The sequence below is a fragment of the Corynebacterium sp. HMSC036E10 genome (assembly GCF_001836265.1).
Classification (GTDB): Bacteria; Actinomycetota; Actinomycetes; order Mycobacteriales; family Mycobacteriaceae; genus Corynebacterium; species Corynebacterium coyleae.
The window spans coordinates 1-56175 of record NZ_KV827986.1 but is presented as its reverse complement, the minus strand read 5'-3'; the positions used below and the strand labels follow the sequence as shown (position 1 = coordinate 56175).

General features: G+C 62.3%; 55 protein-coding genes and 1 pseudogene (1 of these 56 only partly in view). 25 read left to right on the top strand and 31 right to left on the bottom strand.

Going from position 1 to position 56175, the window contains the following annotated elements; all coding sequences use genetic code 11:
* The 6 genes from HMPREF2736_RS08050 to HMPREF2736_RS08025 form a co-directional block, all read right to left on the bottom strand.
* On the bottom strand, nt 1-1516 hold the 5' portion of the coding sequence (locus tag HMPREF2736_RS08050; RefSeq protein WP_070829357.1) for a DUF294 nucleotidyltransferase-like domain-containing protein. 347 nt of this gene lie to the left of the window's left edge; 1516 of the gene's 1863 nt are visible here — the first part of the coding sequence; the start codon lies at nt 1514-1516; its stop codon lies off the left edge, out of view.
* 50 nt (nt 1517-1566) lie between these two features.
* A complete protein-coding gene (locus HMPREF2736_RS08045; RefSeq protein ID WP_070829356.1) occupies nt 1567-3060 on the bottom strand; it encodes a cell wall-binding repeat 2 family protein in 1494 nt (497 codons plus the stop codon).
* Between the two features lie 10 nt (nt 3061-3070).
* The gene (locus tag HMPREF2736_RS08040) at nt 3071-4087 is read right to left on the bottom strand and encodes a 3-isopropylmalate dehydrogenase (protein WP_070484238.1); all 1017 of its coding nucleotides are present in this window, start codon (nt 4085-4087) and stop codon (nt 3071-3073) included.
* Between the two features lie 66 nt (nt 4088-4153).
* Complete coding sequence (locus HMPREF2736_RS08035; protein WP_070829355.1) at nt 4154-5005, bottom strand: hypothetical protein; 852 nt, start codon at nt 5003-5005, stop codon at nt 4154-4156.
* A 34-nt stretch (nt 5006-5039) separates the two neighbouring features.
* Nucleotides 5040-6806 carry a DUF262 domain-containing protein gene (locus HMPREF2736_RS08030; protein WP_070484244.1) on the bottom strand — a complete coding sequence of 589 codons (1767 nt, stop codon included), beginning with the start codon at nt 6804-6806 and terminating at the stop codon, nt 5040-5042.
* A 21-nt stretch (nt 6807-6827) separates the two neighbouring features.
* Nucleotides 6828-7739, bottom strand: coding sequence for a cation diffusion facilitator family transporter (locus HMPREF2736_RS08025; RefSeq protein WP_070829372.1), 912 nt, complete (start codon nt 7737-7739; stop codon nt 6828-6830).
* 245 nt (nt 7740-7984) lie between these two features.
* Between HMPREF2736_RS08025 and HMPREF2736_RS12235 the strand changes: the two genes are divergently transcribed.
* The gene (locus HMPREF2736_RS12235; protein ID WP_070484248.1) at nt 7985-8470 is read left to right on the top strand and encodes a hypothetical protein; all 486 of its coding nucleotides are present in this window, start codon (nt 7985-7987) and stop codon (nt 8468-8470) included.
* Nucleotides 8471-8604: 134 nt separating this feature from the next.
* Here HMPREF2736_RS12235 and ilvC read toward each other — a convergent pair whose 3' ends face one another.
* The 3 genes from ilvC to HMPREF2736_RS08005 are packed head-to-tail and all read right to left on the bottom strand — an operon-like array spanning nt 8605 to nt 12018.
* Nucleotides 8605-9642 (bottom strand): ketol-acid reductoisomerase, encoded by a 1038-nt coding sequence (gene ilvC / locus HMPREF2736_RS08015; protein ID WP_083279502.1) that lies wholly within the window; start codon nt 9640-9642, stop codon nt 8605-8607.
* Nucleotides 9643-9697: 55 nt separating this feature from the next.
* Nucleotides 9698-10216 carry an acetolactate synthase small subunit gene (gene ilvN, locus HMPREF2736_RS08010; RefSeq protein WP_070422976.1) on the bottom strand — a complete coding sequence of 173 codons (519 nt, stop codon included), beginning with the start codon at nt 10214-10216 and terminating at the stop codon, nt 9698-9700.
* A 2-nt stretch (nt 10217-10218) separates the two neighbouring features.
* Entirely contained in the window at nt 10219-12018 is a 1800-nt protein-coding gene (locus HMPREF2736_RS08005) for an acetolactate synthase large subunit (RefSeq protein ID WP_070829354.1), read from the bottom strand.
* Between the two features lie 326 nt (nt 12019-12344).
* Between HMPREF2736_RS08005 and HMPREF2736_RS08000 the strand changes: the two genes are divergently transcribed.
* Nucleotides 12345-12890, top strand: coding sequence for a PH domain-containing protein (locus tag HMPREF2736_RS08000; protein ID WP_070829353.1), 546 nt, complete (start codon nt 12345-12347; stop codon nt 12888-12890).
* A 3-nt stretch (nt 12891-12893) separates the two neighbouring features.
* Nucleotides 12894-14732 carry a dihydroxy-acid dehydratase gene (ilvD, locus tag HMPREF2736_RS07995; RefSeq protein ID WP_070829352.1) on the top strand — a complete coding sequence of 613 codons (1839 nt, stop codon included), beginning with the start codon at nt 12894-12896 and terminating at the stop codon, nt 14730-14732.
* 18 nt (nt 14733-14750) lie between these two features.
* Here ilvD and HMPREF2736_RS07990 read toward each other — a convergent pair whose 3' ends face one another.
* Nucleotides 14751-15620, bottom strand: a complete 870-nt coding sequence (locus HMPREF2736_RS07990; protein ID WP_070829351.1) for a DoxX family protein — start codon at nt 15618-15620, stop codon at nt 14751-14753.
* A 158-nt stretch (nt 15621-15778) separates the two neighbouring features.
* Between HMPREF2736_RS07990 and HMPREF2736_RS07985 the strand changes: the two genes are divergently transcribed.
* Complete coding sequence (locus HMPREF2736_RS07985) at nt 15779-17182, top strand: YkvI family membrane protein (protein WP_070422981.1); 1404 nt, start codon at nt 15779-15781, stop codon at nt 17180-17182.
* Nucleotides 17183-17250: 68 nt separating this feature from the next.
* On the opposite strand, the gene HMPREF2736_RS07980 is transcribed toward HMPREF2736_RS07985, so the two are convergent.
* From HMPREF2736_RS07980 to gatB, 3 genes are all read right to left on the bottom strand, one after another.
* Nucleotides 17251-17670 carry a type II toxin-antitoxin system VapC family toxin gene (locus HMPREF2736_RS07980; protein WP_070422982.1) on the bottom strand — a complete coding sequence of 140 codons (420 nt, stop codon included), beginning with the start codon at nt 17668-17670 and terminating at the stop codon, nt 17251-17253.
* Nucleotides 17667-17909, bottom strand: coding sequence for a type II toxin-antitoxin system Phd/YefM family antitoxin (locus HMPREF2736_RS07975; protein ID WP_070422983.1), 243 nt, complete (start codon nt 17907-17909; stop codon nt 17667-17669). Before HMPREF2736_RS07975 ends, HMPREF2736_RS07980 begins: the two co-directional genes overlap by 4 nt.
* A gap of 126 nt (nt 17910-18035) precedes the next feature.
* Complete coding sequence (gatB, locus tag HMPREF2736_RS07970; RefSeq protein ID WP_070569418.1) at nt 18036-19538, bottom strand: Asp-tRNA(Asn)/Glu-tRNA(Gln) amidotransferase subunit GatB; 1503 nt, start codon at nt 19536-19538, stop codon at nt 18036-18038.
* 101 nt (nt 19539-19639) lie between these two features.
* On the opposite strand from gatB, the gene HMPREF2736_RS07965 reads away from it, so the two are divergent.
* On the top strand, nt 19640-20593 hold the full coding sequence (locus tag HMPREF2736_RS07965) for a GNAT family N-acetyltransferase (protein ID WP_070829350.1): 954 nt from the start codon (nt 19640-19642) through the stop codon (nt 20591-20593).
* 9 nt (nt 20594-20602) lie between these two features.
* Here the strand turns inward: HMPREF2736_RS07965 and HMPREF2736_RS07960 are convergent, their stop codons facing one another.
* Both HMPREF2736_RS07960 and HMPREF2736_RS07955 read right to left on the bottom strand, forming a co-directional pair.
* Entirely contained in the window at nt 20603-21607 is a 1005-nt protein-coding gene (locus HMPREF2736_RS07960) for a bile acid:sodium symporter family protein (protein ID WP_070829349.1), read from the bottom strand.
* Between the two features lie 75 nt (nt 21608-21682).
* Nucleotides 21683-22073 (bottom strand): annotated as a pseudogene (locus tag HMPREF2736_RS07955) (6-phosphofructokinase); the annotation flags it as partial.
* Between the two features lie 531 nt (nt 22074-22604).
* Here HMPREF2736_RS07955 and HMPREF2736_RS07950 point away from each other — a divergent pair.
* On the top strand, nt 22605-23042 hold the full coding sequence (locus HMPREF2736_RS07950) for a hypothetical protein (RefSeq protein ID WP_070452306.1): 438 nt from the start codon (nt 22605-22607) through the stop codon (nt 23040-23042).
* Nucleotides 23042-23359: a transcriptional regulator gene (locus tag HMPREF2736_RS11990; RefSeq protein WP_070771757.1), complete on the top strand. Its 318-nt coding sequence runs from the start codon at nt 23042-23044 to the stop codon at nt 23357-23359. Before HMPREF2736_RS07950 ends, HMPREF2736_RS11990 begins: the two co-directional genes overlap by 1 nt.
* Nucleotides 23360-23647: 288 nt before the next feature.
* Here the strand turns inward: HMPREF2736_RS11990 and HMPREF2736_RS07945 are convergent, their stop codons facing one another.
* From HMPREF2736_RS07945 to gatC, 5 genes are read right to left on the bottom strand one after another with little or no spacing between them, the layout of a single operon-like run.
* Nucleotides 23648-24172: a mismatch-specific DNA-glycosylase gene (locus tag HMPREF2736_RS07945; RefSeq protein ID WP_070829348.1), complete on the bottom strand. Its 525-nt coding sequence runs from the start codon at nt 24170-24172 to the stop codon at nt 23648-23650.
* A gap of 18 nt (nt 24173-24190) precedes the next feature.
* On the bottom strand, nt 24191-25222 hold the full coding sequence (locus HMPREF2736_RS07940) for an ATP-dependent 6-phosphofructokinase (RefSeq protein WP_070829347.1): 1032 nt from the start codon (nt 25220-25222) through the stop codon (nt 24191-24193).
* 10 nt (nt 25223-25232) lie between these two features.
* Nucleotides 25233-26558, bottom strand: a complete 1326-nt coding sequence (locus HMPREF2736_RS07935) for an MFS transporter (RefSeq protein WP_083323028.1) — start codon at nt 26556-26558, stop codon at nt 25233-25235.
* Nucleotides 26542-28023, bottom strand: a complete 1482-nt coding sequence (gatA, locus tag HMPREF2736_RS07930) for an Asp-tRNA(Asn)/Glu-tRNA(Gln) amidotransferase subunit GatA (RefSeq protein WP_070829345.1) — start codon at nt 28021-28023, stop codon at nt 26542-26544. The genes HMPREF2736_RS07935 and gatA overlap by 17 nt, the downstream gene beginning before the upstream one ends.
* Nucleotides 28024-28026: 3 nt before the next feature.
* Nucleotides 28027-28326: an Asp-tRNA(Asn)/Glu-tRNA(Gln) amidotransferase subunit GatC gene (gene gatC / locus HMPREF2736_RS07925; RefSeq protein WP_070422994.1), complete on the bottom strand. Its 300-nt coding sequence runs from the start codon at nt 28324-28326 to the stop codon at nt 28027-28029.
* Between the two features lie 101 nt (nt 28327-28427).
* Here gatC and HMPREF2736_RS07920 point away from each other — a divergent pair, with 101 nt between their 5' ends.
* Genes HMPREF2736_RS07920 through HMPREF2736_RS07905 form a run of 4 tightly spaced genes read left to right on the top strand, consistent with a single transcriptional unit; the run spans nt 28428 to nt 30897 of the window.
* Nucleotides 28428-29093, top strand: coding sequence for an ACT domain-containing protein (locus tag HMPREF2736_RS07920; RefSeq protein WP_070452292.1), 666 nt, complete (start codon nt 28428-28430; stop codon nt 29091-29093).
* Between the two features lie 51 nt (nt 29094-29144).
* A complete protein-coding gene (locus tag HMPREF2736_RS07915) occupies nt 29145-29609 on the top strand; it encodes an ArsR/SmtB family transcription factor (RefSeq protein WP_070820873.1) in 465 nt (154 codons plus the stop codon).
* Entirely contained in the window at nt 29609-30622 is a 1014-nt protein-coding gene (locus tag HMPREF2736_RS07910) for a serine hydrolase domain-containing protein (RefSeq protein ID WP_070829344.1), read from the top strand. The genes HMPREF2736_RS07915 and HMPREF2736_RS07910 overlap by 1 nt, the downstream gene beginning before the upstream one ends.
* The gene (locus tag HMPREF2736_RS07905; RefSeq protein ID WP_070829343.1) at nt 30619-30897 is read left to right on the top strand and encodes a hypothetical protein; all 279 of its coding nucleotides are present in this window, start codon (nt 30619-30621) and stop codon (nt 30895-30897) included. Before HMPREF2736_RS07910 ends, HMPREF2736_RS07905 begins: the two co-directional genes overlap by 4 nt.
* On the opposite strand, the gene ligA is transcribed toward HMPREF2736_RS07905, so the two are convergent.
* The gene (ligA, locus tag HMPREF2736_RS07900; RefSeq protein WP_070829342.1) at nt 30842-32869 is read right to left on the bottom strand and encodes an NAD-dependent DNA ligase LigA; all 2028 of its coding nucleotides are present in this window, start codon (nt 32867-32869) and stop codon (nt 30842-30844) included. The genes HMPREF2736_RS07905 and ligA overlap by 56 nt on opposite strands.
* A 127-nt stretch (nt 32870-32996) precedes the next feature.
* On the opposite strand from ligA, the gene HMPREF2736_RS12410 reads away from it, so the two are divergent.
* The 3 genes from HMPREF2736_RS12410 to HMPREF2736_RS07890 are packed head-to-tail and all read left to right on the top strand — an operon-like array spanning nt 32997 to nt 34492.
* Nucleotides 32997-33161: a hypothetical protein gene (locus HMPREF2736_RS12410; protein WP_167594517.1), complete on the top strand. Its 165-nt coding sequence runs from the start codon at nt 32997-32999 to the stop codon at nt 33159-33161.
* Nucleotides 33152-33772: a Fic family protein gene (locus tag HMPREF2736_RS07895; protein WP_070422997.1), complete on the top strand. Its 621-nt coding sequence runs from the start codon at nt 33152-33154 to the stop codon at nt 33770-33772. Before HMPREF2736_RS12410 ends, HMPREF2736_RS07895 begins: the two co-directional genes overlap by 10 nt.
* 45 nt (nt 33773-33817) lie before the next feature.
* The gene (locus HMPREF2736_RS07890) at nt 33818-34492 is read left to right on the top strand and encodes a 3'-5' exonuclease (RefSeq protein WP_070423028.1); all 675 of its coding nucleotides are present in this window, start codon (nt 33818-33820) and stop codon (nt 34490-34492) included.
* 4 nt (nt 34493-34496) lie between these two features.
* On the opposite strand, the gene HMPREF2736_RS07885 is transcribed toward HMPREF2736_RS07890, so the two are convergent.
* A complete protein-coding gene (locus tag HMPREF2736_RS07885) occupies nt 34497-35357 on the bottom strand; it encodes a uroporphyrinogen decarboxylase/cobalamine-independent methonine synthase family protein (RefSeq protein ID WP_070829341.1) in 861 nt (286 codons plus the stop codon).
* A 901-nt stretch (nt 35358-36258) separates the two neighbouring features.
* The gene (locus HMPREF2736_RS07880; protein ID WP_141740861.1) at nt 36259-36540 is read right to left on the bottom strand and encodes a hypothetical protein; all 282 of its coding nucleotides are present in this window, start codon (nt 36538-36540) and stop codon (nt 36259-36261) included.
* A gap of 25 nt (nt 36541-36565) precedes the next feature.
* Here HMPREF2736_RS07880 and HMPREF2736_RS12230 point away from each other — a divergent pair, with 25 nt between their 5' ends.
* Nucleotides 36566-36817 carry a hypothetical protein gene (locus tag HMPREF2736_RS12230; protein ID WP_141740862.1) on the top strand — a complete coding sequence of 84 codons (252 nt, stop codon included), beginning with the start codon at nt 36566-36568 and terminating at the stop codon, nt 36815-36817.
* Nucleotides 36818-36863: 46 nt separating this feature from the next.
* Here HMPREF2736_RS12230 and mnmA read toward each other — a convergent pair whose 3' ends face one another.
* Nucleotides 36864-37949, bottom strand: a complete 1086-nt coding sequence (gene mnmA, locus HMPREF2736_RS07875; protein ID WP_070423029.1) for a tRNA 2-thiouridine(34) synthase MnmA — start codon at nt 37947-37949, stop codon at nt 36864-36866.
* Nucleotides 37950-38123: 174 nt separating this feature from the next.
* Between mnmA and HMPREF2736_RS07870 the strand changes: the two genes are divergently transcribed.
* Nucleotides 38124-40256: a heavy metal translocating P-type ATPase gene (locus tag HMPREF2736_RS07870; RefSeq protein WP_083279506.1), complete on the top strand. Its 2133-nt coding sequence runs from the start codon at nt 38124-38126 to the stop codon at nt 40254-40256.
* Between the two features lie 34 nt (nt 40257-40290).
* Nucleotides 40291-40605 carry a metal-sensitive transcriptional regulator gene (locus HMPREF2736_RS07865; protein WP_070423030.1) on the top strand — a complete coding sequence of 105 codons (315 nt, stop codon included), beginning with the start codon at nt 40291-40293 and terminating at the stop codon, nt 40603-40605.
* A 37-nt stretch (nt 40606-40642) separates the two neighbouring features.
* Here the strand turns inward: HMPREF2736_RS07865 and HMPREF2736_RS07860 are convergent, their stop codons facing one another.
* Together HMPREF2736_RS07860 and HMPREF2736_RS07855 are read right to left on the bottom strand one after the other, a co-directional pair.
* Complete coding sequence (locus HMPREF2736_RS07860; protein WP_070423002.1) at nt 40643-41350, bottom strand: hypothetical protein; 708 nt, start codon at nt 41348-41350, stop codon at nt 40643-40645.
* Nucleotides 41332-41520, bottom strand: a complete 189-nt coding sequence (locus HMPREF2736_RS07855; RefSeq protein ID WP_070423003.1) for a hypothetical protein — start codon at nt 41518-41520, stop codon at nt 41332-41334. Before HMPREF2736_RS07855 ends, HMPREF2736_RS07860 begins: the two co-directional genes overlap by 19 nt.
* Nucleotides 41521-41659: 139 nt before the next feature.
* Between HMPREF2736_RS07855 and HMPREF2736_RS07850 the strand changes: the two genes are divergently transcribed.
* The 6 genes from HMPREF2736_RS07850 (at nt 41660) to HMPREF2736_RS07825 (ending at nt 46754) form a co-directional block, all read left to right on the top strand.
* Nucleotides 41660-42772: a sensor histidine kinase gene (locus HMPREF2736_RS07850; protein WP_070423004.1), complete on the top strand. Its 1113-nt coding sequence runs from the start codon at nt 41660-41662 to the stop codon at nt 42770-42772.
* Nucleotides 42769-43449, top strand: coding sequence for a response regulator transcription factor (locus HMPREF2736_RS07845; protein ID WP_070423005.1), 681 nt, complete (start codon nt 42769-42771; stop codon nt 43447-43449). The genes HMPREF2736_RS07850 and HMPREF2736_RS07845 overlap by 4 nt, the downstream gene beginning before the upstream one ends.
* A 95-nt stretch (nt 43450-43544) precedes the next feature.
* A complete protein-coding gene (locus tag HMPREF2736_RS07840) occupies nt 43545-44447 on the top strand; it encodes an ABC transporter ATP-binding protein (protein ID WP_246822121.1) in 903 nt (300 codons plus the stop codon).
* Complete coding sequence (locus HMPREF2736_RS07835) at nt 44444-45190, top strand: ABC transporter permease (RefSeq protein WP_070423007.1); 747 nt, start codon at nt 44444-44446, stop codon at nt 45188-45190. The genes HMPREF2736_RS07840 and HMPREF2736_RS07835 overlap by 4 nt, the downstream gene beginning before the upstream one ends.
* 3 nt (nt 45191-45193) lie before the next feature.
* The gene (locus tag HMPREF2736_RS07830; protein WP_070423008.1) at nt 45194-45943 is read left to right on the top strand and encodes an ABC transporter permease; all 750 of its coding nucleotides are present in this window, start codon (nt 45194-45196) and stop codon (nt 45941-45943) included.
* A gap of 22 nt (nt 45944-45965) precedes the next feature.
* Nucleotides 45966-46754, top strand: coding sequence for a spermidine synthase (locus HMPREF2736_RS07825; protein WP_070423009.1), 789 nt, complete (start codon nt 45966-45968; stop codon nt 46752-46754).
* Here HMPREF2736_RS07825 and HMPREF2736_RS07820 read toward each other — a convergent pair.
* The 5 genes from HMPREF2736_RS07820 to HMPREF2736_RS07800 are packed head-to-tail and all read right to left on the bottom strand — an operon-like array spanning nt 46751 to nt 51793.
* A complete protein-coding gene (locus tag HMPREF2736_RS07820; RefSeq protein WP_070423010.1) occupies nt 46751-47797 on the bottom strand; it encodes a glycoside hydrolase family 25 protein in 1047 nt (348 codons plus the stop codon). The two genes, HMPREF2736_RS07825 and HMPREF2736_RS07820, sit on opposite strands and share 4 nt — an antisense overlap.
* A gap of 58 nt (nt 47798-47855) precedes the next feature.
* The gene (locus HMPREF2736_RS07815) at nt 47856-48965 is read right to left on the bottom strand and encodes a cysteine desulfurase family protein (protein ID WP_070423011.1); all 1110 of its coding nucleotides are present in this window, start codon (nt 48963-48965) and stop codon (nt 47856-47858) included.
* A gap of 10 nt (nt 48966-48975) precedes the next feature.
* Nucleotides 48976-50115: a THUMP-like domain-containing protein gene (locus tag HMPREF2736_RS07810; RefSeq protein ID WP_070423012.1), complete on the bottom strand. Its 1140-nt coding sequence runs from the start codon at nt 50113-50115 to the stop codon at nt 48976-48978.
* Nucleotides 50105-50980, bottom strand: coding sequence for an NUDIX hydrolase (locus tag HMPREF2736_RS07805; RefSeq protein ID WP_070423013.1), 876 nt, complete (start codon nt 50978-50980; stop codon nt 50105-50107). The genes HMPREF2736_RS07810 and HMPREF2736_RS07805 overlap by 11 nt, the downstream gene beginning before the upstream one ends.
* Nucleotides 50981-50998: 18 nt before the next feature.
* Complete coding sequence (locus tag HMPREF2736_RS07800; RefSeq protein ID WP_371325708.1) at nt 50999-51793, bottom strand: ABC transporter ATP-binding protein; 795 nt, start codon at nt 51791-51793, stop codon at nt 50999-51001.
* Between the two features lie 139 nt (nt 51794-51932).
* Between HMPREF2736_RS07800 and HMPREF2736_RS07795 the strand changes: the two genes are divergently transcribed.
* The gene (locus tag HMPREF2736_RS07795) at nt 51933-53954 is read left to right on the top strand and encodes a maltotransferase domain-containing protein (protein ID WP_070829340.1); all 2022 of its coding nucleotides are present in this window, start codon (nt 51933-51935) and stop codon (nt 53952-53954) included.
* 8 nt (nt 53955-53962) lie between these two features.
* A complete protein-coding gene (glgB, locus tag HMPREF2736_RS07790; protein WP_210399454.1) occupies nt 53963-56140 on the top strand; it encodes a 1,4-alpha-glucan branching protein GlgB in 2178 nt (725 codons plus the stop codon).
* The last annotated feature ends 35 nt before the right edge of the window (nt 56141-56175 follow it).

Below are 56175 nucleotides of genomic sequence, written 5' to 3'. Positions count from 1 at the left end.
TGTTCGCATACTCGCCGTCGCGCTCAAGCACGAAGCCACGGAAAAAGCCCACTGGAGGCTCTCGGAACGTAGCCAGAGCTGCCAAGTGTGTATGTAGACGGCGCGACCCGCGCGCCGACGACAACGCCGCCTCATGCACCTCATCAGCCAGCGAGCGCCACCCCTCGCCTGAGCCGAAGATCGCGCGGAAATCGAAAAATACCTGCGCGTGCAGCAACGCGTTCGGATCAGGTGCAGTGACCCAAGTGTGGAACATGCGCGACCACTGCGACTGCGTCATGCGCCACTTTGGGTTCGACGCCATCATCTCCCCCGGGCATAACGCCTGACCTGCATGCGCGAGACCCTCGCAGACAAACTGTGTCAGCGCGGTGAAGTACTCCCCATGTGTTTCTTCGTCGTAACTGTCCGCGAGGACCAACGCGTTGTCTTGGTCGGAGGCTGGCCCCATCTCCGCGCGAGCCTGACTGCCTACCGCGACAAAGGCGTACGGCACCGGTGCTGGCCCCAGCTGCTCCTCCGCTAGCTCTCCCAGGCGGCGAGCGATGGAATCCGCAATCGATGTCAGCAGGCGCTGTGTCTCAGCAGCGGACGCGCCTCGCTCAAAGAACCGCACAGCCACGTTTGCCGCCGCGTCATAGGCTCCCTCAAGTTCCTCATACGTACTCTGCTGCACATCTGCTGCCAAGTAGATCGGGTCTGCTTGCAGCAGGCGCATGATGTCGAATGAGGTCAGCACACCGCACACACCTCCGGCGCCTTCAACCGGCAGGTGGTGGATCCCCAACTCGCTCATCGCGAGCATCGCCTCAAACACCAACGCTGTTTCCGGGATGGTGCGCACTGGTGAGGACATCACATCTGCAATAGGCCGCGACGGGTCCATTTGCGCTGCGACAACGCGAGAACGCATGTCCTTGTCTGTGAGGATACCGATCTGCTCACCTCCGACGACGACGAGGCAACTCGCATCGTGCTCGTTCATCACACCGGCAGCGTGCGCGATTGATGCAGTTGCGTCACAGGTGACGGCAGGGCGGCCGTCGACAATATGCGCAATGGGCGTACGCAGCACACTCGCCGTCCCCCCATCACGCACCTCCTCCGCTGCTACTTTGAGACGACGAGACGCCGACTCAAAGAACCTGTGCAGCTCAGGATGCGCATCAAGCAGGCCTGTGAACTCCTCGCGCGGCAGCATGAGCAACACGCTGTCTTCCACCGCTTCCATCACATACTGCGATTCCCGCGGACCTACCAGCGTGGAGTAGCCGAAGTTCAGGCCTGTATCGCGACGGTCCAGCAGCAAGTTGTCATCGCTGACGATGTCAACCGCACCCGAGCGAATGATGTACAGCGTGTCGTTGGGCTGGCCGAGATCCACAACGACTTCACCGCGGCGCACATAGGTGATCCCCATCTGGGCGGGCAGGGCCCGGACCTTCTCTTCAGGGAGGCTTGAAAACGGCTCGTGCTGGGCCAGGAAGCCGTAGACCTCGTCCAATTCCACGCTCATGCCCGAAGCCTAGCGTGAGCACGACCCCCACACGGCGAATTCTTGGAAAACTACTGGTAGCTCACAAACCACGGGCGAGGATTCACGTCGGCATAGGTCTGCTCCGGAGTAAACATAGGAGAGTCCTCGTCGATAAAGTTCTTCCACGCCATGAAGTAGTTCGGGTCCAACCCCTGACGCAGGATGTTCCACGTGTCGAACTTCTGCTCCGGCAGCCCATGACCGTCCGCGTGAAGGACCCATGCAAGTTCCGGCTGCTCGGTGACAATGTTTTCGCGGTCCGGGTACATCCCGACCTGGAACTGGTGCAGAATCAATGCCTTCTGCGGCAGGTTGTTGTCGCGGACAAGCGCCGCAAGCCAGTCGGCGACCTCATTAATTTCGGCTGCGGTTGCGCTACCGATACGCGAAAGCGGCTGCTCACCAGGGTTTAGCTTCCATTCCGCATCAAGTGCCAAACCAACGTTCGGTCGCTTGAGCAGCTCCTCGTAGATCTTGGCCTGCTCCAGGAAGTTGCCCTGGCCCGGCTGCAGGTCGATTACGGCGTAGCCACCTGCGTCCACGATGGCATCCACATACGGGGCGATATCTTCCATCGGCGTCTCGTTGGAGTAGTTACCGTCGTCGCCCGGGAACTCCGATGCCACCGATGCAATGACCTCGAAGGCAGGAATGATCGGCTGATCCTCCAGCGGCTCGTACCAGGAGGCGTATTGCTTCGCCAGTTCAACTGCTGCGGCAGGGTCCTGCTCCCCCATCACTCCGAGCTCTGGGCCGTACGGATGGCCGTAGAGCGCAATCATGCGCCGGCCTGGGAACACCAGTCCGCCGCCACCAGGCAGTTCACCATTGGCGGCAAGTGCTGCACGCGCACGGAAGTTCTCGTTCGAGCCCCACTGGCGGCCAAGCGCGAGCACGTCCTGTTCCATAACATCGCGCATGCTTTGCGACGACGCCCGCGGGTCCGCAGCCGCCAACACCTGCACATCCGCACCTGCTGCGCGAGCTGTGGCCACCGACGCACGCGAGGAAACCGCTGTGGCAAACACTGGCGGCATCTGCAAGTCACGCGGGTTCTTTGCCTCGAGTGCCGCAATCGCCGCCACATCTTCTTCGGCACGCTCGGCTACGACCGGTTCAGTCGCTGCTACCGCGTCGTCATCGCCCGGAACCTCAATTACCCGGGACGCGCCAAGGCGTTCAACCTCAGCATCAATCGCGGCGTCGGTGCCATCGAGGCGCACCAGAAGCGGCGCACCTAGTTCCACTGCAATCGCGGCAGCCCGAAGCTGCTGATCGCGATCCTTCGCGGAGACCACCACCGTGTCCGACGACTCGAAGAAGCGCTGCGAGACTTCCACACCCGTGCCGTCGGCGTCCTGAACCACCTCGTCACCATCGGTGGCAAGGGCGTTCTTGGCGCCAGCATCGGACTGAGAGCCCCCACCGAGTCCTCCGTCGCCTGCGCCGCAGCCAGTCAGGGCAAGCGCAGAAGCACAGAAAATGGCAAGGGACGCACGTGTGATCTTCCGGGAAGAAACCATGCGCTCGACCCTACGCGACGGCGTCGACGATGCGCTCACCTACCTCGGTGGTACGCACCGGCGTGTCTCCACGTTGGGTCACGTCGCGCTCGACTGCTTCTTCGATGCGGGCGGCGTTGGTGTCGTCGCCAAGGAAGCGCAGCATCATCGCCACAGACAGAATCATTGCCGTGGGATCAGCAATCCCCTGGCCCGCGATATCCGGTGCAGAGCCGTGCACCGGTTCGAACATGGATGGGAACTCACGAGCAGCATTGATGTTGCCGGAGCACGCCAGCCCCACACCGCCCGCAACCGCACCTGCCAGGTCAGTCAGGATGTCGCCGAAAAGGTTGTCGGTGACAATCACGTCGTAGCGCGACGGGTCCTGCACCATGTAAATCGTTGCAGCATCGATGTGGTTGTAGTCCACCTCGACCTCCGGGAACTCCTGCGACAACTCGTCGACCACGCGCTGCCACAAGCCACCTGCGTTGACCAGCACGTTGGTCTTGTGCACGAGCGTGACCTTCTTGCGGCGCGTCATTGCCAACTCAAACGCGTACCGAGCAACACGCTCAGCGCCGAAATACGTGTTCTGAGAAACCTCGGAAGCAACTTCGTGCGGGGTGCCCTGACGCAAGGTACCGCCGTTACCAGCATAGAGCCCCTCGGTACCTTCACGGACCACAACAAAGTCGATCTCACCAGGGTTTGCGAGCGGGCTCGTCGACGATGGGTAGAGCTTCGACGGCCGCAGATTAACGTAATGGTCCAACTTGAAACGCAGCGGCAGCAGCAGGCCGCGCTCGAGCACACCCGCAGGCACGCGCGCCGGGTCGCCGATCGCGCCGAGCAGAATCGCATCGTGTTCGGCGAGGCTTTCCAAGTCCTCGTCCGTCAGCAGCTCGCCGTTGCGCAGGTAGCGGCGCGCTCCGAGGTCATATTCGGTGGTCTCGACGTCATCGCGCACAGCATTGAGGACCTTGAGCCCCTCCGCCATAACTTCTTGGCCGATACCGTCGCCAGCAATCACCGCGATTTTCATATTCTGGGACACCTTTCTCACTGTGTAGATTCTGGCGCCCACATTAGCACTCCTTAGCGCTTGGGTTTAACGATTCCGCTCCGACTGACGGATACGAAACGCCAACTCCTCACTCGAGCCGAATTGCGCCCCCAGCGCAATAAGCGACTTATCAGAAAGCCCCGCCATGGCGAACAACGTCGCCTCCGCTTTCCGCGGATCCGGCAGCGGCACGATCTCCACCGCGGCACCGTAACTCCTCGCATTCGCAATCGCGGGTATCGACGACTGCCACGTGGCCACCACCTTCGGCGACATATGCGCATCCCGGCGCGATTGGACGGGAAACGGTTGCGCTTGGGCGCCGGGTTTAGCCACGGGATCTGCCCAGGTAGCACGTAGCCAAGTGGGATCGTTACCGTTGAGTTCGGCGACTGCGCGGGCACTGTCAGCAGGGTCATCGATAGTGCGTTCAACGAAGCGCAGCGAAGTCATCTCGCCGAGCGCGCGCATCCCGCCGGGGTCGCGTCGGATACGTACTGCACCAGATGCGGGAGCCATAGCGACATCACCGATAGTTAAGACGGTCACCGTGTGCATGTCGGCGATCATGGAGACGTATTCGGCGTGGCGTGCTCCGTCGTAGACCATCATCGGGGCATGTGCGGTCACTGCGATGGAGGCTGCGCGAAGTTGCGCCTCCGGGGTGTCGTCGGAAAGCACGAGTGTTTCGGAGCGCGGGAAGAACAACTTCGCGGTTTCCATGCCAAGTGGGTCGTCGAGCACCACCGGGTGAGGCTCAAACGTTTTGGAGACATGCCCTGCGACGTTGACGCTACGGGCGCGATCGTAAGGGCCAAGTTGGACATCCGGAGTGCATGCGGCGAGCAGTACGCCCGCCGATAGCACGGCAAGCGATGCGTACCCGGAATGCTTCACCGGTCCTCCTTCGTGTCTCTCCCCTGTGCTGTTCCTATTCTGCGTCGTCGCACAATCCTTCGTCGCTGAGAACGTTGCGGTCCATCGCGTATTCAATCATGCCGATGAACCGTTCACGACGATCAGCGATAAATCGCTCCCAGTTAGATGTCAGCAGTGCTTCTGGGTCGACTTCGTGGCTTTCGAGCAGGGCGTCAAAGTCATCGTCGTCAAGCAGCGACTTGGACTGCAGCCTGGGCAGGTAGCGTTTCGGCTCGTTTTGCTCAATGACGACCTCGGTACGACGGCCCATCGGCGTGCGGTTGAGCACGCTGTCGGCCAGCTGCTCGTCGACACCGAATTCGCGCAGGTACTCCCACGGGAAGATCTGGCCGAAGCGAGGTTTCAGTTCGGCCACTGTGGATTTGTCGAAGTGCTCTCCAGTGCGCCAGTCACGCGCGCCGCGTGCCATCAGTAACGAATACAGCCCACGGTAGATCCCACTGTCCGCGGTTGCGGTATAGAGACGGGATTCGTGGAAACGTGCATCGGCGACCGTACGTGGCTCGGCGTCGGTCTCTCCGCAGACCCACGGGATGACTTCAGAGACGTCTACGCCGATGCGGATTGTCGGCGCGTGCGCGGCATAAAGCTCACCGAACACGCCGCACCAGAACCAACGGTTGAGCCTGTCACCGACTTCCTTCTTTCCTGCAAGTTCGGGACGTTCGGCCAGGCGCGCAAGCATAACCGCGAGCGGGATGAGTTGCGCAGGGTAAGGGACTTGATCCGCAGCGACGATACGTCGCTCCTGCAGGAACTGGGCGACCGCAACGAACCCGCGGGCCATCTCATCGGCATGTGCACGGTAATCCTCGATCGTGATGTTGAGGATGTCACCACGGTGGCCCAAAGCAGGCCCCTGCCGACTGGTCAGCAACAGTGACAGTGCACGCAGGAATTCCACACGGCCGATGCCCTTGAGCACGTCATAGCAATCAAACTGGGCTGCGAGTTCTTCCCAGTGGCTAGCCAAGTCGAACGTCGGGTCTTGGGTTGCATATGTCGCGGTAAGGAGCTCGAACACATCCATCTGCACACCTGCCGAGTTAGCAAACGCAAAGATCTGCCCCACTCCCTCTTGTGCAGTATCGCGGTCCAGGCGGATCATTGGAATGTCGTACGCAGGCAGCTCACGCATCACCGCATTGATAAATCGCTTCACGGCAGTACGCACCTCGTCGTGTTGTGCATGTGCCGCCATATCGACGAGGAGATCGTTGCCCTCTTTCCAGAGCAACATCGAAACCGGCATCACAGCGTGCTCGATCATGTCATCGCGATTTCGGATGCCACCTGGAATGTCCGGCCCAAAGTGGGATCGGACATTCCCTTCCCCATCGACAGCAAACACGGCTTCCACCGGCATCGGCGTGTGTGCCACCGCCGCTCGTACGTCCACCATGAACTTCCGGGAAATCGGTCGCCCAAGATAGTCCACCGTGCTCACCTCCCCATCACCCTTAAATGCGTGAAAGAGCGACGTGAGGCGCTGTTGGCCGTCGAGAAGCAACAGGCCCGGTTCCACTCCAGCAACATTCACCCCCTCAAGCGGGCGTGGTTTAAAACGCTGCTCCGCGTTGCGAGTATCGAGCGCGAGGAAAGAACCGACCGGGTAGCCACGCAGCACGGAGGTGACCAACGTGCGCACCCGATCCACGTCCCACAGGTATGAGCGCTGAAAATCAGGCAGCTGCAGCTCGCCGCGCTCAGCGCGGGAAAATAGATCCTTGAGCGAATAGCTCGGCGTAGTAAAGCCCATATGCCTTAGCGTAGGACAGAATCAGCACACCGTCTCGTGCTCGATGTGCTCTGGCAGCTCAATTTGCACTGTCGCATGCTCCACACCCAGCCGGTGCAACTCCGCCTGAACCCGATCCAGCAACTGATCGCGGTCTTCTCCTTCCGCCGCCACAATGTGAACCGTTGCAATCACCGACACCCCGTCAAGCGTCCACAAGTGCAGGTCATGCAAATCCCTCACCCCAGGCAGTGCACGTAACTCAGCCTCGACTTCCTCGGCGTCAAACCCTTCGGGCACACGCTCCAGCATCACACCCACCGACTCCGCCATGAGTTTCCACGCACGAGGAACAATCAGGCCCGCGATCAGCAACGACGCAATGGGGTCAGCCGCAGTAAAGCCGGTCAACGCGACAATTGCGCCGGCCCCCAGCACGGCGATAGACCCGAACATATCCACCAACACGTGGAGGTATGCACCGCGTACGTTGATCGACTCCTTTTGCTGGGAGTACAAAATCCACGCCGACAACGCGTTCGCCGCAAGGCCGATCGCGGCGATGATCATCATCGGACCCGTATCAATCGGGGCTGGATCCCGCAGCCTGCGCAAGGCCTCGATTGCAATCCAGACGGAGACTGCCAGCACTGTCGCGGCATTAATCATCGCCGCGAGCACCTCGACACGGCGGTAGCCGTAGGTCGCGTATGACGTGGCTGCACGCTTACCGACGAGCACCGCCGCCATCGCAATGATCAGCCCGGTCGCGTCCGACAACATGTGCATCGCATCCGCAAGCAGCGCGACCGATCCCGAAATCACACCTCCGACCAACTCCGCAACAAAGACCGTTGCGGTAACGGCAAGTGCAGCGCCGATCGCCTTCGTCGGCGCGTCAACACGTGCGCCATGAGCATGATCATGATGAGCGTGATCTGAATGGTTGTGCATAACGACAACCATAGAACACCAACACGTTAATGACAATTTATTGAAAATCGCTGCCGGGATGCTTTCCGCAGCGCTCACGAGGAGAAACGAATCCTTCGCGCCTCCCCGGGGCGAAATCCTGCCGAGCCAAATCGTCATACTTTGTTACAGTGGGCGACCGTTCGCATATCCGAGCACGTCACGGGCGGTTCACCATGAATCCGCCCCGAGCGGCGCGGATAAGTAATAACGAAAGGAATTAGCAAATGACTACCCCGAACCCGAATCAAAACCCGAACGACCCGACCGAGGATGTTCGCGTCGAGCGCACTACCCCTGAGGCTTCGACCACCGCACCGGCGCGTCCGGCTGCTGGCTCCACTGCAGTGACTGACGACGATAACGGTGGCGGCGGATGGTGGAAGTGGCTCCTGGGCATTCTGGCAGCACTCCTGCTTTTGGCCTTGCTGTGGAACCTGTTTACCGGCGACGACACCGAGGGCGACGCCACCGTAGACACCTCCACCACGACTGCAGCCACCGAGGTTGTTAACGAGACCACCACGGTCGAAGACGGCACCGTTACCGAAACCGCACCGGCCGAGGACGCCGCTGGGGACGCCAACACTGACGCCAACGAGGCCGACGCTACCGCGACCGAGACGACAAACGTCGTCGAGGAGGTCATCGACTCCATCGCACCGGAAGGCGCCCAGGAGGAGGCTCCGGCTGACGCACCGGCCACCAACTAATTATTCGGCGCGATCCGACTACCCCGCACCCACTCTCCGGGCGCGGGGTTTGCTCTGCCGTGCGGGCTTGTGCGGGAGAAGCACGACAAAGCCCTCGAATCACATTGATCCGAGGGCTACGTTTACCTGCCGAATTAGCGGGCAGTGTCGGTAAGCGGGTTCTTCACCCAGCTCATCATGTCGCGAAGCTCTGCACCGGTCTTCTCAATCGGGTGCTGTGCAACCTTGTCGCGCAGACCCTCGAGCTCCTTGTTGCCACCCTCAACGTTGGCGACGAGGCGCTTGGTAAAGGTGCCGTCCTGGATATCCTTCAGGATGTCGCGCATACGATCCTTCGCCGAGGCGTCGATGACACGCGGACCAGAGAGGTAACCGCCAAACTCTGCCGTGTCAGACACGGAGTAGTTCATGTTGGCAATGCCGCCTTCGTAGATCAGGTCGACGATCAGCTTCATCTCGTGGAGGCACTCGAAATACGCCATCTCCGGCTCGTAGCCAGCCTCGACCAAGACGTCGAAGCCGGTCATGATCAGGTCCTCGAGGCCACCACAGAGCACTGCCTGCTCACCGAACAGGTCGGTGACAGTCTCGGCCTCGAAGGTGGTCGGGATAACGCCAGCGCGTGCGCCACCGATTGCGGCAGCGTAGGACAGCGCAAGCTCACGGCCGTTGCCCTGCGGATCCTGCTCCACGGCGATCAGGCAAGGCACACCCTTGCCGTCGGCGAAGGTGCGACGCACCAGGTGGCCCGGACCCTTCGGGGCAACCATGCCGACGGTGATGTTGTCTGCCGGCTTGATCAGGCCGAAATGGATGTTCAGACCATGCCCGAAGAACAGGGCGTCGCCGTCCTTCAGGTTCGGCTCGATGTCCTCTTCGAAGATCTTGGCCTGGGAGGTATCCGGGGCGAGCAGCATGATCACGTCAGCCCATGCAGCTGCCTCAGCATTCGTCTTCACATCAAAGCCGGCCTCGCGGGCCTTTTCTGCGGACTTGGAGCCGTCGCGAAGGCCAACAACCACCTCGACGCCGGACTCGCGCAGGTTCTGAGCGTGCGCGTGACCCTGGGAGCCGTAGCCGATGATTGCAACCTTCTTGCCCTGGATCAGGGACAGGTCTGCGTCTTGGTCGTAAAGCACTTCAATAGCCATAGTTCTCGCTTCTTTCTTCATTCTGTGAGACGGGCGTTTCACATTATGACACAGCCGCCTCAGTTTGTGGGTGTTTTTAGTCCAATGGAGCCAAAGTTTTAGCGCCACGCGTCAGCGCTACCGTGCCTGATCGGGCAAGCTCGCGGATACCGAACGTATCCATGACGTCCAAAAACGCCTTCAACTTCGGTGACTCACCGGTGGCCTCAATAACAACAGAGTCCACCGCAACATCGATCACGCGCGCTCGGAACAGGTTGGCAGCGTCCACCACCTGCGGACGTGTTTGATTGTCCGCGTTGACCTTGACCAGCAGCAGCTGGCGGCCGACCGTGGTGTCGTCGTCAAGCTGCTGCACCTTAAGCACCTGGATCAGCTTGTAGAGCTGTTTGACGATCTGCTCGACAGAACGCTCCGTTGCATCGACCACCACCGTCAACCGGTTCACGCCCTCTTTCGACGTCTTCGCCGAAACGAGCGAGACCAGGTTGTACCCGCGACGGGTAAACAGGGCGGTAACACGGGTGATAATTCCGTCAACGTCCTCAACCAGCACTGAAAGCGTGTGGCGAGTGATTGCATCTGGTTGTGTCATTGTTAGTTCCCTTCCTGCTCCGCCGCAGCGGTCTCGATGGCCTCGCTGATTGCCTGCGGCGACTCCGCAGCCGACTCCTCATCATCGAAGAACGGGCGCATTCCGCGCGCATACTCAATGTCACTATTCGACGAGCCCGCAGAGATCATCGGCCACACCTGCGCGTCCTCGCCCACGATGAACTCAATGACCACCGGGCGATCGTTGATCTCACGCGCACGTTGGATCGTCGGCAGCACGTCTTCTTCCTTCGACACCCGGAACGCAACCGCGCCGAGCGCCTCCGACAACTGCACAAAGTCCGGAACGTAGGTTTCCCCACCCAACTTCGTGTGAGAGTAATTGCCGTCGTAGAACAGCGTCTGCCACTGACGCACCATGCCCAGGTTGCCGTTATTAATCAGTGCAACCTTGATCGGAAAGCCTTCGAGCGCAGCGGTGGTGATCTCCTGGTTGGTCATCTGGAAACAACCATCGCCGTCGATCGCCCACACCTCTGCATCCGGGTGCGCTGCCTTCGCACCGAGCGCAGCCGGAATGGAAAAGCCCATCGTGCCAGCACCACCAGAGTTGATCCAGTGGCGCGGCGTTTCAAAGTCCACAAACTGCGCAGACCACATCTGGTGCTGGCCCACACCAGAGCAGTAAATTGCGGCCGGCCCGGCGGCCTTGGACAGCGTCTCGATCACAAACTGCGGAGCGAGCGTGCCGTCCTCGTTCTTGTCATAACCGCGCGGGAAACGACGCTTCAGATCCTGCAGACGCTCAATCCACGGCTCAATCGACGGCGCCTTGGTCTTTCCGGATTCCTCAAAGTAATCGGTCAGTTCCGACAGCACACGCTTGGCATCGCCAACGATTGGGACGTCCACCGCGCGGATCTTGCCCACCTCTGCAGGGTCGATGTCAGCGTGAATGACCTTGGCGTGCGGCGCAAACGTATCGGTATCGCCGGTCACGCGGTCGTCGAAACGCGTGCCAACAGCAATGAGCAAGTCGGATTCCTGGAAGGACCCCACCGCCGGCACCGAACCGTGCATACCCGGCATCCCCAGGTACAGCGGGTGCGACTGCGGGAACGCTCCGAGCGCCATCAAAGTCGTAGCCACAGGAATCCCGGTCGCCTCAACAAACTCGAGCAGCTGCTTGTTCGCATTCGCCTTCACAACACCGCCACCGATGTAAAGCACCGGACGCTTTGCCTCGGCAATCATCTTCGCTGCCTGGGCAATCTGACGGTTGTGCGGCTTCGTGTTCGGCTTGTAGCCAGCCAACTCGATCTTCGGCGGCCACTTAAACTCAATCTCCGCGTTCTGCACATCCTTCGGGATGTCCACGAGCACCGGGCCCGGACGGCCAGTCGAGGCAATATGGAACGCCGCCGCAAGCGCGAACGGGATCTGCTCCGGGTCGGTCACCATGAAGTTGTGCTTTGTAATCGGCATCGTGATGCCGCGGATGTCCGCCTCCTGGAACGCATCGGTACCCAAAAGCGACGAGCCAACCTGGCCCGTGATCGCCACCATCGGCACCGAGTCCAGGTAAGCGTCCGCGATCGGTGTTACCAAGTTCGTCGCACCGGGACCAGACGTAGCAATACAAACGCCGACCCTTCCCGAGGCCACCGCGTATCCCTCTGCTGCATGGCCCGCCCCTTGCTCGTGGCGCACCAACACGTGGCGTAGTTTCGTCGCCCGATACAGGGCGTCGTAAAGAGGAAGCACCGCGCCACCCGGAAGGCCGAACACAATTTCCGTGCCAAGCTCCTCCAGGCTGCGAACGACCGCGTCCGCGCCTTTCATCCGCTCCGGTCCATTGCTCTCCGTCGACGGGGATGGTTGTGAACCTGCCACCGTTGCACTCCTTGCGTTCGAATTACCTAAAAATAAAAGCCCCCGACGAGCGGTGTGCTCTCGAGGGCGCTTGTGTCTGCGGCGTGTAAAACGAACCCGCTACGGCAAGCGCCGCGTGGGTACAATAATTACAAGTCGCTGATTGATCACGTACATGACAATAGTGAGCCAGCCCACCCCTCGCGTATTTTTATTCACAGAAATCACGCGTATCGACGACACCCCGTCGCATCCCGTTACTTCCCTCGGCATCAACGTGACTAGCATGCCGGAGTATGACAGCCACGCAGGGAACGCCCCCGACCACCCAAAAAGTGTTCAAACCAACCCGTGAGCACATCCTCGCCATCGCGCTCGCAACCGGCATCGCACTCATGGGCATCATGTGGGCGCCGAAATATCTCATTTGGCTCCTTCTTATCCCCATTGTGTGGCTCGCATGGGTACTCTGCTCCTCCACCACAGTGGATAACAAAGGAATTAAAACCCGTTACCTCGTTCGCAAAAATGCCTTTCTTCCTTGGGAAGACCTGGCCGGCATCGCTTTCAAGGGAACTTCCGCACGCGTCGCTGCAAAAAACGGCACCGAGTATCCCCTGCCTGGCGTAACGTTCAACTCATTGCCCGCGCTCGCCGAGGCATCCGGAGGACGAATTACAGACGTCATCGCATCCGCCGAGCAAGCAGCAGACGGCAAGTACGAAATCATTGATAAAGACGGCGACCGCATCCTGCTTACTCGCGAGGAATACGATGCCTACCTCGCAGAACACCCCGATCTGCCGGGACCTCGCCCGGCCGCGAACGAACCTAAGGAGTAAACCGTGATCCCCCTTCGCTCACGCGTCACCACCGTTGGCCGCCAAGCAGCCGGAGCCCGTGCCCTGTGGCGCGCTACAGGCACCGGCGAGCACGAGTTTGGCAAACCCATCGTTGCCATCGTGAACTCCTACACGCAGTTCGTGCCTGGCCACGTTCACCTGAAACATGTTGGTGACATCGTGGCCGACGCTGTCCGCGCCGCAGGCGGCGTACCCAAGGAGTTCAACACCATCGCGGTCGACGACGGCATCGCCATGGGCCACTCCGGCATGCTGTACTCGTTGCCCTCGCGCGAGATCATCACCGACTCGGTGGAGTACATGGTCAACGCCCACACCGTGGATGCCATGGTGTGTATCTCCAACTGCGACAAGATCACCCCAGGCATGCTCAACGCCGCAATGCGTCTGAACATCCCCGCCGTCTTCGTCTCCGGTGGCCCGATGGAGGCCGGCAAGGCGTTTTCTGTCGGCGGTGTGACTAAGCCGAAGTCCGATCTCATCGACGCCATCGCGCTTTCCGCTAACAACGACGTCAGCGACGACGAGCTCGACAGTATCGCCAACAACGCCTGCCCCACCTGTGGTTCCTGCTCCGGCATGTTCACCGCTAATTCCATGAACTGCCTCACCGAAGCACTTGGCTTGTCACTGCCGGGCAACGGCACCACCCTGGCAACCCACACCGCACGCCGCGAACTCTTCGAGCGCGCTGGCCAGACCATCATGGACCTTTGCGAGCGCTACTACGGCCAGGGCGACGAATCCGTCCTGCCCCGCAACGTGGCCAACGTCCATGCATTCCGCAACGCCATGGCGCTCGACATGGCAATGGGTGGTTCCACCAACACCATCCTGCACATCCTGGCCGCAGCACAGGAAGGCGAGATCGACTTCGACCTGGCAGATATCGACGATCTGTCACACAAGATCCCCTGCCTGTCCAAGGTTGCCCCGAACGGTGAGGCACACGTGGAAGATGTCCACCGCGCAGGCGGCATCCCGGCCATCCTGGGTGAGCTCAACCGCGCTGGATTGCTGCATGATGATGTGCATTCGATCACGTACTCGTCGCTAAGCCAATGGCTCGCAGACTGGGACATCCGCGGCGGCAGCGCTACCGAGGAAGCGCTCGAGCTCTTCCACGCCGCACCGGGCGGTGAGCGCACCACGAAGGCATTCTCACAAAGCGCGCGCTGGGAAAGCCTGGATACGGATGCGAAAAATGGCGTCATCCACGACGTCGAGCACCCGTTTACCTCCGACGGCGGCCTTGTCGTCTTGCGCGGCAACCTAGCCCCGGACGGCGCCATCCTGAAAACCGCAGGCGTCGAAGAAGGCTTATGGGAGTTCACCGGTCCAGCACGCGTCGTCGATTCGCAAGAGCAAGCTGTGTCCATGATCCTCAACCACGAGGTGCTCGAAGGCGAGGTTGTGGTCATCCGCTACGAGGGCCCAGCAGGTGGACCGGGCATGCAGGAAATGCTCCACCCGACGTCATTCCTCAAAGGCGCTGGCCTGGGCAAGAAGTGCGCACTGATCACGGACGGCCGCTTCTCCGGAGGCACCTCCGGTCTGTCCATTGGCCACATCTCCCCCGAAGCTGCCGCAGGCGGCCTGATCGGCCTGATCCAAAACGGCGACACAATTGCCATTTCAGTGTCCAACCGCGAACTGAAGCTGGATGTGCCGGAAGCAGAGTTGGAAAAGCGCCGTGAAGCTATGGAAGCCTCCGACAACCCCTGGACACCGAACCGTGTCCGCGAGGTTTCGAAGGCTTTGCGTGCATACGCCAAGATGGCAACCAGCGCCGACAAGGGCGCCGTCCGCCAAGTGGACTAAACGCAGCGTGCGTGTGGTTTAGGCAAACGGGTTAATCCCGGTGCCGAACCACCACGCCGCACCTGCTGCGGCAAGACCCACAATGGCGCAGATCCAGGACGATGCCAGCGGGCGCTTCGCCCAGCCACGCGAAGCATCGATGCCGTAGCGGCCCGGGCCGGTGAACTGTACAGCGAGCGATGCCGCGAGCAGCATGACCGGAACCCACGTCTCCGGCGTCCATGCGAAGACGTTAAAGCCATCCGTCTGACCGTTGAATGCGTGCAGCGCCAAAAAGCCGGTGACGGCGATCGCCACAGCTGCCGCAATCGGTCCGAGCAGACCAAGGACCAAGAACACGCCGGCCGTGAGTTCGAGGGTGGGAACAACAACAGCCAGGCCGTTGCCGTACGGGTAGTTGGCGAATGCATTTTCTAGGCCGGCGATACCGTCGTTGCCGCCGAGTCGGAAGAACACTGCGACGGAATCAATAATCAGGTACGCGCCGAGGAACAGACGCAGCAGCAGCAAGCCGAAATCAGTCGTGCCACGGCGGGCGTCTTCCTCCTCTACTGCAACCGGTGCCGGATCCACCGCAACCGGCTCGACCGGCTCCTCCGCATAGGTTGCGGGGGCTGCCGGTGCGATGGTTTCAGATTCACGGATGAACGCGGATGTCACCGGTGCCGGGTCGGATGAGTATGCAGACGCCGAGGGGACCGCAGTAGAGCCTGCGGACGGCGCAGAGGCTTGTGCTGCCTTATCGGCACTCAGGCGCACCTCGTCGCCCGTCTGGGAAGTCTGCGGAAAAATCTCCGTCGCAGCATCCCCCTTGTATTCGGGCACGTCAGCGACGTTTTCCAGGTTGTTCAGATCGTCGGGTGTGAGATCGCGTGGATTTTTAGCCATGGCCTACAACTTAGGCGAAAACTTCGCTGTGATTTGTCAACTCGCCGGGGTGCGCTGCACCGATGTCAACAAACCTAGTTAGCCAAGCCCGTGTAATGGTGTTACCCTGCTACGCGCTCTAAATCTTTTACGCAAATTTATATAAGGATTGTTTATCGATGAGTAAAACGCTCAAAGTCGCCCTCGCGCTCGTGGGCCTGACTGTCGGCGCTGGTTTTGCCTCCGGGCAGGAAGTCATCCAATACTTCCTTGCCTTTGGCTACAAGGGCATCATCGGCGCCGCCATCGCAGGTGCCGCGATCGCAATTTTCAGTGGTTGGGTCTACCAGCTCGGTTCCTACTACATGGCCGATGACCACAGTGCCGTGTTCAAGAGTGTCTCGCGTCCGTGGATTGCTAAATACATGGACATCACCACCGTGTTCACGCTGTTCTGCATCGGCTTCGTCATGGTCGCCGGTGCTGGCGCGAACCTCGAGCAACAATTCGGCCTGCCAACTTGGGCCGGATCGACCATCATGGTTGTGCTGCTGCTCCTGTCCGGTCTTCTTGACATCGACAGGCTCACGAACGTTTTCTCCTTCATCACGCCGCTGCTGATCATCTGCCTGCTCGCCGCGTTTGTGATCACACTGACGAACATCCCGTCCGACTTCGGATACATCAACGAGATTGCACAGCAGAACCAAAGCGCATCAGGCACGTTTGGTAACTGGCTGATCACCGCGTTGAACTACGCAACCCTGGTCATGATCATGGACGTTTCCATGATGCTCGTCTTTGCTGGCTCCCACATGAACCCTGCACAGGCCGGTAAGGGTGGCCTGCTGGGCGGCATTATGTTCGCTGTCTTGCTGCTGATCCTCACGTTCATTCTGTTCTGCAACATGGCAGACGTGATGGACGCAGACATGCCGCTACTGATGGTCTTCGACAACATGCACCCGGCAGTGGGCGTGTTCGTCTCCATTGTCATCTACCTGATGATTTACAACACCGCCGTCGGCATGTTCTACGCCAGCGGTCGTCGCCTCAGCCACGACAAGCCGGGCAAGTTCCGCCCGTACTACTTCGCGGCGGTTCTCGTCGGCTACGCCCTGTCCTTCATTGGCTTCGCTGACCTGCTTGGTTGGGTTTACCCGGTTCTGGGCTACCTCGGTCTTGCCCTTGGCATTGCTATGGGTGTGGCTTGGTTCCGCGACCGCAAGAACATCCAGGAGGAGACGGGACGCCGCGAGCGTCTTGCAGAGCTTGCCGAGACCGCGCTCGATCCGGAAGGCGAGCCGCTGACCCGCGCCGAGCGCAACGAAGTCGACGAGCTCACCGGCGATTCCCACATGGGCGGCCAAGACCTGTGGCAGTCCGTCCAGGAAGAGGTTGCTGCGGATCTGCACGCGGACTCTTCCAGCGAATTCGATATCGCGGACGTGCCTGCGCTCGATCCGGAGTCTGAGTCCTACGAGGGCGCACCCGATACCCCGGGCGACGAAATCCACTGGAAGTCCTACGAGGAGATGTACAAGACTGGCGAGTTCCCGGCCGTCAAGCCTCAAAACAAGTAGCACTGCTTGACGACGACTCCCCCGCCCCGGCCATCCACCACACTGGCCGGGGCTTTCGCGTTTCGCGGTTACATCTCCCAGGGATTAACTAGCTCAACGCCCATCGACTCAAAGCCAGGGGTATTCCGTGTCGCAACGATAAGGCTATGTACTTGAGCGGTAGCAGCGATAAAAGAATCCGCAGTCGCTTTCGGGTCCGGGACGTGCATCGCAGCCGCCACAGAGGCTACGTCCTCATCAAAAGGAAGAATGCGCCCTTTGAATTGAACTTTAACTTGACCATTGAACCAGTCGCGCAACCTTTCAGCCTGCACTGGATCCGTACGTTGCTTGAGCAGAATTCCTCTTTCGATCTCAAAAACTGAGATGGAAGAGATGTATACGTTTCCCTCTGCCAGGTTGTCGGCCCAACTCGCCACTCGAGGATTCACTCGGCCGGGCGGCTTCCGCAGCTCACTAATAACGTTGGTATCGAATAAATACCTCACAGGTCGAGACTCCGCACTTTAAATTCAGCTCGCGGAGGGTCGAATTCTATATCTTCATCCTTCATTTGAACTGCTTTCACCCACCCAGTTTCTGACGATGAGAGCCGACGATAGTCGTCGATCGACAGCAGAACGTGTGACGGCTCCCCACGATCAGTAATGATCACAGGGTGATCCAGCGCGGCGCGCTTCGCGGCACTGACATCCCGATTGAATTCTCTGGCGGAAATAGCGGTCATAACACGCCTCCCTGCAGGTACGTACCTACAGGATATGAATTGTTACCATTACCTACAACCCACCAAAGAAGAACCAGCCGGCCCCGTACGTAAGTCGGGGCCGGCTGTGTGGTGTGTCGCTGAAGGTTACTCGGCGAGCTTCTTGGCGATGAGCTGGTTGACCTGGCCCGGGTCTGCCTTACCCTGGGTGGCCTTCATCACGGCACCGACGATTGCGCCGGTGACCTTCTTGTTGCCTGCGCGGTACTTCTCCACGATGTCCGGGTTGGCAGCAAGTGCTTCGTCTACAGCCTTTTCAATGGCGCCGTCGTCGCGCACAACCTCAAGACCACGCTTTGCGACGACCTCATCAACGTTGCCGTCCCCCTCAATCACACCGTCGATCGCCTGGCGGCCGAGCTTGGTGGTCAGCTTGCCCTCCTTGACCAACGCAACCACGCGTGCGACGTCGTTCGGGGTAACGCCAAGCGCGTCCAGGTCTTTGCCTGCTTCATTGGCCTTGCCCGCGATGTAGGACACCCACCAGGAACGAGCCTCGTCCGGGGTCGTGCCAGCTTCCACTGTGTCCACGATGAGATCCAGCGCACCAGCGTTGACCAGATCACGGAATTCCTTCTCCGGCAGCTGCCACTCCTCCTGGATGCGAGCGCGGCGCACCCACGGCAACTCGGGCAGGGTCGCACGGATTTCCTCAACCCACTCCGGCTTCGCGATCACCGGCGGCAGGTCCGGGTCGTTGAAGTAGCGGTAGTCGGATGCCTCTTCCTTCGGACGTCCCTTCGAGGTGGAGCCGTCTTTCTCCTGGTAGTGGCGGGTCTCCTGGACGATCTCCTCGCCGTTCTCCAACGCGGCAGCCTGGCGCTGCATCTCGAAGCGCACGGCCTGCTCGACCGACTTTAGGGAGTTGATGTTCTTGGTCTCGGTCCGGGTGCCGAACTCTTCCTGGCCGACTGGGCGCAGGGACACGTTGGCGTCGCAACGCATGCTGCCCTGGTCCATGCGAGCATCGGAGACGCCGAGCGCCTTCACCAGCTCACGCAGTGCGCCGACGTATGCCTTCGCCACCTCCGGGGCACGCTCGCCGGCGCCGATGATCGGCTTGGTCACGATCTCGATCAGGGGCACGCCTGCACGGTTGCAGTCCACGAGCGAAGCGGTCGCACCGGTAATACGACCGGACGCGGAGCCCAGGTGGGTGAGCTTTCCGGTGTCTTCCTCCATGTGCGCGCGTTCGATTTCCACACGCCACTCGGTGCCGTCCTCGAGCACGACGTCCAGGTAGCCGTCGTACGCAATCGGCTCGTCATACTGGGAGATCTGGTAGTTCTTCGGCTGGTCCGGGTAGAAGTAGTTCTTACGCGCGAAGCGGGATGACTCCGCAATCTTGCAGTTCAGCGCCAGGCCGATCTTGATTGCCCACTCCACACCCTTGGCGTTGACCACCGGCAGTGCGCCCGGCAGGCCGAGCGAAACCGGGTCAACGTTGGAGTTCGGCTCCGCACCGAAGTGGGCAGAGGCCGTGGAGAACATCTTCGTCTCAGTAGCGAGCTCGACGTGCACCTCAAGCCCCATAACCGGGTCGTACTTTTCCAGTACCTCGTCGTAATCCATCAGATCGTAGGCAGTCATGCGGGCCATTCTACTGCCCCACCCGTTGTGCTCGCGCTCCAGCTCGCCGTGGCGAAATTTACCTAAAATAAAACCTCCTTCAAGACTGAGAGGTGCGGAGGATGGACAACGAATTACTTGCACAGATGACTCGCGCCTACGAGGCTTGGATGCCCCGACAGTTGCGCGACTGGTACCCGCGAGACGAACGCCTCCGCCTCGCGCGAAAGGAAATGCGCCCGCACGCGGAGCACGTAGCTAACCGCGAGTTCGGCGTGGGATTTCGCGATCACCTCAACAGCATCGACGGGCCGACCGTAGAGGACCCGCTTGCGTGGGCGAACCGGCACGTTGAGTTCACTGATGGTCACTGGTGCGTCGCCGGCATCCGCTTTTTGGGGCTGGATCCCAAGAAGCCGTTTGTGCATGTCGTCGCTACGTCCGTATCACCGCAGTACGACGGGTTAGCACCGTATGCAGCACAGTTGCACCGCGAGTTCGCTGATTTTGCGCCGGTTGCAATCCGGTTCGAATTGCCCAACCCGCCGGAGAGCGCCGATGTGGATCAGTGGATCGTTGCTGGCCTCGTCTCCGAGCTGCGTGCTAGTCCACGCCGCCCGCTGAGCGACCAGGTGAGGCTTATCCCGGCAGCTCCAGAGGACATGGTGGAATACGCAGATGACGTGCTGGGCAACGTCGTGAAGCAAACGCCCGACGTGGCGACCTGGACCGAAGCAGCGACATTGCCGCAGTTGCAAAGTTGCGCAGAAACAGGCGCACTGTACGCAGTGGAAGTTGGAGGCCAACGCGCCGGCGTTATCGCCGCAGCGCGTGACGATGCCAACGGCATGCGGGGGTTTCAGGTCTACGAGTTTCTTCTCGACGACCACGCGCGCGGCCGCGGCCTCGCCCCCGCTGCAATGCAGCACCTGTGCGACGTTCTTCCCGCGCACCCCGGCGACACGTTGTGGGGGACGATCCATGCGGGCAATGGGCCGTCGCTGGGCAACGCGCTCGCTGTTGGCCGCGAGAAAATCGCTGCGTTTGTTTGGGTCGCACGCCGAGGCGAGCTGTAGCGCGTTGCCCTAGACCGTTACAGGCTCAGCGCTGGGTGTGGTTGACGTCCCGGAGCGCTTCGCGCGGTCGTCGCGAAGGCGCATGACCATGGCGAAAATCCCGCCCGACAGGGTGTGCCACACCGAGAAGATGACACCTGGCAGGGCGGCCAGCGGGGTCATGTACTGCACCGCCAGCGTCGCGGCAAGACCGGAGTTTTGCATCCCGACCTCCACCGCAATGGTGCGCGATGCCGACTCTGTTTGCTTCGTCCCCTTGCCGGTGAAGTAGCCAAGCGCGTAGCCGAACAGGTTGTGGATCATCACTGCTACAAGGACAAGCAGGCCAGCTTCGACAATCTTGTCCCGTGAACCCGAGACGATGATCGCGACGATGGCGGCAATGGCACCAACGGAAATCCACGGCAGCGCGGGCAGAATGGCCTCTGCGATCTTCGGCAGGAAGAACGTAATCGCCAGGCCGAGCAGGACAGGAAGCAGCACCATCTTCACCGTTGAGATCGCCATCGAACCCGCACTTACCGGTAGGTACTGCCCCGCCAGCCACAGGGTGAGCAGTGGCGTGAAAATCGGCGCGAGCAGCGTGGACACCGTGGTCATCGCAACCGACAGCGCCACATCACCGCGGGAGAGGTAGGTCACCACGTTGGAGGTCGTGCCACCCGGGGCGCAGCCGACGAGGATGACGCCTGCGGCGATCTCCGGCGGCAGTTTCAGCAGCCACGTGATCAGCACGGCGAGCACCGGCATGATGACAAACTGCGCGATCACACCGATGAGCACAGGCATTGGGCGCTTCGCGATGATCGCAAAATCAGCAACCTTCAACGTCAATCCCATGCCGAACATGACCACGCCCAGAAGCCAGGTTGTCCACCCGGTAATCGGCGCAACAACAGACGGGGTGAAGTATCCGATGCAGCCGCCGACAACGACGAGGATCGGGAAGACAACAGAGGCGATCAGGGCCGAACGATCTTCGGCGGTGGTCGCCCCACCACTCGATAGACTCATAGCGTGAGATTCTACTCTCACATTATGGACTCTCGGGGCGGTTTTGGAGATTGCGTTAGGAAACCCCAGCGTGGCTTAGGTGAACATCGCCTTTGCGGTGGCGTAGCGGCGCTCGGGCACCGTCTTGAGCTTTGCCACGGCTTCCTCGAGCGCAACAAGTTCAATGTCTTCGCCACGAAGAGCCACACAGCTGCCGAAGTTGCTGTCGTGGGCTGCACGGGTGGCGTGCACACCGTCGCAAGTAGCCAAGCACTGTGGTACGCACGTCGTAGCCCAGGCGCTTCTTCATCTCGTCGCCAAGGCCAGCGTCCATCGTGCCTTCCTTCGGCACCGCACCTTCGGCGACGACGATGATGCCGTACTTCTCCCCCATTTGGAAGCGACGCTCCATCGCTTTGCAGATCTCTGCAATATCGAACGGCTCCTCGGGGATCACGGTGTAGTGCGCACCACCTGTCGTGCTCGCGATACAGCTCGCCCCGCCTCTGCACCCACACAAATGCCGCCGTCTTCTCGCGGTCAACAGCGAGCGCATTGCCTATCGACGGCCCATTGCCCACGTGCACTGTCCCCCACAAAGTGTCGCCGGTTTGGGCCTGCAGGACGTCGCAAAGCAGCTGCTCCAGGGCCGCGGCCTCCGTCCAGGTGCACACTTCGGGCCGTTGCCTGAGGCTGAACGTGCCATCATTCGCGAGCGACAGGCCGAAGGTATTTCCAGAGCCAAAGCCCGCGGTGTCTACAAAGGTCGGGCAGGCAAAAGCTCTCCGCGACAAACAGCTAGCTCAGGCGCGCAAGTGGGTGAGTGAGGGGATAACGAAAGCCGAAGTTGCCCGACGGCTCAATGCAGGAAGAACCACCCTCCGTTAATACTTTTCTTCCAATGGAGAGACTTGGAAATTTAATGACACCCTTGGCGCGGACATTCGCACTGATCCCACCTTGTTGCCATAATGGAAAGCGGTTACACTGTAGGCAACTTGAAGGAAGGATCGCCAAAATGACTGCAGGTCGCTTCACCGACAGAGCCCAAGCCAGCCGATCAGCATCGCCTCAAAAGGTCTCCAAAAAAGAGGGGTACTGGATCTTGTTGATGTCGGGATTGACATTTCTCTTCGTGAGCATCCACCTAATCTCGCAGACCTCTTCCTCCGTATGGCTGTCCGTAGCTTACGTACTATCCCCTTTCCTCTATCTCCTGTCGACCCTTGCCGTTGCGGTGGGGATCAGAGAAACAAGGAAGGTTCAACCCTACGGATGGAAAAGGGCTTACGTGGCCGCCACTCTCCTATCGATTGCCGTTGTCGTGATCGGCGAATGGAGCTGGGCAAACACGAGCGGAGACGCGAATCCCCCGGCAGTGGCTTTTCTAATTGCTGCGCTGACGGCCATCCCGTTTGCGGGGCTTGGCGCCTGGAAAGTTAAGTCGGGTAGCTAGTGGAGATCAGTCAAGCCTTGGAGGGGATCGACCCCCTCCTTCATTCGCCCAACAGGCTGGGGGTAATGGCGTGCCTAGCGTCGGTAGATTCTGCTACATACCAGACGCTAAAAGAACACCTAGACCTCAGCTATCCTACCTTGTCAAAAAGTATTAGCGCTCTCGAAGACGCGGGAATGGTCAGCGTTGCGAAGGGATTTGTAGGAAAGAAGTCCACAACTGACCTCTCCCTGACTAGGAAAGGTCGCCAATCGTATTCCTCATATCTCGCATGCCTTGACCGTATAGTTATGGGCTTTTCCGCACACACAGAATAGTTGAGAGAAGAGACCATCTTTAACCGTGAATGGGATGGAAGTGCCCTAAAACTCAAGAGCACTACTCATCGAATCGGAAGATCCAACAATCCCCGTCCCACTAGGTTTATGCTCCTCCGCCGACATCCTCGCAATTTCTTCAACCCAAGACCGAGAGGGAAGGACAGATGTGCCGATAGCGCAACATTTCGCTCTCGCGGTAGTCAAGTCCCGTGAGCTTCCCGGTGTCGCGGGTCTCGTCGGCTCGATCGCGGTCACGGTCCTGCTGTGGGTGCTGCTGATCTGGCTTTACCGCCGTTCCCGCGCGGTCGACTTCCAGACCTCCCGGTAGCTCTCGGCGAGCGTGGCCACCGTCTCGTGCGCGTTGAGCCCGCTGGGGTTGCCCACTACCCACACCGGCACTCCCGCAAGAGTCTCAGGTTGGAGGCCGCGGGTGGCCTTTGGTCGTCGATAGGCATCGCGGTACGCCCCGATTCCAGCGAACATGACCGCCTGAGGCTGATGCTTTTCGACGACACTCCGCACCGCCTCCCCTCCCTCCACGAGCTCCGCCTTGGAAAGGTCCGACGCTTTCGGCGTCATGCGCCCCACCAGGTTGGTAAACCCGATGCCGCGCTCGGCGAGCATGGCCGCGTCTTCCTCCGATAACCCCTCATTGGCGTGGACACGGTACGGGGTGATGCCTGCAGCCTCCAACGCCGGCCAGAAGCGGTTGCCCGGGTAGGCAAACGGCGCGTCCACCTCCTCGGTGAGGCGGCCTGGGTTGATGCCGACGATGAGCAGGCGGCAGGGGTTAGGAATGCGGTTTTTCATAGCGTGCGCGTCCAGGTGCTATGTGAACATCGCCTTTGCGGTGGCGTAGCGGCGCTCCGGGACCGTCTTGAGCTTTGCTACTGCATCCTCGAGCGCGACCAGCTCGATGTCCTCGCCGTGCAGGGCCACACATTGGCCAAAGTTTCCGTCGTGTGCCGCACGGGTGGCGTGCACACCGTAGCGAGTGGCCAACACGCGGTCGTAGGCGGTCGGCGTGCCTCCGCGTTGGATGTGGCCAAGTACGGTGGTGCGCACGTCGTAGCCGAGGCGCTTCTTCACCTCGTCGCCAATGATCTGGCCCATGCCATTGAAGGTCTTGTGACCGAACTCGTCTTCTTCGCCGAGGCCGGCATCCATCGTGCCTTCCTTCGGCACCGCGCCTTCGGCGACGACGATGATGCCGTACTTCTCCCCCATCTGGAAGCGACGCTCCATCGCTTTGCAGATCTCCGCAATGTCGAACGGTTCTTCCGGGATCACGGTGTAGTGCGCACCACCCGCCATGCCGGCATGCAGGGCGATCCAGCCGACGTGGCGGCCCATGACCTCAACGATCAGGATGCGGTTGTGGGATTCTGCTGTGGTGTGCAGGCGGTCGATCGCGTCGGTGGCCACGGACACTGCGGTGTCGAACCCGAAGGTGTAGTCGGTCGCGGCAACGTCGTTGTCAATCGTCTTCGGCACGCCCACAACCGGGATGCCATTGTCGGAGAGCCACTTCGCACCCTTGAGCGTGCCCTCACCACCGATGGCGATCAGTGCGTCGATGCCAGCATCGTCCAAGTTGGCCTTAATCGTGTCGAGCCCGGCCTTGAACTTATCCGGGTGCAGTCGCCCGGTGCCTAAGATCGTGCCGCCGCGCAGAAGCAGGGAGTCCATGTAGGCATCGTCGTAAAGATCGACCCTGCGGTCCTCCATCAAACCGACCCAACCGTCGCGGTAACCGACGACGGTGGAGCCGTATTCGGTGTTCGCGGTGCGGACCACGCCGCGGATAACGGCGTTTAGTCCGGGGCAATCTCCTCCAGAGGTCAACGTGGCAAGTCGCATGCACGCCAGCCTAGCGCGCTGCGCCTGCCCCTGCCCGCGGCGCAATGCGTATCGACGACACCACGCCCACCACCATCGCCACAACCGGCAACACCAGCGCCTTCGACGCCGTCACATCGATCTCTCCGGAGGCGAGCACTGCCCCCACGAGTGCCACGCCGAGCACGCTGCCAACCTGGCGCGCGGTGTTGTACAACCCGGACGCAGCGCCGGTCTGTCCCTCGGTGATGCCGCGCATGGTGACTGCCGCGTTCGGCGCCCACACAAACGCGCCACCGATACCGAGCAGCGCCGTGACTGCGGTGAACCACCACAGGTTAGCGCCGGCGTTGATGAGCGCGATCGCCAGCACCAGCGCCACAGCGCTGAGCGTGAACCCGATCGCGCAGAGCTTGCCGGGGTTGCGCCGATCCGTCAGGTAGCCGGCCACCGGGGTAAGCACCAGCGCAAGTACCGACATCGGCGCCGTGATCAGGCCCGCTGCCGACGGCGACGCTCCAGCGACCGTCTGCAGCCAGTACATCAGCGGGATGAACATCGAGGCGACAGTGAACCCCATGGAGGCCACGCCGAGCGTGCCCAGTGAGAAGGCGCGGTCCGAAAGGAGCTCGATTGGTAGGAACCCGTCATCGGTGCCGTTGCGTGCTGACAGAACGAGCACGCCCAGCAGCAGCACACCGAACAGGATCGAGGGCCAATAGCCGAACTGGATGCCGTAGACCAACTGCCCAAGCCCGCCGAAGGACAGCACGATCGGTAATAAGGTGACCCGCTCCCCTGTCGTCGTTAATCGTGGCAGCGCAATGACACCGGCGACCAGCGCAACCGCCCCGAGCCCCGCCTGGGCGTAAAACGCCGCACGCCAACCTTGGGACTGCGCAATCGCACCACCAACGACCGGCCCGATTAGCGACGCCACCGAACCGATCACGCCCCATACGGCGAATGCGCGGCCTTGCTTGTCGTCGGCAAACACGCGCGGGATCAGCCCGAAGGCCTGCGGCAGGAACACCGCAGCGCCGAAGCCCTGGAGCGCACGCGCGACGATCAGGGAACCGAACGACCACGACGCGCCTGCCAGTGCCAGCGCCGCAACATAGACGGCCAGGCCGGTGAGGAACATGCGGCGCTGCCCGAAGGCGTCGCCAAGCCGGCCCGTAGCCGGCATCGGCGCGACCGTGCACAGCAAGTACACACTGGTCAGCCACACCGCGCCGCCGACCTCGTACGGCAGAAGCGGGGTGATCACGGGCATGAAGCCCTGGTCGATCAGGACAAGAAAATACCCCGCAGCCAGGGCTGCGAGGGTATTCCAGGGATTAACGGCCGGCTTCAAATGCGGCACCCACGCGGTAGAGGCGTGCGTCCTCGAACGCCGGGGCGATCAACTGCAGACCAACCGGAAGGTCGGTATCGGAGGCGTTGCCCGCCGGAACCGACATGCCCGGCAAACCAGCCAGGTTCAGCGGCAGCGTGAACAGGTCGAAGTTGTACATCGCCAACGGGTCGTCGACTTTTTCACCCAATTTGAAGGCGGTCGACGGCACAGACGGTGCGGCGATGACGTCGCAGCCCTCGAACGCCTTGGCAAAGTCCTGCGCGATCAGGGTGCGCACACGCTGCGCCTGCAGGTAGTAGGCGTCGTAGTAGCCCACCGACAGCGCATAGGTGCCGAGGATGATGCGGCGCTTGACCTCGCCGCCGAAGCCTTCGCCACGGGTGGCTGCCATGACTGCTTCAGCGGAGCGGGAGCCGTCGTCGCCGACGCGCAGGCCGTAACGCATGCCATCGAAACGCGCGAGGTTCGAGCTCACCTCGGACATCTGGATGATGTAGTACGCACCCATGACGTCGTCGAAGCTCGGGCAGTCGACCTCGACGATCTCTGCGCCCTGGCGCTCAAGCTGGGCGTAAGCGGCGTCGATCGCTTCCTTGACACCTTCCTGGGTGCCGGGGCGCTCGAACTGCTTGACGCGTCCGATCTTGACGCCCTTGAGGTCACCCGAAACGCCCTCACGAGCTGCGTCGGCACACGCCGGAACCTCGCGGTCCACGGAGGTAGCGTCGAACTCGTCGTGGCCAGCGATGATCTCGTGCAGCAGCGCAGTATCAAGCACATTGTTCGCGCACGGGCCAACCTGGTCGAGCGAGGACGCACAGGCGATCACGCCATAGCGCGACACGCCACCGTAGGTCGGCTTCACGCCAACGGTGCCGGTGAGCGATGCCGGCTGGCGGATCGAGCCGCCCGTGTCGGTACCGATGCCCAGCGGGGCCTCACCAGATGCAAGCGCCGCAGCGGTGCCGCCACCGGAACCACCCGGGACGCGCTCCAAATCGTGCGGGTTCTTCGTCTGCTTGTACGCGGAGTTCTCCGTGGAAGAGCCCATGGCAAACTCATCCAGGTTGGTCTTGCCCAGAATCGGGATGCCAGCGGCGCGCAGCTTCTTGACCACAGTAGCGTCGTACGGGCTCATGTAGCCCTCAAGCATCTTCGACGCAGCCGTCGTCGGCGCATCCGTGGTCACCAGCAAGTCCTTCAGTGCCAGCGGCACACCAGCAAGCGCAGACGCCGGCTTCTCACCGTTCTTTACCTGCTCGTCGACCTTGTCAGCCGCAGCCAGAGCCTCTTCGGCGCCGACGTGCAGGAAGGCCCCCAATTCGTCGTCAATCTCCGCGATGCGGTCCAAAAACGCCTGGGTAACTTCGTGCGAGGTGACCTCGCCAGCCTGAATCATCGCCGCAAGTTCGTGCGCTGGCTTTGCGACGAGCCCCTCTGCCGGAATCGTGTACTGCGTCATCGTTTAGTCTCCCTCTCCGAGAATCTGCGGCACCATAAAGCGGTCGTCCTCCACAGCCGGCGCCTGATCCAACGCCTGCTCCTGCGTCAGCACCTTCTTTTCCACATCGGCGCGCATACCGGCGTCGATGGAGTGCGGGTGGCTCATCGGGGTCACGCCCTCGGTGTCCACGCTTTGCACCTTCGACACTGCTTCCACAATCGTGTCCAGCTGCTGGGCAATCGTGTCCAGCTCCTCGTCTTTCAGCGCAATTCGCGCCAGGCGTGCGATGCGCGACACCTCGTCGCGTGAAATCTCAGCCACAGTCCCATCCCTTCGGCATAACGTGGGTTGCGATTAACGCGCCTTATCTTACGTCACGTCGCGCCACCGCTTCTTCTCCCCCAGTTGCTATAAATAAGGCCATGTCGTACCTCATCCGCGTTTCACTCCCCGATGTGCCGGGCAGCCTCGGCCAGCTCGCTGAGGCGTTCGGCATCGTGGAGGCCGACATCAACTCCGTGGACATCGTCGAGTCCTCACTCGACGGCACCGTGACCGACGACATCGTGGTCACCCTGCCCACCGGAGTCATGGTGGACACCCTGATCACCGCCGTCGCATCCGTCGACGGCGCCGAAGTGGACTCGATCCGCCCCTTCACCGGGCGCGTCGACCGCCGCGGACAGATCCAAATGCTCGCCCAGATCGCGGCACATTCGGGCAAACAGGCCGACACGCTCGAAGAGTTGGTCAACGTCATGCCGAAGGCCGTCACCTCCTCCTGGGCGGTGGTGCTGAGCAACACCGACGCCGGTTTGGAGCGCGTCGCTGCCTCCTCCGCCGCGCCCGAGGATGACGGTTCCACCCCGCAGATGCCCGCAATCGAGGGCGCGCGCATCTTGCAGCCCGATTTCGACGAATGGGTGCCAGAGTCTTGGTTCCAGTTGGACACCGCCCTGACCGTGGCACCCCTGCACGGCACCGACCTCGTGCTCGTCGTCGGCCGTGTGGGCGGTCCCGATTTCTTGGCCTCCGAGGTGCGCGAGGTCGGCGATTTGGGCTACATCATCGGCGCGATCCTGCGCTAGCGCAGACCTCAGCCGTTGCATGCTTTCTAGAATTCTGTAATTCTAGAAAGCATGCAACCGATTGAAGCACGCCTCTCTGACCTCGAAGCACGCGTCGCCGCGCTCGAACAGGCCTCATCGCCCGAGTCCACCTCACTCCCCGGTTCCGGAGCTGAGGCGGACCACGGAACAGTCACCTTCAAAGGCGACGTGGAGCTTCCGACCGGCACCTACTCCTACGAATGGATCCGCCCAACAGCGTGGATCACGGACCAACCGTGGGACGACGCAATGGACCGCATCGCCGCGCTCGCGCACCCCGTCCGCGGCGCCATCTTGCGCCACCTTTTAGCCGCACCGGCGAGCGTGACGGAGCTGGTCGAATCTGAGCTGGTTTCCTCCACCGGCACCGCGTACCACCACCTGAAGGAACTGCAGGCCGCCGGCTGGGTGCGCAAGCAGGGCGGGATGTTCGAGATTCCCCCGGCCCGCGTTATCCCGCTCATGGCGATCGTGATCGCCGGAGAGGACCACTGATGCGCGCTACCAACATTGCTGCCGGCGTAATCGCCGCCGCCATCGCCGCCGCGTTGATGCTCTCCACCGGCCCCCGCGACATTTCCGTGGCCTCTGAGCACACTGGCGATGCCGAGATCTCCTCCGCCCTCGAACACCTCGCGGAAGACGGCCACCGCAACCTCGCCGCCTTCACCTACGACGACGGCGAAGTCCGCTTCGGCGGCCTCGGCGCCGACGAGCACAATGACTTCGAAATCGGCTCGATCACCAAAACATTCAACGCGGAGCTTGTCCGCCAGTTCATCGACGCCGGCGAGCTCAGCCTGGATACTCAGGTGCAGGAGCTTATCGACGTCCCCTCCGCCCCCGTCGCCGATGTGACCATCGAGGAGCTGCTCAACCACACCTCCGGGCTCGCCCCCACCGAAAGTCTGAGCCTCGCGGACATGTTCGTGGCGAACATCCGCGACGGCGGCAATCCCTACCGGCGCGACACACCGCAGGACATACTCGACGCCGCCGGTTCCGCCGAGCTGAACAACCGCGGCGAGGAACAATACTCAAACTACGGCCACGCGCTGCTCGGCCAGCTGCTGGCCATACACGCCGGCGTGCCCTACGACGAACTGCTGTGCACCCGAATCTTCGAGCCCGCTGGCATGACGTCGACCTACGTGGCGCTACCTGGCACCGTCGACGAAGCACCGACAGGCCTGGCCGCCAACGGGCACCCCGCCGGCCCGTGGGACATGGACGGCTGGGCCCCGGCTGGCGCGATCCGCTCCACTGCTGCCGACATGGCCAAATACGTGGAATGGGTGTCCTCGCACGGTGTGCCCGACTATGGCTGGGCAAGCCTCGACGGAGGCGGTGAAGAAATCACGTTCCACAACGGCGGCACCGGCGGTTTCCGCACCATGCTGGTCTGGGACCCGGAACGCGCCGACCACAGTCGCGCCGCGTTCGTCGCGGGCGACACCGAAGCCTGGGTAGACGCGCTCGGCATCGACCTGATGGAGGAAACCCGATGATCGCACTCGTCATGATTCTGCTGCTCCTTGCGTCCTCGACCTTCGGCGCCGTGCGGAATGCCAAGGGCCCCATCTACGCCCTCGTCAACGCGGTCATCACCGCAGTGGTGATGTGGTTGCTCTCATTCGGCGTGAACTGGAACGGCCAGTTCCCCATCTGGCTGTGGTGGGCCCTCGCCGTCTGGGCGGCAGCGCTGGTCGGCCTCAGCGCCGCGCGCCTTACGCAAGCGCGTCGGGGCCGCCCTCGAGCAGCTGCACAAACTGCGCCTCGGTGAGGATCGGCCGGCCCAGCTCTTCGGCTTTCGCTGCCTTGGAGCCGGCGTTTTCACCGACGACCACATAGTCGGTTTTCTTCGACACCGAACCCGCCGCCTTGCCTCCGCGGGACAGGATGGCTTCCTTAATTTCATCTCGGGTGAAGCCCTCCAGCGTGCCGGTGGCGACGATGGTCAGCCCCTCCAGCGTCTGCGGGGCGCGGTCCTGATCGTCCGACTCCATAGTCACGCCGGCTGCGGCCCAGCTGTCCACGATGTTTTGGTGCCAGTCCACGGTGAACCACTCTTTGAAGCTCTCGGCGATCACGTCGCCCACGCCGTCGGTTTCGGCGAGGTCGGCCACGGGGGCGTCGATAAGCGATTGCATCGAGTGGAAGCGCGACGCGAGCGCGCGAGCCGCGGTGGGGCCGACATGGCGGATGGATAGCGCCACGATCACGCGCCACAGGTCGGCGTGCCGCGCGGTTTCCAGGTTGGCCAGGAGCTTCTTGCCGGAGGCGTTGACCTCGCCGTCCTTGCGGGTGTACACGCTGGACTTTTTCAGGTCCTCCTCGGTGAGGTCGAACAGCTTCGCTTCGTCCTCCAGCACCCCGGAGGCAATGAGGTCGACCGCGCCCTTCTCGCCGAGTGCCTCGATATCGAATACGCCGCGTGATGCGATGTACTCCAGGCGGGTGGCGAGCTGTGCGGGGCACGAGCGGGTATTCGGGCAGCGCCAGTCCGCGTCGCCCTCCTTCGCGGGAGCAAGTTTCGTGCCGCACGAGGGGCAGTTCTCGGGGTAGACGAATTCGCGCTCGGTGCCGTCGCGAAGATCTGCAACGGGGCCCAGCACCTCGGGGATAATCTCGCCGGCCTTGCGCACCACCACGGTGTCGCCGATCATCACGCCCTTGCGCTTGACTTCATGCTGGTTGTGCAGGGTTGCCATAGACACCGTCGAGCCTGAGACGAACACCGGCTCCAGCACCGCATACGGCGTCGCGCGGCCCGTGCGGCCGACAGAGACCTCAATGTCGAGCAGTTTCGTGGTTACTTCCTGCGGCGGATACTTGTACGCGATCGCCCAACGCGGCGCGCGCGACGTCGCGCCAAGCCCGCGCTGTTCAGCGACGGAATCCACCTTGACCACAAGCCCGTCCATCTCGTGGATCGCATCATTGCGGTGCTCACCCCAGTACTTCACGGCCTTGAGCACATCGTCCGCAGTCTCAGCCCGGCGCGTGTACTCAGAGACCGGCAGGCCCCACTCGGCGAGTTTCTCGTACGCCTCGTGCTGGGTCGCCGGATTGAAGCCTTCGCGCGCGCCGATGCCGTGGCAGATCATACGCAGTTTGCGCTTCTTCACGTCCTCCGGATTCTTCTGGCGCAGGCCGCCGGCTGCCGTGTTGCGGGGGTTGGCGAATGGTTTGCCGCCTTCCTTTTGGCGCAACTCATTGAGTTCCGGGAAGTCCTCAGGGCGGATGAATACCTCGCCGCGGACCTCGAGGAACGCGGGTGCGTCGCCAGTGAGTTTGTGCGGGATGTCCTCGATGACGCGCGCGTTGGCGGTGATGTCCTCGCCGGTGGTGCCATCGCCACGCGTAGCTGCGCGGGTCAGTTCCCCGTTTTCGTAGATCAGGTCGATGGACAGCCCGTCGATCTTCAACTCCGTCAGGTACGGCCCCGGGGTCTTGTCCAGCCACTCGCGCATCTCATCTTCGGAGAACACGTTGTCCAGGCTCATCATGCGCTCGGGGTGTGTCACGTCCGCGAACGCGGAATCGGCCGTCGGCGCACCGACCTGCTTGGTCGGCGAATCCGGCACCGCCAACTCCGGGTGTTCCTCCTCCATCTTCTGGAGGCGGCGGAACATCTCGTCGAACTCGGCGTCGGTAATCACCGGCTGGCCGTTGTAGTACAGGTCGCGGTGCTTGCGGACCTCTGCGGCTAGTTCGTCCCATTCACGGTGCAGATCAGCGGAAATTTCACTCACGAGGAGCCAGTGTAGGTGTTAGAACAATCATCCTGTCGCTTGCAGCAGGCCTCCCAAGTTCACCAGGCTGTATTCCGCAAGGCACTCGATCTGCTACTACAATGCGCTAGAAGAAGGGAGGCACACCATGACAGCAACACACGCGCAATGCTTTGAAGCATCCGGGGCATCGATCCGCGCTGCACGTGCCTCGATGGCACTTGAGAGCCGTGCCGTTCCTGAGACCTACGAACCGTCCGAGCTTGAACAGCAAATCCTCTCACGGCTTTTCGAGGAACGCGGATGGGGTTAGACCCCGGCTACGGCGAAACCCCGCTCGACGGAGATGAGATGAGTGCGCTCGAACCGGCGCTGCTCGAACATTTTGACCGTATCCCTGACAAGCTCACAATTCATAGCCTCGAACAGCAGACCCTTGCAGTTACTCGTGCGAGGGTTCTCGAGGACATCGACAATTCGGAACTTCATCTCGACGAGATACTGACAACATCGTTCCTTGTCGAGCTTCACCGGTGGTTATTCGACGGCATCTGGACCTGGTCTGGAGCGTTCCGTCGCACTGGGCTCAATATCGGTGTGGATCCGCAATTCATTTCCACTGAGTTACATGCTTCCTTTGGCAATCTTGGTTATCAAGCAGAGGCTTCGTTACTCACCGCCAGACAGTTGGGTATTGCTACCCACGCTGAGCTAGTTCGTATCCATCCGTTCACCGACGGTAACGGCCGAGTCACCCGTCTCATGGCTGATCTCGTATTTGCTGCGTCACAGGGTCTTCCCCATACTTATGAATACGACTGGGACCTGGATAAGAGCGTGTACATCGACCTGTTGCGCACTTATGACCTCAATCGAGATCCAACTCCGCTCTCCAGCTTTATCGGAGTCCGCAAGCTCGGTTAACGACTTTGGATCACTCGTGTCGGCGCGCTCGTTACAATGACCGGCATGGCCACATTCGATGCCTCCCGCATGCTCTCCTTCGACCTGGAGACCACCTCCGCTAACCCGCGCGAGGCTCGCGTGGTCACGTCTGCGCTAGTGCGTATCGACGACGGCGTGGTCGACGCCAACGAAACCCTCGCCGACCCCGGGATTGAAATCCCCGAAGAAGCCGCCAAGGTGCACGGCATTACGACGGAGAAAGCGCGTGCGGAGGGTCGCGACCACGACGAGGTGGTGCGCGAGACGGTCGAGGCAATCAAGAAGGGCTGGGAAGACGGCCTGACACTCGTGGTGTTCAACGCCCCCTACGACCTGACGGTGCTGCGCAACCTCACCGGTGATTTCACCGTCACCGGCCCTGTGTTCGACCCGCTGGTGGTCGACCGGGCGAAGGACCGCTACCGCAAGGGCCCACGGAACCTGACTGCGATGTGTGAGCACTACGGGGTGCGCATCGACAACGCCCACGAGGCGACCGCCGACGCGTTCGCCGCCGCACGTGTGGCGTGGATGCAGGTGCGCAAGGCCTACCCAGACCTGGCCGAGATGGAGTCCGGCGACCTCATGGAGTGGCAGGCCGTGGAGTACTTCCGCATGCAGACCGACCGCAAGAAGTACTTTGAGGCCAACGGGCGCGACGCCTCCGGCGTGCTCACCGCCTGGCCGATGCAGGGTTAGGGCGCTACTGCTGGCTTGCGAGTTCTTCGTGCATTTCGCGGGCGGCAGCGTAATTCCGCGCGCACGCAAGCAGCGTGTCTGCCGGCTCGGCGTACACATCGATCTGGGTCTGTGCCGGGTCGATCTGTAACTCGTCGAACACACGGTAGAGCTCGCGTGGCTGCATGGTCGGGATCGCAATGCGAGCACCCGTATCCAGCAATCGTGCCAGCGCGTCGCGGTTGCAGGTGCGGGGGTCGATGGTCTGCCACGGGGTGTCGTCGATAAGCATGGGCGTGTGCAACAGGTGCTCGCCGAAGCGGTGCAGGGTCTCCTGTGGCTCCGGGATCGCCGCGATGGTTTCGTAGTCGGTCGCGCCTTTGAGCGTGCCGGCCATGACGTCGCCGAGGCGCGGCTCGTCGAGTTGGAGCACCGTGGCGCCGAAGCGCGTTTTGATGTCGCGCACGTGGTCCGCGCTCGCCTGCAGGAGCGCGTCGGTGATATCGCGTAGCGCGCCGGGGTCGGTGATCATGCGGTGGCCGTTGGGCATCTCCACCTCAGCGGCAAGCGTGAACGGGCCGGCGAGCTGGACTTTGACGGCGTCCGTCTTGCCGTGCCAGAGCGCTTCGAGGTGGTCGAGGTCGCGGGCCATGCGGTCGGCGTCGGCACGCTTTCTGGCAGCCACGCGCCAGCCGCGCGGGCCTGGAGCGATCGGGATCTCGAGCAGCGCGGCGGTGCGGCCGACGAGGTCGAAGCCGGCGCCGCGATCTGGCAGTTGCGGGATGTGTGGCAGCGGCGACTCGGAAAGCACCACGTCCGCGGCTTGCGCGAGGTCGGTGCCGGGCAGGGGCCCGAGGCCGAACGCGGTGGTAGGAAGTGTTGTCACGGCGCTGATGTTACGCGGTAGCGCCTAGGCACTGCTCAACGCATAGCCTGACACGTCCCTGCTGCGCTACTTCTTTTGTCGCCCGATCGCGCCTTCGTCTGCTCCCACGCCCCGCCAACCGCTTTCTAGACCTGCCGGCCTTTTGCATAATGGCACAAAAGGGCAGGTGGATCCTGTCGGAGATAGACCACGCCTCCCGGCTCAAACCGCGACCATTCCAGTTTTGGAGTAAGCGTCCGACATTTTATCGCGCTCGATTAAGTATTCGGTCTGAGTGCAGTCTTGACCAACGTAGTGGAACTCGAGGGTGTGTGCCCTCAATGGCGTTCTATCTTTCGTCCGGAGTCTTGCCCTCGGCACTGGTCTCAAGGCCACTGTTGAGGTATAGAAACGCTGTGGAATGCCCCCGTGGAACGTTCGGCGACTTCCCAAACCCTTGAAGTAGATAACCTCCGAGGAGGGCGAGACGTCTATTGTCGGCAGTTGGACAAACGCGTTGTTCTACTCGGAGCCCCACGTAAAAAGAATGGTGTCTTCCCTGCTAAAGAAGATGGACTGCAGCTCCAGGGTAGAGCTCATAGCGCTCTCATTCTGAACGGCCTATGCAGTTGGCGGGCCCACGCCGCTTAGTGCTCGAGTGGGCCCACCAACCTTTCATAGTGCGAGTGCTTTGCACCCCACCTTGATTCAATCCTGGCACTCAGCGCTAGGACCATCCCCGAGAAAAGTTATACACAATTCGACGGGCTGCCTGCCACCCGGATTTTGTCAGAGCTACACCTGCGATAAGCCCAGCGATGCCTCCAAAGAATACAGAAGGGAACCAAGGCATATCAGTGTAAAAACGAAATATGCCAAGTGCCACTAAAAATCCGCAAATCGTTACCAATGAGCGCATGTTTTACCACCCTATGTAGGTTGAAAAGACGCCACCTGCACTGGCAATGCAGCTGATCGCAAGTCCTGGTCCAATTTTCTTAGCGAGGAACTTTACCAAGCCCCAGTAGGAAACCCTCTTCTCTGGAATTTCCATGATTGTATCGTAACCGATTACGCCACCAGCACAACCGGCAATGGTTGCGGCAGCTGCGCTAAGAACTCCCTTATCGTTTTGGTCCTCTGCCGCCATAGTCTGGACTGGTACTGTATTCAGCTCGGCATCCATCTTCTTTGCTGAAGACAAGACTGTTTTCCGACCATTGGAGTCAATGGCTACCGCGTCACCATTAGCGTTGAACCCGTACTCAACTGTTCCCGCAGGCAAGACAATGACGGTGGCGCAGATGCGCGACTATATTGACACCCACATCGACTTCTACCTCCACAGACGATTGAAGTCGACACTCGGCGACGGCTACACCACCATCGCCGAACACCGACAAGCACTGAGTGCAGAACAACGAGACAAAGTCCCCCACATGCACTCCAACAGCTTGTCCGCATCTCCTTTTCGGCTATAAACGAGGTGCGACTAACGAGGTTTGCAGGACCCGGTGGGCCAGAACTCTACCCAGTGGCGCAAATCGTGCCGGAGCCAAGCACGATGTCGCCCAGTCCGTCCGGGTCCGGCAGGTACAGCACCGCCGCCTGGCCGCGGGCGACGCCCTCGAGAGGCTCGTGGAGGGCAAGCGTCATCTGGTCGCCCTCGATACGCGCAGTGCACGGCACAACGCCACCGTGGGCGCGGATCTGCACGTTCGCCTCAAACTCGCCTGCGTCGGACATCGCCGGGTGCAGCACCTTTAAGCGGTCGGCGGTGATCTCCGTGACACGCAGCGCGTCGCGCGGGCCGACGGTCACGGTTCCGGTGGCCGTGTCCACATCGGTGACGTAGCGCGGCTTGCCGTCAGCGGCAGGCACGCGGAGGTTCAACCCCTTGCGCTGGCCGATCGTGTACTGAAACGCGCCGTCGTGCTCGGCGAGCTCGTTGCCCTCGGTGTCCCGGATCATGCCGGGGCGCATGCCGATTGAGCGGCCCAAAAACGCCTGGGTGTTGCCGTCGGGGATGAAGCAAATGTCGTAAGAATCCGGCTTGGACGCGGTGGCAAACCCGTGGCGGGCGGCCTCCTCACGGATCTGGGGCTTCTCCGTATCGCCGACCGGGAAGATGCAGCGGTCCAACTCGTCGCGAGTAAGCACGCCGAGCACGTACGACTGGTCTTTGTTCGGGTCGGTGGAACGGCGCAGGTTGCCGGCGTCGTCGATAATTGCGTAATGCCCTGTTGCAATCGCATCGAAACCGAGCGTCACCGCGCGGTCCAGCAGGGCTGCGAACTTGATCTTCTCGTTGCAGCGCAGGCACGGATTCGGGGTTTCGCCGTGCTCATACGACCACACGAAGTTGTCGATGACCTCTTCTTTGAACCGGTCGGAGAAATCCCACACGTAAAACGGGATGCCCAACTTGTCGCACACGCGGCGCGCGTCGGCGGAATCCTCGAGCGAACAACACCCGCGGGCGGATTCGCGCGTTTGCTGCGCGTCTTTGCTCAATGCAAGGTGCACGCCGACAACATCGTGGCCGGCCTCCACAAGACGCGCCGCCGCGACTGAAGAGTCGACTCCCCCGCTCATCGCCGCTAATACTCGCATGTCGGCGCAGTGTAGTCCCGTGCCCACGAAAGGTGAAACGTCCGGCTGCATGCATCGAGACCACCATCTGGACATATACCCCCATGGGGTATTAGCGTGGGACACGATCGCCGCGCTAGCCCCCGGCGCGGCCGAACCGATCACAACCATGAACTGCAACGAAAGGACAGAACCATGAACGACAGGCACGCCCACTCCGGCACCGGACCCGGTGGGCACGCCAGCCATCATGAGCATGACGCTCACGAGGCCCATTCCCGTCACGGCAGTACCGAGCACGCGGGCCACGGAGAACATGGAGGCCATGACCACGCAGGCCACGGCGATCACGTAGCCCAGTTCCGCAGGCTCTTCTGGATCATGCTGGTTCTCGCGATCCCGGTCGTCGGATTTAACGAAACCTTCGCCCATCTCATCGGCTACCAGCTGCCTGACGCGGAATGGGTCCGGTGGATCTCGCCGCTTTTGGGCACGGTCATTTATTTCTGGGGAGGTCGCCCGTTCTTGACGGGTGCTGTCTCAGAGATCCGCTCCCGCAAACCCGGCATGATGCTGCTGATCGCCCTCGCGATCACGGTCGCCTTCGTCTCCTCTTGGGGTGCGAGCCTGAACTTGCTAGACCGCGGGCTGAATTTCTGGTGGGAACTGGCGCTGCTGGTGGTCATCATGCTGCTGGGGCACTGGATCGAGATGCGCTCCCTCGCCCAGACCACCTCGGCCCTGGATTCGCTCGCCGCACTTCTGCCCGACGAGGCCGAGAAGATCGACGGCGACGAAGTGGTGAAGGTCACCCCGGCGGATCTTGAGGTCGGCGATGTCGTGATCGTGCGACCCGGCGCGTCCGTGCCTGCTGACGGCACAATTGTCGACGGCAGCGCCAGCATGGACGAGTCGATGGTCACCGGTGAATCAAAAACGGTGCGCCGCGGTGAAGGCGAGCACGTGGTCGCTGGCACCATCGCGACAGACTCGGGCCTGCGCATCAAGGTCACGGCCACGGGTGACGACACCGCGTTGGCCGGCATTCAAAAGCTCGTCACCGATGCGCAAGAATCGTCATCGCGGGCGCAGCGCCTCGCAGACAAGGCCGCCGCGTGGTTGTTCTGGTTCACCCTCGGCGCCGCCATTCTGACCGCCGTGGTCTGGACCGTCGTCGGTGTGTCAAATGAAGCGGTAGTGCGCACTATCACGGTGCTCGTCATCGCCTGCCCCCACGCCCTAGGCCTTGCGATCCCGCTGGTCGTCTCGATCGCGACCGAGCGCGCCGCCCGTGGCGGGGTGCTGATCAAGGATCGGCTCGCGCTCGAATCGATGCGCACCGTCGACGCAGTACTGTTCGACAAGACTGGCACCCTCACCAAAGGTGAGCCCACCGTCACCGCGATCGAACCCGCCGGCGGGCGTGATAAAGAAGACGTGCTTGCCCTGGCAGCGGCCGCCGAAGCAGACAGCGAACACCCGCTCGCCCGCGCCATCACCGGGGCTGCTCAGGCCCGTGGCGTAGCCGTCCCGCAGGCAATCGACTTTTCTTCGTCCCCAGCAGTGGGCGTGAAGGCAACTGTTGACGGTGAGGTAATCGAGGTCGGTGGCCCCTACCTGCTTGAGCAGCATTCCGCCGGGGAGCTCCCGGTCGCCGACGAGTGGCGAAAGGAGGGCGCGATCATTCTCCACGTCCTCGCCGACGGCGAGGTGATCGGAGCACTCCGGCTTGCCGACGAAATCCGCCCCGAATCCCGCGACGCCGTCGACGCACTGCACTCTGCGGGCGCCCAAGTCGTCATGATCACCGGCGATGCGCAGGCCGTCGCGGACACCGTAGCCAGGGACCTGGGCATTGACCGGGTCTTCGCAGGTGTGCGTCCCGAGCACAAGGCCGCGAAAGTCAAGGAACTACAAGCCGAGGGCCACAGGGTCGCGATGGTCGGTGACGGTGTCAACGACGCCCCCGCGCTGGCCCAGGCCGATGTCGGCATCGCGATCGGTGCCGGCACAGACGTGGCCATCGGCTCGGCGGGTGTCGTCCTGGCAAGCTCCGACCCGCGGTCGGTGCTTTCGGTCATCGAGCTCTCCCGTGCGACCTACCGGAAGATGAAGCAGAACCTGTGGTGGGCGGCCGGCTACAACCTGCTGTCCGTTCCGCTGGCTGCCGGTATCCTTGCACCAATCGGGTTCGTGATGCCGATGAGCGTCGGCGCAATCCTGATGTCGGCCTCAACCGTCGTCGTGGCTCTGAATGCGCAGCTGCTCCGCCGCCTCGATCTCACCCCACAGAGCAGCACCGACCGGATACTTAACCGGTCCAAGTGACCCGACACCGTGCACACCATCCAGGAGACCAATGATGAACACCCCCACCCCCGCTTCCGGGAACTCGGCCAACCACGGCTACATCAGCGAGAAAGACCGCTACCTCGCTCGGCTCAAACGCATCGAGGGGCAGACCCGCGGTATTCACCGCATGATCGACGAAAACGCCTACTGCATTGACATCCTCACCCAGATCAGTGCGGTCAACGCGGCGCTGAAGGGCGTAGCACTGGGTTTGCTGGACGACCACTTGAAGCACTGTGTAGCCGATGCGATCAGCGACGGGCAGGAAGCCGACGCCAAGATCGAAGAAGCGTCAGCAGCTATCGCTCGACTGGTGAAATCCTAGACAACCGTGGGAGGACTCGTGCGTCTGTTGCGGGTCCCTACTCAGCGAGAGGTGAAACGTCGGTCCACCCCGATGGAGGCTGCACATAACATCCGGCGGAGCGTAATACTTCAACTGCCTTTGCGGGGTCCCGCCGGATAACTGCCTCAGTTTGCATTTCAATGAATCGTCTACGCCCCTCCTCCACGCGTTCCTCCCACCCCGGCATTGGTTGTGCATCGAATTCTCTAACAACTAACTCCACAACGTCCTCCACCGTGACGCGGAACTGCGGGTCACCGAGGGGAAAGTGAATATTCTGCTGCTGCGCCGCAGCCTCGTAGCGGCCGCTTCTTGCTAGGAGTAACCCCAACGGTACGGATTCCGCGTGAAACTGAAAATGGCTCGGGGGTTTGTTTCTGGCTTCGCGGTCGAACTCGAAGCGAACAATTGGTACGAAACGTTGTGTCGCCTTAAATTCGACCTTTATCGAGCTTTTTTCAACCGCAACCCCACTCCTGGAATTGCTTGGCCGTAGCCGGAAGTCGACAGCTAGGTGTAAACGGTTGCTTCCCGATCTGCCTATGGCGAGTTCCTTCGAGATTTTGAACCACGAGCGAAAGGTCTCTTTGGAGGTTTCGAAAGTCTCTAGCGCGGTGGTACCTACTAATGTGTTTTCGAGCAGATCCTGTATTTCACCAACGAACGTCGTTGCGTGTTCTATCCAGGCGTGCTCAGACAAAACATCTACCCGTTGAGCATCCACGACAACGCTTCGTAACGTTCTAACAGGCGTTCTTCTTCAAACTTCAGGGCACCGGCCTCGCGAAGCCGACGCAAGACATCGACGTTGTACGGTTGCATCTCTTCTTCGATGTTGGCCAATTCCCGGATGATCTCGTCGTTCGAGAGCATCCGGGTAACCGGAGTCGACATTTGCCCCTCCTTCTGCGTAGATACCTTGGACATCGATCCCCTGGATCAGTACTAGCGATCGTAGCGCAAGACCTTCATTCTTAAACGTCATACCGCAGTACGACGCGGCTGCACGCGGCGGCAAGTAGCGTGGACGGCCATGAACTTTTCCACTACCCGCGCAGTGCGGATCCGCAATGCGAGCATGGCAGCGTTCATGCTGGTCCCCTGCCTAGTTGGGCTGCTGCCGGATTCGCGACAGTTGGTCGTCGGGCTCGCACTGCTGGCCTGCGCCGTTGCGGCCCCGTTTACCCGCTGGCGCTGGCCACTGGAAACGTTCGCTGCGATCCTTACGGTGCTCATTCCCGCGGCGTTCTGCAACTCGCTCCCCGTCGGCACAATCGCCGTGGCGCCGTTCGCCGCGTACGTCGCCAGGCGCCACCTGCCTGCCCCGCACCGCGACTTCGCCACGGCTGCACTGTTGCTTGGCGACGCCGCAGCCACCGCGTTCATCATCCCCGCGCTCACCGCGCTCGAGCCTGTCGACCGGCTCCCCTACGTCTTCTGGAGCATCATTCTGCTGACCGTGGCGTTACTCTTCGGCGAGCTGCGACGCCGAGCCGACGAAAGTGCGGAGCAGGAGCTGGCGCGTCAGCGCGCTGAGTTCGAACGCGCAGCCCAGGAGCAGCGCGCCCACTTGGCGCGAGAAATCCACGACATTGTCACCCACTCGCTGACCGTCATTGTTGCGCAGGCCGACGGCGCGCGCTTCGCCGCCACCCCGGAGTCGAAGGACGAGGCGCTGCGCACCATCGGCAACGTCGGCCGCGACTCGCTGCGCCAGATGCGCGGCGTGGTGGAGCTGCTGCGCGACCCTGAACAGCGCCCCCTTGAACCAACAACGCAACTGGACATCGACGGCCTGGTCGCCACCAGCCGCGCAGGTGGGCTTAACGTCGCATACACCGCCGAGGGCACCCCTCCCGAGCACCTGGCCCCGGCCACCGCGCTTACCGTCCAGCGCATCGTGCAGGAGTCCCTGACCAACGCCATGAAGCACGGCACCGGTCACGCCGAGCTCGCGGTGCGCTGGGGCGCAGATACCGTCGTGGTAGAAATGACGAACCCGGTCACTCCCGGCGCGACCACTCGTCCGGGCCACGGAGTGGAGGGCATGCGGCAGCGCGCGGCGCTTTCCGGCGGCACGGTGACCGCATCCGCCACCCCCGCCGGCACCTGGACCACAACGGCAAGGATCCCACTCACCCCATGATCACTCTCGGACTCGCTGACGACCAAGCGCTTTTCCTCCACGGCATCCGCAACGTGCTGGACTCCCAGCCGGACATGGAGGTCCGCTGGCTCGCCGCGAACGGCGAGGAGGCAGTGCAGGCGTGCGACAGCGATCCGGTGGGCATTGTGCTTATGGACGTGCAAATGCCCGTCCTCGACGGCATCGCCGCCACCCGGCGTATCACCCAGCACCATCCGGACACCAAGGTGATCGTGCTGACCACGTTCGACGACGAGGACTACGTGCTCGGCGGGATCGGCGCGGGCGCGAGCGGGTTCCTGCTCAAGGACGCGGAACCGGAGGTGCTGCTAGACGCGATCCGCACGGTTGCAGGCGGTGACGCGGTGATTTCGCCGAGGGCGACGAACCGGATCGTCGCAAAGCTTGCTGCTCCGACAGAGAAGGCTGTGGCCCTGTCCGCCGCCGACCGCCTCGCGCTGGGTGAGCTCACCGAACGCGAGCGCGAAGTACTCATCGCGATTGCCCGCGGCTGGAGCAACGGCGAGATCGCGGAGCGGATGTTCATCTCCATGCCCACGGTGAAAACTCACGTGGGCCGGGTGCTGGCGAAGACACAGTCGCGCGACCGGGTGCACGCTGCCCTTTTCGCGTACCGGACCGGGTTGGTCTCGCGCGCGGATCTGTTGGATTCCTAAGCCGCGTCATACCTGGGTATCACGCCCAAAATCATGCCCTGTGCCGACGCGGAAGGCCCGTGTCATGCGCGAACCTTGAGCGCATGGAAACACCGATGATTCAGACCTACGGTCTGACCAAAACCTACGGACACACAGACGTCGTCCACAACCTCGACCTCAGGGTCGCCCCTGGCGTGGTGCACGGCCTGCTCGGCCCGAACGGCTCCGGCAAATCCACCACGATGAAGATGCTGCTCGGCCTCATCGCCCCCACGCACGGCGACATCAGCGTGCTCGGACACCCCATGACGCGAGCGAACCGCGCGCATGTCCTTGCCGGTGTCGGCTCGCTCATCGAAGCCCCCGCCGCTTACCCACACCTCACGGGTGGTGAAAACATGCGTATTGTCACGCGTCTGCTCGGCGCCGATCCCGAAGCGGTGCGCCGCGCGGTGTCGCTGGTGCGCCTCGAGGGTCAGATGGACAAACTGGTGAAAAACTATTCGCTGGGTATGAAGCAGCGCCTCGGCATCGCGATGGCACTCGCACGCGACCCACAATTACTTATTCTCGACGAGCCCACCAACGGCCTCGACCCCGCCGGCATTGAGGAGATCCGCGAACTCATCATCAGCCTCGCCCGCGACCAGGGCCGCACAGTGCTGGTGTCGAGCCACCTGTTGTCAGAGATCGAGAAGATGGCGACCGACTTGACCATCATCAACCACGGCAAGCTCGTGTTCCAGGGCTCCCAAGACGAGCTGTACAGCGCGCAACTGCCGGATGTGTTCATCCAGACGCCGGATGCTGCAACTGCGGTCTCGGTCCTTCGCGCGCTGCAACCGAAACGGGTCGAGGGTGGCGTGGAGCTTTCCGGGCTTGACGACGACCACCTCGCCCACACCATCGCCCTCCTGGTTACACACGGCGTACCGCTACACCAGGTCCTGCGCAAGCGCCGCAGCCTCGAGGACATCTTCATCGGCTTGACCAACGACGAGGTGGCAGGCGCATGATGGTGGAATTCGCCAAACTCAAACGCACCAAAATCGTGTGGCTGAGCCTGCTCATGACGGTGGGGATCGTCCTATTCGCCAACATGAGTCTCTTCGCAGGCGACAACGCCGCCGCATTCCAGGCCAACCCAGATACCGCATGGGCGGGACATCTCATCGGAATCGCCATGGCGCTGGCGTTTCTGACCCCGTTGCAGTTGGCACTGGTGGCCAGCCGCATCGTGGATACGGAGCACATCAGTGGCGGGTGGCGGCTCAACGCCATCGCAGGAACTCGGCCCGGGGCGCTGCTTCTTCGAAAGTTAGGTGTTGCGACGGTGGTAGTTGTCGTCGCAAAGTGTATTGAGTTCTCTGGGGCCATAGCGCTGCCCCTCGCGATGGGCGCGCCTGCACCGCGCGGAGCGATGCTGGAGACATGGCTGCGCTTCGGTCTCGGTGTCGCGGGCACCACACTTGCGCTCCTCGCTGTGATGCTCTTGCTCGCCGCGCTTGTCGAGTCGCAACTTGTCGTGCTCGCAGTCGGGGTCGTCGGCGGGTTCTTTGGCATCGCATCACTGCTGTCCCCACCGTGGCTGGCTGCAGTCAATCCCTTCGGGTACATCGCTGTGATCCTCCCGTTCGGATTCACTGAAGCAGGGGTCACCCCGTCGCAGCCCGGCTGGGTGCTGTGGAGCGGCTACCTCGTCCTCGCCGTAGCGGTCTTGGTCGCCGGTACCAAAGCCCTGGATCGAAAGGAGATCTAGACCATGGACCTAATCCTTAACGACCTGCTCAAGTTTCGACGCTCCCACGTCTGGGCGGTCGCGTTCCTCGTCCCCGTAGTTGCCGTCGCGATCGGCGCCGGCAACTACGCCGCGAACACCGGCACCCTGACCGCCGGTTGGGGTAGCTACTTCTCCCAGGTCATGTTGTTTTATGGGTTGCTGTTCTGTACCGCTGGCATCGCGATCCTCGCCGCAGCCGCCTGGCGAGTCGAGCACCGCGGGCACAACTGGCTCACCATGCTCACCTCGACGCGTTCGGTGGGCAACCTGGTGGCGTCGAAAATCGCCGCAATCGCGGTTACTGTCGCAGCGATGCACGCTGTTCTCATCGGCCTCACGTTGTTCGTCGGTTGGGCATTGGGGATTCCCGGTGCAGTGCCAGGCGAGCTCCTCGTCGCAGCGTTATTGGCCCTGGCACCAGCCGTTGCGGTGGCGTCATGGCAGTCACTGCTGTCTATGGTCATCCGTAGTTTTGCAGCACCCATCGGCATTGCGGTGGTGGTAAGTCTCGTATCGTTTGGCGCACTCGCGGCTGGGGTGCCTGGCGTGCGGTTCATCGTGGCGCCTGCGTTGTTGTCGCACACGCTGTGGCTGGGCAGTTCCGCCGTCGCTGCTGCTGGAGCGCTCGGCACTGGCACCGTCACGGGTGTTCTCGCCGCCTCCGCAGCGTTGACCGTGGCTGGCTGGGCGGTTGCTGTGGCCTACCTACGGCGTACCGACGCGCGGATCTAGGCACCGGGTACGCTCACCAGCCATGGCCGCCAAAAGTGAGTTTTATGAAATCGATACCGGTGTCGCGGAGGTGCTCCACGAGCCGGACGGGTCGATGGTGTTGCTGGTCAACGGGGTGCCCAGTTCCCACATCGTGCCTGGCGACCCGCAGCGCCTCGATTTTGAGTACATGCGCTGGATGGCGGACTTTTTGGATACCCACTACCCCGACGAGGCGAAGCCGAAGTCCCGGCTGACACACCTGGGCGGCGGCGCGTGCACGCTGGCGCGCTACTTCGCAAGCGCGTGGAAAGGCTCGCGCAACACGGTGGTGGAGATCGATTCCGAACTGGCGGTGCTCGCACGCGAACTCTTCGACATCCCGCGTGCCCCGGCCGTGAAGATTCGTGTCGACGACGCCCGCGACGTCACCGACGCTTTCAAGCCCGCCACCCGCGACGTGATCATCCGAGACGTGTTCTCGTCGGCCACCACGCCGCGGAATCTGACGACGGTGGAGTTCTATGCGGCGGTGAGGTCGTCGATAAGCGATCGCGGCTTTTACCTCGCCAACTGCGGCTCCCACGCCGACTTGAAGGAGGCGAAAGAGGAGCTCGCCGGCATGCTGGAGGTGTTCCCGCACGTTGCGGCGATCGCCGACCCGCCGATGTTCAAGGGGCGCCGCTACGGCAACATCGTGCTCATCGGCGCCAACCACCCGATCGAAGCCGGCGACGTGCTCACCCGCGAGCTGCTCAAAGGCGGGGTGCCAGCGCAGTTCAAAGGGCTTGGGTGGGCGCGCCGCTTTGCGACGACCCCACGCCACGACTAGTGCTTCAGCGCGTTATCCAACAAAATCAGCAGGTCGCCGATTTGGTAGTTGCCGACCATCATGTTGCGTAGGTCGTCGATAGGCAGCTCGCCTTGGCCCGCGAGCTGCTGGACCAAGCGCGCGATGTTGTTCGCATCCGTCAGATCAAAGCCTGCGACACGTGCGGCGTCGATGAACTGCTGCACACCAAGACCACCCGCGGCCAGTGCAAGGACTGCGACAACCAACTTCGTGCTGTCCTGCTCAAGCACCTTTAACTCGCCGGAATCAGGCGCCTGGAAACGCTCCAACACGCCACCAGCAGCGTTCAAGTTGCCTGCGGCGAACTGGTTCAACTGACCCGACGTGCCGTTAAACAGGTTCATGTCCACCGGGGTGTTGATGCCGACGACACGGCCGGAGTCGCTGCGCTGCCAAAACGACAACTTGTCCCAACCACCAACCGGCGCCGGGGGCTGATTCTGGTACGCGGCAAGCCACAGCGGGTAGGACGTGAACGCAGAGGTGTCGTTCATGTGCTCGTACCAGAAGTAGCGGTACGTGTAGATCATCGGCTTTTTGCCCGTCTGCGCCTGCACCTCAGACAGGAAGCGCTGCGTCCACGCCGCAAGCTGGACCGGGCCGAGGCCCTCGTCGACCTCAAGGTCGAGCACCGGCGGCAACTGCGTTGCCGGGCCCTGGTTGATCACGGAGGCGAAGTAACGCGCCTGGGTGACCGGGTCCTCGGCGGGGCGCGCGTAGTGGTAGGCGCCGACCTTCAGGCCGGCGTCGGCAGCGGCTTTGGCGTCCTCGTCGTAAAACTCGTTCTTCCAGCCCTCGCCCTCAGATGCCTTGACAAAGGCGAAGTCCTGGCCGCCGATCGTGCCCACCGAGCGCCAGTCGATGGTCGCGCCGCCCGGACGCTGGTGGCCCGCGACATCGACGCCGGAGACCACGCCCGGGATCGACTGGGCGTCGGCTTGCCCGAGCGGCGTGACGGTTGTGGCAAACAGCAGGGCGGCGACAGCGGCTGCTGCGGAACGGATTCGGCGTGACATCTGCATGCGGGCAACACTAGTGCACCCAAATCACACAAATCACATGCGACACGCGCGTTGCCGGTTAGAGCGCGCCAGCTGCCCGCGCCTTTTCCACCACGTCCGGGATCGCGTTGAGGAACGCCTCCACGTCCTGCGCAGTGTTCGTACGCCCGACCGTCACGCGCAACGCCCCCATCGCCTCACGCTCGCTGTAGCCCATCGCCTCGAGCACATGGCTCATGCGCAGCACGCCACTGGCGCACGCCGAGCCCGCCGACACCGAAATGCCCTGCACGTCCAGCAGCATGATCAGCGCGTCCGCGTTCGCGCCGGGGAACATGAAGTGCGCATGGCCCGGCAGCGCGGGCTCTTGCGTTGCGACGACCACCCCATCCACACGTTGCCTCACCCCCTCAATGAGCGCATCCCGCAGGCGCTCAATCTCGGTATGTTCTGCGATCGCCTCCTCGAGCGCCACCGCCGTGGCGGCGGCCGATGCGACGTCGACGGTGCCGGAGCGGATCCCGCGCTCCTGCCCCCCGCCCAGAATCACCGGCTTCGGCGCGGGCGAACGCTTCGCCAGCAGAATGCCGGTGCCGCGCGGGCCGCCAAACTTGTGAGCGCTGGCCGCAAGCGTGGTCGCGCCAAGCGCGTGAAAATCCACCGGCACATGGCCGACCGCCTGCACCGCATCGACGTGCACCGGCGTGCCGACGGCGGTGGCGCGCTCAATCGCCTCACCCACCGGCTGGATCGCGCCGGTTTCGTTGTTCGCCCACATCATCGTCACAACCGCCGCCGGCGTATCCAGCGCACTTAAGTCCGTCACGTGCCCGTCGCGACCCACCGGCAGCCACTCCACATCCGCCCCAGTCTGGCCAAGAGACTTGACTACCTCGAGCACCGCGGGGTGCTCGATAGGCGTGGCAACCACCCGATCCAGCTCGGAAGTCGCAAACAGCCCACGCACCCCAATGTTGTTGGCCTCTGTGCCCGAGCCGGTAAACACCACCTCCACGGGGTCGGCGCCGAGGGCGCCCGCGATGCGCTCGCGGGCGTCGGCAAGCACAGCGTTCGCCTTGCGCCCCGCGGCGTGTTGGCTTCCCGCGTTGAGGGCGCCTGCGTGTTCCACCCACGCGTCGATCGCACTTTGGCGCATCGGAGTTGTAGCAGCGTGATCGAAATAGACCATGCGCCCAAGGTTAGGCGTGCACGCGCGGCCCGCACACATGCGCCACCGCCTGATCCCCAATCCGCGCGATCACCACCGCCATCTGTGCCTTGCCGCGCAGCTTCAATTTCTTGCGCAACTGGTCCGGGTCCACATCCACGCCGCGCACGAGGATCTCCACGCTGCCAGCACCGTGGGAGGCCAGCACCTTCTTCAGGGCACGCAGCGGCACCGCTTCCAGGAAGGGAAAGCCACTGTAGCCTGCCGGGATCTGCTCGCCGGTCAGATACGCAATGTGCTCGTCGAGCATGCTCAGACCGTGACGCGCAGCCCACCCACGCACCAGGCCCGCGCGCACCACTGCCCCGTCCGGGTCGATGATGTAGCGCTGTGGGGCGGTGACGTCGACGGTGTCGTCGTCAAGATCTGTGACGCGCTCCTCGCCATCTCGCAGGACCACCGCTTCTCGACGAACCCCTCCCGCCAACCCCGGCGTATACAAACACGCCTCTTTGACGCCGCCGTCGACGGACACCACGCTGACCAGCCCATCCCACCCCGAATAGTCGATGCCCGGCGCGCACTTCACTGCCATCTCGCGGCCGGCCTGCGCATCGAGCAAATCCGGCAGCGGTGGAAGCAACTGGGCTGGGTCGGTGATTCGGCGGCCCCCGGCGCGACGCGCTGGATCAGCAACCACCACCCCGTCAGACGTCACCGGCGTGAGCGCATCCGCCTGCGCCAGCCACGCCTCTTGCCCCAAGTTGTGCCGCGCCATGATCAAACGAGACATATCCAGGTCACTGCCCATCCACGCAATGCCACGCTGACGAAACGCCGGAGCTTCCGAGCCGACAGAACACGTCACGTCATGCACCATCTGCGCTCCCGCCTCGGCAATGCGCGCGGCACGTACCCCCGCTACGCGTGCTGGGGTGGCCTGCTGCGCGGCGTCGGCATCGGTAAGCCAATGGGCAGGAAACTTGCCGGCTGCGGCGCGCCGGGCGGCGATAAGCGCGCTGACGGCTCGGGCGTAGTCGCCAAAGTGTTGGTCCAACACCGCACGGTCGGCGAACACACTCTTTTTGGTCAGGGCGATCTCGGGCTCGACTGCGGAGATCGCGTCAGCGTTCGCTGCGAGGAACCGTGCCTCTGCGACGCTAAATGTCATAGCGTTTTCCGATCCTATCGACTGGTTGAAACGTAAAGAACTCCTCATAACGCTCGTCGTCGACCGGGTCGCCGATCACGGGTGCCAGGCTTGCGCCTTCGGCGGCGTGCAGGACGTCGTCGACAGTGTTAAAGCGGCGCAATTCGTTCAACTGGGCCCACGTCGAAGGGGCAAGGCGCACCAAACCATGCCGCCAGCCGTCAAGGATCAACTGTGGTGGGAACCAGTTCGCGTCGTCTGCCTCCCACGTATCCGAATCCGGCTCTTGGCCCTCCGGATTAGCGGCGACAAAGGTAAACGTGTCAAACCAATTGCCGCTTTCGGACACCCCGACCCAGCGCGCCACCGGCTTGAGCAGGTCCGCGCACACGTTGAGGTTGCTCTCCTGCAACACGTCAGTCAGGGAAAGCTCGTGAGATTCGAGCCGGAGGCGGTGGTTGTGGAAGGGGCGGGCGTCGTCGAGAAGCGTGCCGTCATCGTCAACCGCAAGCAGCGTGCCAGTCTCCTCGAACAGCTCGCGCACCGCCGCGAACAACACCGCGTGAGCCTTGTATTTGGTCACCCCGAGCTGGCGAGCAAGCGAAATCGCGGAACGCCCAAGCCACAACTCGCCATCGTCCCAGGCACGCGGCGGGAAATCACGCGAATCCACCCCGCCGCCCGGAAACACCGTCAACCCCGGGTAATTCGGCATGGACAGGACACGCTCCTGCACCCACACCTCAATCCCCTCGGCGCTATTACGTAGCAGAATTACCGTCGCAGATAAACGCGCACCGAAAAACCCGCTCTTCTCGCTCGGGTCAATCGAATCGGCCTCGTCGTGCGACAACACGGCCTCGTTGCGCTTCTTCTCCGTCGGCATTGCTCCCACCCCGGCGGTCTACGCCCGGTGCGCACCCCTGCGGGCTGAACGGGCGCGGCGTGCGAAGAAACGCCCGTCAGCGCGCGTCACTTCGATCGGCTGGTGGTAGGCGCGCGAGACGTTCTCGGACGTCAGCACGTCATCGATGAGGCCTTGGGCGACAATCTCGCCTTCGTCCAGCAGCATCGCGTGGGTAAACCCGTCCGGGATCTCCTCCAGGTGGTGGGTGATCATGACGATCGCCGGCGCATCCGGGTCCATCGCCAGATCCCCCAGGTAGGCCAGGAGGTCCTCACGGCCGCCCAAGTCCATGCCGGCGGCGGGCTCGTCGAGAATGAGCAGCTCCGGGTTGGTCATCACGGCACGCGCAACGAGCACGCGCTTCTTCTCGCCGTCAGACAGGGTGCCCCAGCGACGGTCGATCAGGTGCATCGCGCCGACTTGCTCAAGTACTTCGAGGGCTTGGTCGTAATCCATCTCGTCGTAGTCCTCGCGCCAACGCCCCAAAATGGCGTAACCAGCGGAGACCACGAGGTCGCCGACCTTCTCGTCCTCCGGCACACGGTTCGCCACCGCGGAGGACGTCACGCCGATCGCAGCACGCAGGTCGCGCATATCGGTCGCGCCGACGCGCTCGCCGAGAATGAACGCGTGGCCTGCCGATGGGAATTCCTGCGCCGACGCCATCCGGATCAAGGTGGTCTTACCGGCGCCGTTCGGCCCGATGACCACCCACCTCTCGTCGAGCTCGACCTGCCAATCGACAGGGCCGACGAGCGTGTGTCCGCCACGAATGAAGGACACGTTGCGCATGTCGATGAGCAGGTCCGGATCTGTCACCAATTCCTCTGTCTGATTCACGTCCCCCATCTTGGCCTATTTCGGCCCGCGTGTGTGGTTGCCCCGCGCTACCCTGGCGGGTGAATCAATGGTCGCTCGGAAGGTTTTGATGATGGTTGCTCGCTTCGGCATCGACGACGTCCGCCCCCAGGTCTCTGGGCGCACGTTGCCGTCGAAGGCGGTTGTTGGTGAGGTCGTGCCGGTTTCCGCGTTGGTGTGGCGCGAGGGCCACGATGCGATTGCTGCGACGCTGGTACTTGTCGCGCCGTCGGGTGCGCAGTACGAGGTGCCGATGCACGCCGAGTTTTATCGGCCGGATTATTGCCATGCGGTGTTTGTGCCGGACGAGCAAGGTCTGTGGCGCTATCGGGTGGATGCGTGGAGCGACGTCATGGCCACGTGGCGCAACGCGGTGGAAAAGAAGCTCGCCGCCGGCCAGTCGGAGGCGGAGTTGGCCAACGATATCGCGCATGGCGTGGAATTGTTCGACGCCGCGATTGCTCAGCATGCTTCCCCGGTGCTTGCCTCCGCGCGCGCATCGCTTATCGACGACACCCTGCCCCTTTCCCAACGCCTCACCCCCGGGTGCTCCCAGGAGGTGCGCGACGTGCTCGCCGAACACCCGCTGCGTGAATTGGTCACCCGCGGGCCCGTCGCCGATATCCTTGTGGAGCGTCGCGAGGCACTTGTGAACTCCTGGTACGAACTGTTTCCGCGCTCCACTGGTGGCGTGGACAAGAAGGGCAACCCGATCCACGGCACCTGGGCCACCACCGCGGCGCAGTTGGACCGAGTGGCGGCGATGGGGTTCGACACCGTCTATTTCCCGCCCATCCACCCGATTGGCGAGGTCAACCGCAAAGGCCGCAACAACACCCTCACCCCCGAAGACGGCGACGTCGGCTCCCCGTGGGCCATCGGGTCTAAATACGGCGGCCACGACGCCTTCGACCCAAACCTGGGCGGCGAGGACGAATTTTTAGACATGATGGACCACGCCAACGAGTTGGGTCTGGAGATCGCCCTCGACTTCGCCCTGCAGGCCGCACCCGATCACCCGTGGGCGAAAGAGCACCCGGAGTTTTTCACCGTGCTCGCCGACGGCACCATCGCTTACGCCGAAAACCCGCCAAAGAAATACCAGGACATCTACCCGCTGAACTTCGACAACGCGCCCGAGGCGCTCTACGCCGAGATCTACCGGGTGCTCATGTACTGGGTCAACCTCGGCGTGACCACCTTCCGTGTAGACAATCCCCACACGAAGCCGGTGAACTTCTGGCACTGGCTCATTTCCAAGGTCCACGAAACCGACCCGGACGTCATCTTCCTCGCCGAGGCGTTTACCCGCCCGCCGCGCATGTACGGGCTGTCCAAGGCTGGGTTTAGCCAGTCGTACACCCACTTCACCTGGAAGGTGACCAAGGCGGAGTTGACCGACTTTGCCCAACTGCTTGTCGACGTCGCCGACGTCTCCCGCCCCAACCTCTTCGTCAACACCCCCGACATCCTGCACGCCACCCTGCAGACCGGTGGCCCGGCAGCGTTTGCCCTGCGCGCCACACTCGCTGCCACCATGAGCCCTTTGTGGGGCGTGTACTCCGGCTACGAACTCTACGAAAACCGCCCCGTCGCCGCCGGCAGCGAGGAATACCACGACAGCGAAAAATACCAACTGCGCCATCGCGACTTCGACGCTGCTCTCAAGCAAGGCAAATCCCTCGAGCCGTACCTGACGCTGCTCAACCAGATCCGTCGCGACAACCCCGCCCTGCAGCAACTGCGCCAAATCCGCTTCCACCGCATCGACAACGACAACCTCATCGCCTACTCCAAGGTCGATGCGATTTCCGGCAACGCGGTGTTGGTCGTCGTCAATCTGGACCCCACCGGCACCCAAGAAGGCCTGCTGCACATCGACGCCGACGCCATCGGACTGAGCCCCGGCACCTTCGACGTCCACGACCAGATCACCAACGAGCGCTACACGTGGACAACCGCCGAAACCGGCAACTACATCAAACTCTCGCCCGAGAAGAACGTCGCCCACGTGGTGCGTTTGCCCGAGGTTGCGCCGGATCGTCGAGAAGCACTCGCGTACCGTCAGATCTCAGACCACGACTACCGCCCCTAAGGACCACCATGAACACCAACCTGCTCATCCCGGACGGGGACCGCCAACGCCTCCTCGCCTGCACCCACAACGCACCCCACGACATCTACGGCTGGCACCCCCACGGCGACGGCTCCATCATCCGCGCCCGCTTCATCGGTGCCGAACGCGTCGAACTGCTCATCCACAACGCGTCCCAACCCATGCAACCGCTTGGCGACGACATCTGGGCCGCCACCCTCGACGACACCCACACCCCCGACTACCGCTACCGCATCACCTACCCCGGCGCCGATCCCATCATCGTCGCCGACGCCTACAACTTCCTACCCACCCTCGGCTCCCTCGACATCCACCTCATCAACGAAGGCCGCCACGAACGCCTCTGGGACGTCCTCGGCGCAAACGTCCGCACCTACGAAACCACACTCGGCGTCGTCACCGGCACCTCATTTGCCGTCTGGGCACCCAACGCCACCGGTGTCGCCGTCATCGGCAACTTCTGCTCCTGGAACCCCAGCCAGTACCCCATGCGCAGCCTCGGCGTCTCCGGCGTCTGGGAAATCTTCATCCCCGGCATCGGCGACGGCGACGCTTACAAATTCGCCATCCACACCGCCGACGGCACACGCATCGACAAAGCCGACCCGCTCGCCAAACGCACGTTGACACCACCCGAGACGGTGTCAGTCGTCGCAAAGCAAAGCGAATTCGAATGGAGCGACCACGACTGGATCACCGCCCGTGCCGGACGCGACGCCACCAACTCCGCCATGAGCATCTACGAATGCCACATCGGCTCCTGGAAACAAGGCTCCACCTACGCCACACTTACCGACGAACTCGTGCCCTACCTCGTCGACAACGGCTACACCCACGTCGAATTCCTCCCAGTCGCCGAACATCCCTACGGCGGCTCCTGGGGATACCAAGTCACCGGCTACTACGCCCCCACCGCACGCTGGGGAAGCCCCGACGACTTCCGACGCCTCGTCGACACCCTGCACGCCAACGGCATCGGCGTCATCGTCGACTGGGTGCCCGCCCACTTCCCCAAAGACGACTTCGCCCTCGCACGCTTCGACGGCACACCCCTCTACGAACACCCCGACTGGCGACGCGGCGAACAACGCGACTGGGGCACCTACGTGTTCAACTTCGGCCGCCGCGAAGTCCGCAACTTCCTCGTCGCCAACGCCCTGTACTGGTTCGAAGAATTCCACCTCGACGGCATCCGCGTCGACGCCGTCGCCTCCATGCTCTACCTCGACTACTCCCGCGAACCCGGCGAATGGCTCCCCAACCAACACGGCGGCCGCGAACACTGGGAAGCCGTCCAATTCCTCCAAGAAATGAACGCCACCGTCCACCGCGAACACCCCGGCGTGCTCACCATCGCCGAAGAATCCACCGCATGGCCAGGCGTGACCGCCCAAACCGACGCCGACGGCCTCGGATTCTCCATGAAGTGGAACATGGGTTGGATGAACGACACCCTCGAATACTTCTCACTCGACCCCGTCCACCGCTCCCACCACCACAACGAAATCACCTTCTCGCTCGTCTACGCCTTCTCCGAACGCTACGTCCTACCGTTCAGCCACGACGAAGTCGTCCACGGCAAAGGCTCCCTGTGGCAGCGCATGCCTGGCGACGACTGGAACAAAGCCGCGGGCTTACGCGCCCTTTACGGCTACATGTACTCCCACCCCGGCAAACCACTCATGTTCATGGGCTGCGAATGGGGCCAAACCACCGAATGGGACGAAGCCCACTCCATCAACTGGGACGACCTGCACCGCGACTACCACGCCGGCATCAAACGCCTCGTACGCGACCTCAACCTGGTCTACCGCGACACCCCCGCCCTGTACTCCCAAGACAACACCCCCATGGGCTTCCAGTGGATCAAGGGCGACGACGCCTCAAACAACGTCCTCGCCTACATCCGCTGGGGCGTCGACGCCACCCCAGTCCTCGCCGTGATCAACCTCTCCGGCGTCTCCTTGCCCAGCTACCGCCTCGGCCTGCCCGAAGCAGGCGCATGGGACATGCTGATCAACACCGACGAATCAGTCTACGGCGGTGCCGGCAACGACCTGCCACGCAGCGTGCACACCGACGCCACCGAGTGGGACCGGTTCGACCAGTCCATTGAGCTGCACATCCCAGCCATGAGCGTGCAGTACTACGTCCTCCGGCGCTAAGAGCCGAAGAGTTGGTCCATTGCCCCGCGGTTGGT

Coding starts and splice junctions, on each gene's coding strand:
- HMPREF2736_RS08045 (WP_070829356.1), bottom strand. CDS start 3,060: ATGGTTTCTTCCCGGAAGATCACACGTGCGTCCCTTGCCATTTTCTGT.
- HMPREF2736_RS08040 (WP_070484238.1), bottom strand. CDS start 4,087: ATGAAAATCGCGGTGATTGCTGGCGACGGTATCGGCCAAGAAGTTATG.
- HMPREF2736_RS08030 (WP_070484244.1), bottom strand. CDS start 6,806: ATGGGCTTTACTACGCCGAGCTATTCGCTCAAGGATCTATTTTCCCGC.
- HMPREF2736_RS08025 (WP_070829372.1), bottom strand. CDS start 7,739: ATGCACAACCATTCAGATCACGCTCATCATGATCATGCTCATGGCGCA.
- HMPREF2736_RS12235 (WP_070484248.1), top strand. CDS start 7,985: ATGACTACCCCGAACCCGAATCAAAACCCGAACGACCCGACCGAGGAT.
- ilvC (WP_083279502.1), bottom strand. CDS start 9,642: ATGAAGAAAGAAGCGAGAACTATGGCTATTGAAGTGCTTTACGACCAA.
- ilvN (WP_070422976.1), bottom strand. CDS start 10,216: ATGACACAACCAGATGCAATCACTCGCCACACGCTTTCAGTGCTGGTT.
- HMPREF2736_RS08005 (WP_070829354.1), bottom strand. CDS start 12,018: ATGAAAGGCGCGGACGCGGTCGTTCGCAGCCTGGAGGAGCTTGGCACG.
- HMPREF2736_RS08000 (WP_070829353.1), top strand. CDS start 12,345: ATGACAGCCACGCAGGGAACGCCCCCGACCACCCAAAAAGTGTTCAAA.
- HMPREF2736_RS07990 (WP_070829351.1), bottom strand. CDS start 15,620: ATGGCTAAAAATCCACGCGATCTCACACCCGACGATCTGAACAACCTG.
- HMPREF2736_RS07985 (WP_070422981.1), top strand. CDS start 15,779: ATGAGTAAAACGCTCAAAGTCGCCCTCGCGCTCGTGGGCCTGACTGTC.
- HMPREF2736_RS07975 (WP_070422983.1), bottom strand. CDS start 17,909: ATGACCGCTATTTCCGCCAGAGAATTCAATCGGGATGTCAGTGCCGCG.
- gatB (WP_070569418.1), bottom strand. CDS start 19,538: ATGACTGCCTACGATCTGATGGATTACGACGAGGTACTGGAAAAGTAC.
- HMPREF2736_RS07965 (WP_070829350.1), top strand. CDS start 19,640: ATGGACAACGAATTACTTGCACAGATGACTCGCGCCTACGAGGCTTGG.
- HMPREF2736_RS07960 (WP_070829349.1), bottom strand. CDS start 21,607: ATGAGTCTATCGAGTGGTGGGGCGACCACCGCCGAAGATCGTTCGGCC.
- HMPREF2736_RS07950 (WP_070452306.1), top strand. CDS start 22,605: ATGACTGCAGGTCGCTTCACCGACAGAGCCCAAGCCAGCCGATCAGCA.
- HMPREF2736_RS07945 (WP_070829348.1), bottom strand. CDS start 24,172: ATGAAAAACCGCATTCCTAACCCCTGCCGCCTGCTCATCGTCGGCATC.
- HMPREF2736_RS07940 (WP_070829347.1), bottom strand. CDS start 25,222: ATGCGACTTGCCACGTTGACCTCTGGAGGAGATTGCCCCGGACTAAAC.
- gatA (WP_070829345.1), bottom strand. CDS start 28,023: ATGACGCAGTACACGATTCCGGCAGAGGGGCTCGTCGCAAAGCCAGCG.
- HMPREF2736_RS07920 (WP_070452292.1), top strand. CDS start 28,428: ATGTCGTACCTCATCCGCGTTTCACTCCCCGATGTGCCGGGCAGCCTC.
- HMPREF2736_RS07915 (WP_070820873.1), top strand. CDS start 29,145: ATGCAACCGATTGAAGCACGCCTCTCTGACCTCGAAGCACGCGTCGCC.
- HMPREF2736_RS07910 (WP_070829344.1), top strand. CDS start 29,609: ATGCGCGCTACCAACATTGCTGCCGGCGTAATCGCCGCCGCCATCGCC.
- HMPREF2736_RS07905 (WP_070829343.1), top strand. CDS start 30,619: ATGATCGCACTCGTCATGATTCTGCTGCTCCTTGCGTCCTCGACCTTC.
- HMPREF2736_RS12410 (WP_167594517.1), top strand. CDS start 32,997: ATGACAGCAACACACGCGCAATGCTTTGAAGCATCCGGGGCATCGATC.
- HMPREF2736_RS07895 (WP_070422997.1), top strand. CDS start 33,152: ATGGGGTTAGACCCCGGCTACGGCGAAACCCCGCTCGACGGAGATGAG.
- HMPREF2736_RS07890 (WP_070423028.1), top strand. CDS start 33,818: ATGGCCACATTCGATGCCTCCCGCATGCTCTCCTTCGACCTGGAGACC.
- HMPREF2736_RS12230 (WP_141740862.1), top strand. CDS start 36,566: ATGGCTACCGCGTCACCATTAGCGTTGAACCCGTACTCAACTGTTCCC.
- mnmA (WP_070423029.1), bottom strand. CDS start 37,949: ATGCGAGTATTAGCGGCGATGAGCGGGGGAGTCGACTCTTCAGTCGCG.
- HMPREF2736_RS07870 (WP_083279506.1), top strand. CDS start 38,124: ATGAACGACAGGCACGCCCACTCCGGCACCGGACCCGGTGGGCACGCC.
- HMPREF2736_RS07865 (WP_070423030.1), top strand. CDS start 40,291: ATGAACACCCCCACCCCCGCTTCCGGGAACTCGGCCAACCACGGCTAC.
- HMPREF2736_RS07855 (WP_070423003.1), bottom strand. CDS start 41,520: ATGTCGACTCCGGTTACCCGGATGCTCTCGAACGACGAGATCATCCGG.
- HMPREF2736_RS07850 (WP_070423004.1), top strand. CDS start 41,660: ATGAACTTTTCCACTACCCGCGCAGTGCGGATCCGCAATGCGAGCATG.
- HMPREF2736_RS07845 (WP_070423005.1), top strand. CDS start 42,769: ATGATCACTCTCGGACTCGCTGACGACCAAGCGCTTTTCCTCCACGGC.
- HMPREF2736_RS07840 (WP_246822121.1), top strand. CDS start 43,545: ATGATTCAGACCTACGGTCTGACCAAAACCTACGGACACACAGACGTC.
- HMPREF2736_RS07835 (WP_070423007.1), top strand. CDS start 44,444: ATGATGGTGGAATTCGCCAAACTCAAACGCACCAAAATCGTGTGGCTG.
- HMPREF2736_RS07830 (WP_070423008.1), top strand. CDS start 45,194: ATGGACCTAATCCTTAACGACCTGCTCAAGTTTCGACGCTCCCACGTC.
- HMPREF2736_RS07825 (WP_070423009.1), top strand. CDS start 45,966: ATGGCCGCCAAAAGTGAGTTTTATGAAATCGATACCGGTGTCGCGGAG.
- HMPREF2736_RS07820 (WP_070423010.1), bottom strand. CDS start 47,797: ATGCAGATGTCACGCCGAATCCGTTCCGCAGCAGCCGCTGTCGCCGCC.
- HMPREF2736_RS07815 (WP_070423011.1), bottom strand. CDS start 48,965: ATGGTCTATTTCGATCACGCTGCTACAACTCCGATGCGCCAAAGTGCG.
- HMPREF2736_RS07810 (WP_070423012.1), bottom strand. CDS start 50,115: ATGACATTTAGCGTCGCAGAGGCACGGTTCCTCGCAGCGAACGCTGAC.
- HMPREF2736_RS07805 (WP_070423013.1), bottom strand. CDS start 50,980: ATGCCGACGGAGAAGAAGCGCAACGAGGCCGTGTTGTCGCACGACGAG.
- HMPREF2736_RS07800 (WP_371325708.1), bottom strand. CDS start 51,793: ATGCGCAACGTGTCCTTCATTCGTGGCGGACACACGCTCGTCGGCCCT.
- HMPREF2736_RS07795 (WP_070829340.1), top strand. CDS start 51,933: ATGGTTGCTCGCTTCGGCATCGACGACGTCCGCCCCCAGGTCTCTGGG.
- glgB (WP_210399454.1), top strand. CDS start 53,963: ATGAACACCAACCTGCTCATCCCGGACGGGGACCGCCAACGCCTCCTC.